This window comes from Pseudomonas sp. RA_105y_Pfl2_P56, assembly GCF_963970845.1.
Lineage (GTDB): Bacteria > Pseudomonadota > Gammaproteobacteria > Pseudomonadales > Pseudomonadaceae > Aquipseudomonas > Aquipseudomonas baetica_A.
In genome coordinates, this window is sequence record NZ_CAXAPL010000024.1 from 57,672 (window position 1) to 99,983 (window position 42,312).

Annotated in this window: 48 protein-coding genes and 2 pseudogenes (1 of these 50 cut by a window edge); 21 read left to right on the forward strand and 29 right to left on the reverse strand. The window is 58.1% G+C overall.

What is annotated here, in order from left to right; genetic code table 11:
* On the forward strand, nt 1-32 hold the final stretch of the coding sequence (def, locus tag AACY11_RS17340) for a peptide deformylase (RefSeq protein WP_339495402.1). Its footprint begins 508 nt before the window's first position; only the last 32 of its 540 coding nucleotides appear in the window; the start codon falls outside the window, past its left edge; it ends in the stop codon at nt 30-32.
* Between the two features lie 33 nt (nt 33-65).
* Here def and AACY11_RS17345 read toward each other — a convergent pair whose 3' ends face one another.
* A complete protein-coding gene (locus AACY11_RS17345) occupies nt 66-476 on the reverse strand; it encodes a GNAT family N-acetyltransferase (RefSeq protein WP_339495403.1) in 411 nt (136 codons plus the stop codon).
* A 901-nt stretch (nt 477-1,377) separates the two neighbouring features.
* On the opposite strand from AACY11_RS17345, the pseudogene AACY11_RS28455 reads away from it, so the two are divergent.
* Nucleotides 1,378-2,055 (forward strand): annotated as a pseudogene (locus AACY11_RS28455) (PAS domain-containing protein); the annotation flags it as partial.
* Between the two features lie 111 nt (nt 2,056-2,166).
* Nucleotides 2,167-2,598: pseudogene (locus AACY11_RS28460) on the forward strand (methyl-accepting chemotaxis protein); the annotation flags it as partial.
* A 63-nt stretch (nt 2,599-2,661) separates the two neighbouring features.
* On the opposite strand, the gene AACY11_RS17355 reads toward AACY11_RS28460, so the two are convergent.
* Nucleotides 2,662-3,219 carry a hypothetical protein gene (locus AACY11_RS17355; protein ID WP_339495404.1) on the reverse strand — a complete coding sequence of 186 codons (558 nt, stop codon included), beginning with the start codon at nt 3,217-3,219 and terminating at the stop codon, nt 2,662-2,664.
* Nucleotides 3,220-3,332: 113 nt separating this feature from the next.
* The gene (locus tag AACY11_RS17360) at nt 3,333-3,827 is read right to left on the reverse strand and encodes a PACE efflux transporter (RefSeq protein ID WP_339464027.1); all 495 of its coding nucleotides are present in this window, start codon (nt 3,825-3,827) and stop codon (nt 3,333-3,335) included.
* Nucleotides 3,828-3,948: 121 nt separating this feature from the next.
* Here AACY11_RS17360 and AACY11_RS17365 point away from each other — a divergent pair, with 121 nt between their 5' ends.
* On the forward strand, nt 3,949-4,821 hold the full coding sequence (locus AACY11_RS17365; protein ID WP_339464028.1) for a LysR family transcriptional regulator: 873 nt from the start codon (nt 3,949-3,951) through the stop codon (nt 4,819-4,821).
* A 31-nt stretch (nt 4,822-4,852) separates the two neighbouring features.
* Here AACY11_RS17365 and AACY11_RS17370 read toward each other — a convergent pair whose 3' ends face one another.
* Nucleotides 4,853-5,884 (reverse strand): LacI family DNA-binding transcriptional regulator, encoded by a 1,032-nt coding sequence (locus AACY11_RS17370; protein ID WP_339430928.1) that lies wholly within the window; start codon nt 5,882-5,884, stop codon nt 4,853-4,855.
* A 216-nt stretch (nt 5,885-6,100) separates the two neighbouring features.
* Here AACY11_RS17370 and AACY11_RS17375 point away from each other — a divergent pair, with 216 nt between their 5' ends.
* Both AACY11_RS17375 and AACY11_RS17380 read left to right on the forward strand, forming a co-directional pair.
* Complete coding sequence (locus tag AACY11_RS17375; RefSeq protein ID WP_221730740.1) at nt 6,101-6,634, forward strand: gluconokinase; 534 nt, start codon at nt 6,101-6,103, stop codon at nt 6,632-6,634.
* Nucleotides 6,635-6,715: 81 nt separating this feature from the next.
* A complete protein-coding gene (locus AACY11_RS17380; protein WP_339430927.1) occupies nt 6,716-8,068 on the forward strand; it encodes a GntP family permease in 1,353 nt (450 codons plus the stop codon).
* Between the two features lie 96 nt (nt 8,069-8,164).
* On the opposite strand, the gene alaC is transcribed toward AACY11_RS17380, so the two are convergent.
* Nucleotides 8,165-9,382 (reverse strand): alanine transaminase, encoded by a 1,218-nt coding sequence (gene alaC, locus AACY11_RS17385; RefSeq protein ID WP_339464029.1) that lies wholly within the window; start codon nt 9,380-9,382, stop codon nt 8,165-8,167.
* A gap of 139 nt (nt 9,383-9,521) precedes the next feature.
* Here alaC and AACY11_RS17390 point away from each other — a divergent pair, with 139 nt between their 5' ends.
* From AACY11_RS17390 to AACY11_RS17400, 3 genes are all read left to right on the forward strand, one after another.
* On the forward strand, nt 9,522-10,184 hold the full coding sequence (locus tag AACY11_RS17390; protein WP_339430925.1) for a LysE family translocator: 663 nt from the start codon (nt 9,522-9,524) through the stop codon (nt 10,182-10,184).
* A 67-nt stretch (nt 10,185-10,251) separates the two neighbouring features.
* Nucleotides 10,252-10,737, forward strand: a complete 486-nt coding sequence (locus AACY11_RS17395) for a GyrI-like domain-containing protein (protein ID WP_339430924.1) — start codon at nt 10,252-10,254, stop codon at nt 10,735-10,737.
* Nucleotides 10,738-10,823: 86 nt separating this feature from the next.
* On the forward strand, nt 10,824-11,312 hold the full coding sequence (locus AACY11_RS17400) for a GNAT family N-acetyltransferase (protein ID WP_339495405.1): 489 nt from the start codon (nt 10,824-10,826) through the stop codon (nt 11,310-11,312).
* Nucleotides 11,313-11,441: 129 nt separating this feature from the next.
* Here the strand turns inward: AACY11_RS17400 and AACY11_RS17405 are convergent, their stop codons facing one another.
* Together AACY11_RS17405 and AACY11_RS17410 are read right to left on the reverse strand one after the other, a co-directional pair.
* Nucleotides 11,442-12,047: a pyridoxamine 5'-phosphate oxidase family protein gene (locus AACY11_RS17405; RefSeq protein ID WP_339495406.1), complete on the reverse strand. Its 606-nt coding sequence runs from the start codon at nt 12,045-12,047 to the stop codon at nt 11,442-11,444.
* A gap of 19 nt (nt 12,048-12,066) precedes the next feature.
* Entirely contained in the window at nt 12,067-12,552 is a 486-nt protein-coding gene (locus tag AACY11_RS17410) for a GNAT family N-acetyltransferase (RefSeq protein ID WP_339464033.1), read from the reverse strand.
* 237 nt (nt 12,553-12,789) lie between these two features.
* Here AACY11_RS17410 and AACY11_RS17415 point away from each other — a divergent pair, with 237 nt between their 5' ends.
* Entirely contained in the window at nt 12,790-13,134 is a 345-nt protein-coding gene (locus AACY11_RS17415; protein ID WP_047599621.1) for a YciI family protein, read from the forward strand.
* Nucleotides 13,127-14,356, forward strand: coding sequence for an RNA polymerase sigma factor (locus AACY11_RS17420; protein ID WP_339495407.1), 1,230 nt, complete (start codon nt 13,127-13,129; stop codon nt 14,354-14,356). Before AACY11_RS17415 ends, AACY11_RS17420 begins: the two co-directional genes overlap by 8 nt.
* A 95-nt stretch (nt 14,357-14,451) precedes the next feature.
* On the opposite strand, the gene AACY11_RS17425 is transcribed toward AACY11_RS17420, so the two are convergent.
* Nucleotides 14,452-15,306: a LysR family transcriptional regulator gene (locus AACY11_RS17425; protein ID WP_339430919.1), complete on the reverse strand. Its 855-nt coding sequence runs from the start codon at nt 15,304-15,306 to the stop codon at nt 14,452-14,454.
* Between the two features lie 89 nt (nt 15,307-15,395).
* Between AACY11_RS17425 and AACY11_RS17430 the strand changes: the two genes are divergently transcribed.
* Nucleotides 15,396-15,827 carry a multidrug/biocide efflux PACE transporter gene (locus AACY11_RS17430; RefSeq protein WP_339464037.1) on the forward strand — a complete coding sequence of 144 codons (432 nt, stop codon included), beginning with the start codon at nt 15,396-15,398 and terminating at the stop codon, nt 15,825-15,827.
* Between the two features lie 34 nt (nt 15,828-15,861).
* Here the strand turns inward: AACY11_RS17430 and AACY11_RS17435 are convergent, their stop codons facing one another.
* The gene (locus AACY11_RS17435) at nt 15,862-16,617 is read right to left on the reverse strand and encodes an SDR family NAD(P)-dependent oxidoreductase (protein WP_339495408.1); all 756 of its coding nucleotides are present in this window, start codon (nt 16,615-16,617) and stop codon (nt 15,862-15,864) included.
* A 119-nt stretch (nt 16,618-16,736) separates the two neighbouring features.
* Here AACY11_RS17435 and AACY11_RS17440 point away from each other — a divergent pair, with 119 nt between their 5' ends.
* The gene (locus tag AACY11_RS17440) at nt 16,737-17,633 is read left to right on the forward strand and encodes a LysR family transcriptional regulator (RefSeq protein ID WP_339495409.1); all 897 of its coding nucleotides are present in this window, start codon (nt 16,737-16,739) and stop codon (nt 17,631-17,633) included.
* A gap of 39 nt (nt 17,634-17,672) precedes the next feature.
* Here the strand turns inward: AACY11_RS17440 and AACY11_RS17445 are convergent, their stop codons facing one another.
* Nucleotides 17,673-18,695, reverse strand: coding sequence for a transporter (locus tag AACY11_RS17445; protein WP_339495410.1), 1,023 nt, complete (start codon nt 18,693-18,695; stop codon nt 17,673-17,675).
* 275 nt (nt 18,696-18,970) lie between these two features.
* Here AACY11_RS17445 and AACY11_RS17450 point away from each other — a divergent pair, with 275 nt between their 5' ends.
* Nucleotides 18,971-20,593: a methyl-accepting chemotaxis protein gene (locus tag AACY11_RS17450; RefSeq protein WP_339430914.1), complete on the forward strand. Its 1,623-nt coding sequence runs from the start codon at nt 18,971-18,973 to the stop codon at nt 20,591-20,593.
* Nucleotides 20,594-20,907: 314 nt separating this feature from the next.
* On the opposite strand, the gene AACY11_RS17455 is transcribed toward AACY11_RS17450, so the two are convergent.
* Nucleotides 20,908-21,213, reverse strand: a complete 306-nt coding sequence (locus AACY11_RS17455; protein WP_339430913.1) for a PepSY domain-containing protein — start codon at nt 21,211-21,213, stop codon at nt 20,908-20,910.
* Nucleotides 21,214-21,352: 139 nt separating this feature from the next.
* Nucleotides 21,353-22,480 carry a glycerophosphodiester phosphodiesterase gene (locus tag AACY11_RS17460; protein ID WP_339464039.1) on the reverse strand — a complete coding sequence of 376 codons (1,128 nt, stop codon included), beginning with the start codon at nt 22,478-22,480 and terminating at the stop codon, nt 21,353-21,355.
* 220 nt (nt 22,481-22,700) lie between these two features.
* On the opposite strand from AACY11_RS17460, the gene AACY11_RS17465 reads away from it, so the two are divergent.
* Nucleotides 22,701-23,027: a DUF2025 family protein gene (locus AACY11_RS17465; protein WP_339430911.1), complete on the forward strand. Its 327-nt coding sequence runs from the start codon at nt 22,701-22,703 to the stop codon at nt 23,025-23,027.
* Nucleotides 23,028-23,153: 126 nt separating this feature from the next.
* Here AACY11_RS17465 and AACY11_RS17470 read toward each other — a convergent pair whose 3' ends face one another.
* The gene (locus AACY11_RS17470; protein WP_339430910.1) at nt 23,154-23,468 is read right to left on the reverse strand and encodes an antibiotic biosynthesis monooxygenase family protein; all 315 of its coding nucleotides are present in this window, start codon (nt 23,466-23,468) and stop codon (nt 23,154-23,156) included.
* A complete protein-coding gene (locus AACY11_RS17475; RefSeq protein ID WP_339495411.1) occupies nt 23,468-24,172 on the reverse strand; it encodes a CTP synthase C-terminal region-related (seleno)protein in 705 nt (234 codons plus the stop codon). Before AACY11_RS17475 ends, AACY11_RS17470 begins: the two co-directional genes overlap by 1 nt.
* A gap of 15 nt (nt 24,173-24,187) precedes the next feature.
* Here AACY11_RS17475 and AACY11_RS17480 point away from each other — a divergent pair, with 15 nt between their 5' ends.
* On the forward strand, nt 24,188-25,129 hold the full coding sequence (locus tag AACY11_RS17480; RefSeq protein ID WP_339495412.1) for a LysR family transcriptional regulator: 942 nt from the start codon (nt 24,188-24,190) through the stop codon (nt 25,127-25,129).
* Here the strand turns inward: AACY11_RS17480 and AACY11_RS17485 are convergent, their stop codons facing one another.
* From AACY11_RS17485 to AACY11_RS17495, 3 genes are all read right to left on the reverse strand, one after another.
* A complete protein-coding gene (locus AACY11_RS17485) occupies nt 25,130-25,654 on the reverse strand; it encodes a DUF1003 domain-containing protein (protein ID WP_339430907.1) in 525 nt (174 codons plus the stop codon).
* A gap of 169 nt (nt 25,655-25,823) precedes the next feature.
* Nucleotides 25,824-27,143: a methyl-accepting chemotaxis protein gene (locus AACY11_RS17490; RefSeq protein WP_339430906.1), complete on the reverse strand. Its 1,320-nt coding sequence runs from the start codon at nt 27,141-27,143 to the stop codon at nt 25,824-25,826.
* A gap of 383 nt (nt 27,144-27,526) precedes the next feature.
* Nucleotides 27,527-28,135 (reverse strand): TetR/AcrR family transcriptional regulator, encoded by a 609-nt coding sequence (locus AACY11_RS17495; protein WP_339464041.1) that lies wholly within the window; start codon nt 28,133-28,135, stop codon nt 27,527-27,529.
* A gap of 213 nt (nt 28,136-28,348) precedes the next feature.
* Between AACY11_RS17495 and AACY11_RS17500 the strand changes: the two genes are divergently transcribed.
* The gene (locus AACY11_RS17500; RefSeq protein ID WP_339495413.1) at nt 28,349-29,404 is read left to right on the forward strand and encodes an MBL fold metallo-hydrolase; all 1,056 of its coding nucleotides are present in this window, start codon (nt 28,349-28,351) and stop codon (nt 29,402-29,404) included.
* A gap of 12 nt (nt 29,405-29,416) precedes the next feature.
* On the opposite strand, the gene AACY11_RS17505 is transcribed toward AACY11_RS17500, so the two are convergent.
* The 4 genes from AACY11_RS17505 to AACY11_RS17520 all read right to left on the reverse strand — a co-directional run bounded on the left by AACY11_RS17505 (nt 29,417) and on the right by AACY11_RS17520 (nt 31,312).
* Nucleotides 29,417-29,737: a helix-turn-helix domain-containing protein gene (locus AACY11_RS17505; RefSeq protein ID WP_339430903.1), complete on the reverse strand. Its 321-nt coding sequence runs from the start codon at nt 29,735-29,737 to the stop codon at nt 29,417-29,419.
* Nucleotides 29,724-30,092 carry a type II toxin-antitoxin system RelE/ParE family toxin gene (locus AACY11_RS17510; protein WP_339464043.1) on the reverse strand — a complete coding sequence of 123 codons (369 nt, stop codon included), beginning with the start codon at nt 30,090-30,092 and terminating at the stop codon, nt 29,724-29,726. The genes AACY11_RS17505 and AACY11_RS17510 overlap by 14 nt, the downstream gene beginning before the upstream one ends.
* Before the next feature lie 41 nt (nt 30,093-30,133).
* Entirely contained in the window at nt 30,134-30,451 is a 318-nt protein-coding gene (locus AACY11_RS17515; protein ID WP_339495414.1) for an XRE family transcriptional regulator, read from the reverse strand.
* 93 nt (nt 30,452-30,544) lie between these two features.
* Nucleotides 30,545-31,312 carry an AraC family transcriptional regulator gene (locus AACY11_RS17520; RefSeq protein WP_339495415.1) on the reverse strand — a complete coding sequence of 256 codons (768 nt, stop codon included), beginning with the start codon at nt 31,310-31,312 and terminating at the stop codon, nt 30,545-30,547.
* A 112-nt stretch (nt 31,313-31,424) separates the two neighbouring features.
* Between AACY11_RS17520 and AACY11_RS17525 the strand changes: the two genes are divergently transcribed.
* The 3 genes from AACY11_RS17525 to AACY11_RS17535 all read left to right on the forward strand — a co-directional run bounded on the left by AACY11_RS17525 (nt 31,425) and on the right by AACY11_RS17535 (nt 34,395).
* On the forward strand, nt 31,425-32,240 hold the full coding sequence (locus AACY11_RS17525) for a sulfite exporter TauE/SafE family protein (protein ID WP_339495416.1): 816 nt from the start codon (nt 31,425-31,427) through the stop codon (nt 32,238-32,240).
* A 152-nt stretch (nt 32,241-32,392) separates the two neighbouring features.
* Nucleotides 32,393-33,112: a DUF6933 domain-containing protein gene (locus AACY11_RS17530; protein ID WP_339430898.1), complete on the forward strand. Its 720-nt coding sequence runs from the start codon at nt 32,393-32,395 to the stop codon at nt 33,110-33,112.
* An 86-nt stretch (nt 33,113-33,198) separates the two neighbouring features.
* Complete coding sequence (locus tag AACY11_RS17535) at nt 33,199-34,395, forward strand: hypothetical protein (protein ID WP_339495417.1); 1,197 nt, start codon at nt 33,199-33,201, stop codon at nt 34,393-34,395.
* 3 nt (nt 34,396-34,398) lie between these two features.
* On the opposite strand, the gene AACY11_RS17540 is transcribed toward AACY11_RS17535, so the two are convergent.
* From AACY11_RS17540 to AACY11_RS17575, 8 genes are all read right to left on the reverse strand, one after another.
* Entirely contained in the window at nt 34,399-35,388 is a 990-nt protein-coding gene (locus AACY11_RS17540; protein WP_339495418.1) for a hypothetical protein, read from the reverse strand.
* 180 nt (nt 35,389-35,568) lie between these two features.
* Nucleotides 35,569-35,802: a DUF7683 domain-containing protein gene (locus AACY11_RS17545; RefSeq protein WP_310868378.1), complete on the reverse strand. Its 234-nt coding sequence runs from the start codon at nt 35,800-35,802 to the stop codon at nt 35,569-35,571.
* A 61-nt stretch (nt 35,803-35,863) separates the two neighbouring features.
* Nucleotides 35,864-36,094 carry a DUF7683 domain-containing protein gene (locus AACY11_RS17550; protein ID WP_100847617.1) on the reverse strand — a complete coding sequence of 77 codons (231 nt, stop codon included), beginning with the start codon at nt 36,092-36,094 and terminating at the stop codon, nt 35,864-35,866.
* Nucleotides 36,091-37,287 (reverse strand): colicin E3/pyocin S6 family cytotoxin, encoded by a 1,197-nt coding sequence (locus tag AACY11_RS17555; RefSeq protein ID WP_339495419.1) that lies wholly within the window; start codon nt 37,285-37,287, stop codon nt 36,091-36,093. The genes AACY11_RS17550 and AACY11_RS17555 overlap by 4 nt, the downstream gene beginning before the upstream one ends.
* 179 nt (nt 37,288-37,466) lie before the next feature.
* Nucleotides 37,467-38,180, reverse strand: a complete 714-nt coding sequence (locus tag AACY11_RS17560; RefSeq protein WP_339495420.1) for an HNH endonuclease — start codon at nt 38,178-38,180, stop codon at nt 37,467-37,469.
* Between the two features lie 116 nt (nt 38,181-38,296).
* Nucleotides 38,297-38,830 (reverse strand): BRO-N domain-containing protein, encoded by a 534-nt coding sequence (locus AACY11_RS17565; RefSeq protein ID WP_339495422.1) that lies wholly within the window; start codon nt 38,828-38,830, stop codon nt 38,297-38,299.
* A gap of 344 nt (nt 38,831-39,174) precedes the next feature.
* Nucleotides 39,175-40,425, reverse strand: a complete 1,251-nt coding sequence (locus AACY11_RS17570; protein ID WP_047599662.1) for a ribonucleotide-diphosphate reductase subunit beta — start codon at nt 40,423-40,425, stop codon at nt 39,175-39,177.
* 552 nt (nt 40,426-40,977) lie between these two features.
* Nucleotides 40,978-41,238, reverse strand: a complete 261-nt coding sequence (locus AACY11_RS17575; RefSeq protein WP_339430886.1) for a DUF2790 domain-containing protein — start codon at nt 41,236-41,238, stop codon at nt 40,978-40,980.
* A gap of 460 nt (nt 41,239-41,698) precedes the next feature.
* On the opposite strand from AACY11_RS17575, the gene AACY11_RS17580 reads away from it, so the two are divergent.
* A partial coding sequence (locus tag AACY11_RS17580) for an AMP-binding protein (protein WP_339495421.1) occupies nt 41,699-42,312 on the forward strand: 614 nt, incomplete at its 3' end.

Here is a 42,312-nt window from a genome sequence, read left to right on the forward strand (position 1 = left end):
TCCCGGATATCGATCCCGCCGCAGACGATTGATCCGAGTCCGGCACAATCGCCCCTATTGGATCGCTATTGATTCAGCCCCATCGCAATCATTGGCTTGCTGCGCGCATAGCGGCCCAACCGCTCAGCCATCGCCTGGGGCAGGGGCGGGTCGAAACTGAACCCGCGTCGCTCATAAAAACCACGCAAATCCGGATGGCAGAACAGCCACACCGGCTGCGTCATGTCCTCTAGCGCGGCGTCCATAAGCTTGGCCGCAATCCCCTGCTCACGACATCCGGGATCGACGAACAACCCGGTCAACCATTGGCCGCCCGACACTGGCCGTAAACACAACGCAGCGACAATCTCTCCCCGGCGTGCCACCCACAAATGCGCCTCGCGCACGGCTTTCATCGAGGATTGGTGGCGGCGGTAAAACTTGTTCATCAACGGCCAAAGAGACTCGTCGAGCAGGCTGTATTGGGTGTCAGGCATGGGTTCGGACTGTCGGTGGGCAAAGCGGCGATTATAAAAGAACGCGCGCGGCGGGATAGGTGTATACCTGATCTCGCATCCCCTGTGAGTGGAGTACGCATCATGTCCAAAGGTATGGATTCAAAGAAAGCCGCGAAGAAGAAGCCGGCCAAGACCGCGATTGAAAAACGCGCCGAGAAAAAAGCCAAGAAAGTCGACATCTTCGGTCATTGATCACGCCTCTCCGGAGCCCGGTTCTCGGGCTCCTGGCTGAATTCGCAAGTGATCTGCAAAATTCATTCACCGCGGCTGCACAGAGGGGAGGATTCCCGTTCCGGTCAACGCCATGTCCCGATCATTTCGACGCCGCCCACCCCGCGTGATGGCCTTCGACCCGCCGACCTATCCCTTCGCTGAACCGATTCTTGTGCAAAAAGTGCCAGATACTGGCCGACTAGTGGCCTTGCGCAAGGCTTTTCGCTGTCTATGCTGACACTTAACTAACCTTGTGGATCGTACGGGTTAGTCTGTGATTTCACGCTGCCAGAGTGCGCATTCCAAGGCACCGACACTGAACCAACAAGGAGCGTCATTTAAATGGAAGTTCTTCAACGCGTTAGGGCTGGCCCGCAGGCGGGCTATCAAGAGAAGGATGTCTTGATTAGAGCGTCGCTGCATGGACACTCCGATTGATCATCATTTATCACCTGACAACTTCCTCCCGTGGAGGAGTGCGTGTGCCTGTTCTGTGGAACGTAGTGATGGATCTTGAAAGACCTGAACTTTCATCAAATCAAAAGTCCGCGCGAAAGGTGATACAAACATGTTCAACCTACATCACAAGGCTGATCTGCAGGAAATCGAACGCTTCAGTTGTGCCCTGACCGAAGCCAGCGCCAAGTTGGACGCGATCAGCCGCTCGATGGCGATGATTGAGTTCAGCCCTGAAGGTATCGTTCTGGATGCCAACGAAAATTTCTGCAAGACCATGGGCTATGGCGCCGAGGAAGTGCGTGGCAAACATCATCGGATCTTTTGTGAAGAAGCGTTTTATCGCAGCGAAGAGTACGCCAGTTTGTGGCGCGACCTGGCCCGTGGTGAGCCGATCAGCGGCACTTTCCAACGCTTGAACAAGCGCGGCGAGGAAGTCTGGCTCGAAGCCAGTTACATGCCGGTGTATGGCCAGGACAAGCAAGTCAGAAGTGTGATCAAGGTGGCGGCGGACATTACTGCGCGGATCAACAAGGAGCATGAAGAGGAAAGCATGCTGGCGGCGATCGGTCGCTCCATGGCAGTGATCGAGTTCACCCCTGAGGGCAATGTGATTACCGCCAACGAAAATTTTCTCAAGACCATGCAGTACTCGCTCAGCGAAATCGTCGGCCATCACCACAGCCTGTTTTGCCATCGCGCCGAAGCCGAGTCTGCGCAATACAAGGCGTTCTGGGCTTCGCTCAATCGCGGCGAGTATCACTCGCACCGTTTCGAGCGCAAGAACAAATCCGGGCAAATGGTTTATCTGGAGGCCTCATACAACCCGTTGTTCGATGCCAAAGGGCGGCTGTACAAAGTGGTGAAGTTCGCCAGCGACATCACCCAACAGATGACCACCCTGCAGAACGCTGCGGAATCAGCCCACAGCACTTCCGTACAAAACGACGCCTGTGCGCAAAAAGGCTCACAAGTCGTGCAGCAAACGGTGCAGATCATTCAGGACATTTCCCACGACCTCAACGAAGCTGCGGTGAGCATCGATGCGGTGAGCAAACAATCGGACATCATCGGCACCATCGTCCAGACCATTCGCGGCATCGCCGATCAGACCAACCTGCTGGCGCTCAATGCCGCCATTGAAGCGGCGCGGGCCGGCGAACATGGACGCGGTTTTGCCGTGGTCGCCGATGAAGTTCGAAGCCTGGCGGCACGCACCAGTCAGGCGACCCTGGAAATTGTCGACGTGGTGCGCAAAAACCACGACTTGTCGTTGAGCGCGGTGTCGAGCATGCAATCGAGCCTGAACCGAACGGGCCTTGGCGTCGAATTGGCCAATGAGGCGGGGGAGGTGATTCTGGAGATTCAGCAGGGCTCACGGCATGTGGTGGATGCGATCAGCCAGTTCAATGAGACGTTGCAGTTGAACTGACCATACCACCCCTGTGGGAGCGGGCTTGCTCGCTCCCACATCAGGTTTCATGCTGGCTTGAGCTCAGAGCGCAGCCAGAAACGTATTCGCCATCTTGTCGCTGTCCTTGACGTCATTGACGTTTTCTTTCTCCGATTGCGCCAGTTGCATCTTGTCCTGCAAACGCTGGGCGATCTCTTTGCCGATGGCCAGTTGTTTCTCCGGCGGCATGTTCTTGATGTCGTCTTCGGTGATGCCCATGTCCTTGAGAATACTGTCGCGCAGACGCTGTTCAGGCGTCTTGCTCATGTAGTCCTTGAACTCGTCGGTGGCGGAACCGGTGGTTTTGGTTGCGTGCGAAGTGTCAGTGGTTTGCAGGCCGACGCGGGTCCTGGCGAAGGCTTCGTCGACGTTATCGCTCAGGCGTGCGGCAGCGCTGACTTGCTGAGTGGCAATCTGCGTGGCCGAAGCTTGCACCTTGGCGGTGGCTTCGCTGTTTTGCGTCTGCACCTGGTTTTGCAGCGCTTGCAGCATCGCGCCGTGCAGGCCGCCTTGCAGACCGGCGGCCGCCGTGGCGGTCGCGTCCTCTGCCAGCCGCTTGGGCAGCGGCAGAATTTCCATTTGTTTGGCACTGACCAACATGATGAATTGACCTGTAGGTAATGACTGACCGCCATGCAGGAGCAATTACCATGCCCGATCAATAAAGCCTTTTACTTCATAGGGTTGTTTGATTCAGTCGATTGAAAAAGCGGTCATCCCTTGCCGGTTGGCGGCAGTGGATCACCGCAATCTGTCAGCGTCGGGCAATGTGCTCCAGCGTCAGATTCCGGCAGCGCCGAGGCCGGCAAACCAAACACCCGGTCAAACAACCAGTTGAACGCAAACGTGTAGCACGGGATGAAGATGATCAGCGCCAGATCCAGCACAAACGCCTGCACCAGGCTGATGCTCATCCACCACGCGATCAACGGAATCAGAAACACGATCAACGTCAGTTGAAAACCAACGGCGTGGGCGATGCGTCGCTTGACCGTGCGGGTGCGTGATGGCTGGCGGCTTTCCCAGTGTTCGAACATCGAGGTGTAGATGAAATTCCAGGTCACGGCGATGGTGGTGATGATCACGGCCAGCGGCCCGGTGCTGCCCGGCGAGGTGCCGGACAACAGCGCCAGACCGAGGGCGGAGAAGGTCATGCCGATCACTTCGTAAAGCGACACATAGACCAGTTTGCGTTTGACGCCTTGCATGGAGTTGCCTCTTTCTTGCCACTTGTTAGCCAGCGGGGCTGGCGAAGGCGGCGAAAGATAGCTTCAATAGGGCTGACAGAAAAAGTCAGCAGCTTTCAGTTCTATTGATAGGTAAGCCAAGTTGAATTTCAACAGTGACAGCATCGAACTGTTCCTTGCCGTGATCGAACGCGGTTCGTTTTCCGCCGCCGCTCGGGCCTTGGGCAAAGTCCCGTCGGCGGTGAGCATGGGCATTGGCAACCTTGAGGCCGAACTCGGCTATTCGTTGTTTGACCGCCGTCATCGCGAACCGCAACCGACGGCAATGGCCCTGTCGCTGGTGCCCCATGCACGGCTTATTGCCGAACAGCTCAAACAACTGCAAGTGCACGCGGTGGAGTTGTCCTTGGGGCTGGAGAGCAAACTGTCGATTGGCGTGGCGGCGGACATCGATCGCCATCGTTTGCTGGCGGCGATCGGGGTAATTGCCGAGCGTCACCCGCTGCTCGACATCGAAGTGCTGACCGCGCCCCAGGATGACGTGCTGGCGATGCTCCACAGTGGCCGCGTCAATGTGTGTATCGCATTCGCCGGGCTGAGTGTGAACGTGCTGGAGCGCTTTCAGTTTGTTGGCAGTGAACGCATGATCGCCACACTGGCGGCGAACAGCCCGTTGTTGCAGGGGCAGGATCTGTTCTTGGAGGATTTGGTGCAGGTGCGCCAGATCGTTGTGGCCAGTCGTGACTTGCCGATCAGCGAGACACGACCGTTGGTGGCGCAATCGTATTGGCGCACCGACAACCTTGAGACGGCAATGGAGATGGTCGAGGCAGGATTGGGATGGGGCAATTTTCCGTTGTCGGTGGTGCAGTCGCGGCTGGACTCGGGGCGCTTGAAACGGCTGAACTTTCGCAACATCGAAAACGGTCTGGTGCTGCCGGTGCATGCGGTGTGGCTCAAGAGCCAACCGCTGCAGAAGGGTGCGTTGGCACTGGTTGAGCGCCTCGGTCACTAGAGTGTTGCGCCAATCCAGTGTGGGAGCGGTGTTATGTGCTTTCGCGGATTTTCAGTTCGAAGCCCATGTCCTCGACTGGACGCGCCACGCTGTTACCCGCCATCAACGTCAGCATCTGTTCCGCCGCCCGCCGGCCAATCGCTTCACGCGGGGTATTGATGCTGCTCAGGCGCGGCACCATGTGCTCGGACATCGGCAAGTCGTTGAAGCCCAGAATCGCCACTTGCTCGGGAATCCTGATGCCATTGCGTAGCGCCTCAAGCAAAGCGCCCTGCGCCAGGTCGTCGTTACCGAAGAAGATCGCATCGACATCCGGGTGCGCCGCCAGCAATTGCACAAACAACTCGCCGCCCAACCCCACGGACGACGCACGGGGGGTCAGCACTTCCAGATCCGGGTCGTACCTCCCGGCCTTCTGCAAGGCTTTGCGAAAACCTTCACCGCGCAACAAGGTGCGCTGATCGAGTTGCGCGCCGATGTAAGCCAGACGCTTGCGCCCACGGGACAACAAATGTTTGGCCGCCGTCTCGCCCGCGCTGAGCTGGGAGAACCCGACGCAATTCACCCCGGCGGCGCTGTCCAGTTCCATCATGTACACGCAGGGAATGTTGCTGGCTTCGATCATCCGCCGTGAACTTTCAGTGCGATCAAACCCGGTCAGCAGCAAACCGCGTGGCCGATAAGCCATGTAGTTGCGCAGCAGGTTCTCTTCTTCATCACGGGAATAGTGGAAGTTGCCGATCAGCACTTCGAAGCCCTTGGGCGTCAGCACCCGATGAATGGCTTCCAGCGTATCGATGAACAGCAGGTTGGACAGCGACGGCACCAGCACCACCACTGAATGGCTCTGGGCCGAGGCCAGGGCACGGGCGGCGGGGTTGACGACGTAGTTGAGTTCGAGCGCGGCTTTCTGGACTTTTTCGACCAGTTCGGTGGCCACGGTGCTGACCCCACGCAACGCGCGGGAGGCGGTAATCGGGCTCACGCCGGCCAGGCGGGCAACTTCATTGAGGGTGGGACGGCCGGTGGTGCGGGTATTTTTATCGTTTTTAGGGGTGGTCATCGGGCGGCTTGCCAAACAAAAATCAAGGCACTAAGGTAGCGCTGTCCTGATGCAGCTGCAAATGCGTGAGCGAGATCCTGCCTGATCCTCGCTTTTTGGTATCGGGAACAAACCTGCTGCAACCCAAAAAAACGACAAGAAGGCGTCGGCAACTTCTGCCTGTGCACTAGAGTCATAGCTAGCAAAGGTAGCGCTGTCTGCGCGCTGAGGTGTTATATGAGTCATCCCATCACCGCCCTGGTCATCATGGGCGTTGCCGGTTGCGGCAAGACGTGCGTCAGCGAGGCCCTGTGCCAATTGAGCGGCGCCACTGCCATTGAAGGCGATACTTTTCATCCGGCCGCCAACATCGAAAAGATGAGCGCGGGGATCCCCCTGAACGACGAAGACCGCGCCGGCTGGCTCGACAGCCTGTGCGATGAACTGCGTCGCGTCGATGCACAAGGCCAGCGCCCGGTGCTGACCTGTTCGGCGCTTAAACACAGTTACCGCGAAGTGCTGCGCAGTGCCTTGCCGGGCCTGGGTTTCGTGTTTCTTGAACTGACCCCTGAAGTCGCCGCCGAGCGTGTCTCCCACCGCCCGGGCCACTTCATGCCGGCCACGTTGATCGAAAGCCAGTTCGCCACCCTCCAATCGCCGGTCGGCGAGCCGTTGACCCTGGCGTTGAATGCTTCGATCCACAGCGTTGAAGAACTGGCCGAACAGGCTCACGTCTGGTGGCAGGCCCACGGTCTGAAACCGGCGGTATGAGTGTGTTCAAGCAGATAGCGCTGTCCTCACGACTTCTGATCAACCCGCTTTAATAACAACAACAACCAGGAGACACCCCTAATGTTTGGCATGTCCCACGACTCGTTCCTGCTGCTCGATGCAGTGGTCACGGTAATCGGCCTGATTATCCTGATCACCAAGTTCAAAATTCACCCGTTCATTTCCCTGACCATCGCCGCCGCCTTCCTCGGCCTGACCTCCGGCATGCCGATCGGCACCATCATCAAGGCGTTCCAGGACGGTTTCGGTGGCGTGCTCGGTTTTGTCGGCATCATCCTCGCGCTGGGCACCATGCTCGGCAAAATGATGGCCGAGTCGGGCGGGGCGGATCAGATCGCCCAGACCCTGATTCGCGCGTTCGGCAAGGACAAGGTTCAGTGGGCCATGATGTTTGCCGCGTTCCTGGTGGGCATCCCGCTGTTCTTCGAAATCGGCTTCGTGCTGCTGATTCCGCTGGTGTTCATCGTTGCCCGTCGTACCGGCGTGTCGATCATCAAGATCGGCATCCCTCTGCTCGCCGGCCTTTCCGCCGTGCACGGTCTGGTGCCACCGCACCCCGGCCCGCTGCTGGCCATCGGCGTGTTCGGCGCTGACATCGGCAAGACCATTCTTTACGGTCTGATCGTCGCGCTGCCGACGGCAATCATTGCCGGCCCGATCTTCGGTACGTTCATCGCCAAGCACATTCCGGGTCACCCGAATCAGGAACTGGTCGATCAACTGGCCCGTGAAACCGATTCGACCAAGCTGCCGAGCTTCAGCATCACCCTGATCACCGTGCTGCTGCCGGTGTTCCTGATGCTGCTCAAAACCTTCGCAGACGTGGCGCTGCCGGACGGCCATTTCTTCCGTACCTGGATGGACATGATCGGCCACCCGATCTCGGCGTTGCTGCTGGCGTTGCTGCTGTCGCTGTACACCTTCGGTCACAAGCAAGGCATCGGCTCCCAGCAGATTCTCAAATGGCTGGATTCGAGCCTTGCACCCACGGCTGCGATCATCCTGATCATTGGTGCCGGCGGTGGCTTCAAGCAGATGCTGGTCACCAGCGGTGTGGGTGATGTGATCGGTCACATGGCGGTCAGCGCACAGATCTCGCCGATCCTGCTGGCGTGGCTGGTGGCGGCGGTGATTCGTGTCGCTACCGGTTCGGCTACCGTGGCGACCATCACCGGTGCAGGCATCGTGGTGCCAGTGGTCGGGATGATCCCTGGCGTTAACCGTGAACTGCTGGTGCTTGCCACCGGTGCCGGTTCGTTGATCCTGTCCCACGTCAACGACGCCGGTTTCTGGCTGGTGAAGCAATACTTCAACATGACCGTGGCCGAAACCTTCAAGACCTGGACGGCGATGGAAACCATCCTCTCCATCGTCGCGTTGGGCTTTATCCTGCTGTTGTCGCTGTTCGTTTAAGCGATATCGTCAGGCACAAAAAAACCGCAGCGATGCGGTTTTTTTGTGGGCGGATTTTATGGTTCACCCAAAACCAGTGTGGGAGCGGGAAATGTGTCAGGCGCCGGTTTTCGGGACCAAACCATCGGCTCTGAACATCCCGCGAATCCCGCGTACCGCCTGACGAATCCGGTCCTGGTTCTCGATCAGCGCAAAGCGCACATGGTCATCGCCGTACTCACCAAACCCGACCCCCGGCGAGACACAAACCTTGGCCTCGGCCAGCAGCTTCTTGGCGAATTCCAGCGAACCCAGATGTGCATAAGCCTGGGGAATCTTCGCCCAGACATACATCGAAGCTTTCGGGTTCTCGACCATCCAGCCCAGTTCATGCAGGCCCTTGACCAGCACATTACGCCGCTGACGATATTGCTCGGCAATGTCGAGCACGCACTGTTGATCGCCTTCCAGCGCCGCAATCGCGGCCACTTGCAGCGGCGTGAAGGTGCCGTAGTCGTGGTAGCTCTTGATCCGCGCCAAGGCGTTGACCAGTTCCGGGTTACCGACCATGAAACCGATACGCCAACCGGCCATGTTGTAGCTCTTGGACAGGGTGAAAAACTCCACCGCGATGTCCTTGGCGCCCGGCACCTGCATGATCGACGGCGCTTTCCAGCCGTCGTAGACGATGTCGGCGTAAGCCAGATCGTGGATCACCAACACGTCGTACTGCTTGGCGAGGGCTATGACTCGCTCGAAGAAGTCCAGCTCCACGCACTGCGCGGTGGGGTTGGACGGGAAGCCGAGGATCATCATCTTCGGCTTCGGGATCGAGCCGCGAATGGCCCGTTCCAGTTCGGCGAAGAAGTCCACACCGGGCACCAGCGGCACCGAACGCACCTGGGCGCCGGCAATCACCGCGCCGTAGATGTGAATCGGGTAGCTCGGGTTCGGCACCAGCACTGTGTCGCCCTGATCCAGTGTGGCCAGCATCAAATGCGCCAGGCCTTCCTTGGAGCCGATGGTGACGATGGCTTCGCTTTCCGGATCGATATCGACCTCGTAGCGTTGCTTGTACCAGTTGGAAATCGCCCGGCGCAGGCGCGGAATGCCCTTGGACGTGGAGTAACCGTGGGTGTCGTCACGCTGGGCGACTTGCACAAGTTTTTCGACAATGTGCGGCGGCGTGGCGCCGTCGGGGTTGCCCATGCTCAAGTCGATGATGTCTTCACCACGACGCCGCGCGGCCATCTTCAGCTCGGCGGTGATGTTGAAAACGTAAGGGGGAAGTCGATCAATGCGCGCAAAGCGGCGCGGCGAACCTTGTTCAGCCATTGTTGCCTCGGATAACGTAAGCGCCCGGAACCGTCCGAGCGACGCGGGTCACTGCGGTGACCTGTGGCGGAAGATAAGGTCAGTGATGGCATACTGTCCAGCGCGTTTTTTAACAATTTTTGCCCAAGGAAAATGGTTGATGGAATTCACCAGCGGCTTCTTGCTGAGTCTTTCGCTGTGCCTGGACATCGGCGTGGCCAACATCGCCATGATCACCCTGGCGATGCAGCGCGGATACTTTCAGGGCTTCGCACTGGGCCTGGGCACCTGCGTCGGCGACCTGGTTTATGCGGTGCTGGCACTGGCCGGAATGACCGTGCTGCTGCAATACGAAACCGTGCGTTGGGTCCTGTGGATCGGCGGTTCGGCGCTGTTGATCTACTTTGCGGCGAAGATGATTTATTCGGCAATTCACCACGAAGCGCTGCTCGCGCAAACCGCTGAAGTGGGGCACAACTCCCATCGCAAGGAATTCTTCCGCGGGATCTTTCTGGCCATGTCGTCGCCGAGCGCGATTCTCTGGTTTGCGGCGGTGGGCGGCACGCTGATCGCCCGCTCCGGTGGCGGTGGCCCGCTGAGTTCGGCGCTGTTTCTCGCCGGGTTCCTCTGCGCCGGGCTGCTGTGGTCGGCCGGTTTGTGCTTCGCTGCAAGCCACGGAGGCAAGCTGCTCGGCGACAAATTGCTGCGCTACTCATACATGGCATCTGCAGCGATCTTCTGCTATTTCGCGGTATACGTGATCGTATCGGGCTATAACGAGTTTGTCGGTTCGGGCGCCGTCGAGCAGTTGCACGCGCTGTAACCGTGCGAATCGGTTTGGGCTTCCTATACTCACCAGCCGAACCCCTATTTTGTTCCGGAGTCGAATCATGGATGAGCAAACACGCGTCGAAGTGGCGCAACCGCGCTTCGAAAATGGACACTTTCTGCTGATTGCCGGACTGGGCGGACGGTTTACTCAGGACACCACCGAGGGCATCCCGCAGCTTTGGGAAAAATTCATCCCGCACTTGGGCGAAATTCCGGGCCAGAAAAATGAAGTGACCTACGGCATCTGCTGCAATCCTGATGGCCAGGGTGGTTTTGAGTACATTGCCGGCGTTGAGATCAGCAAGCTTGACGATCTGCCGGAGCAATATCGCTGGGTCGAGATTCAGCCCCAGCAATATGCCGTGTTCGAGCACAAAGGCTCACTGGATCAGTTGCCCGCGACCTTTCAATACATCTGGAAAACCTGGCTGCCACAATCGGGGCGCGAAGCCGCCGATGCGCCGGAATTCGAGCGATACAGCGAAGATTTCAACCCCAGGATCAATGCGGGCACGCTGGAAATCTGGCTGCCGCTCAAGGCCTGATATCAATGCACGAGGCCGTTCACTGACCGGCCTCGGTGTTTGTGCTTTATGCTTGGCAGCCTTGTTTCCACTGATTTCGAGCTGCCATGAACACCCTTATCCGTAACGTCACTGCCGCCGACCTGGATTGCTGCTACGCCATCGAAACCGTTGCCTACGAAGGCGACGAAGCCGCCACTTGCGAGAAGATCGCCACCCGCATCGCCACCTGGCCGGAGGGCTTCATCGTCGCCGAGGTGGGCGGGGTCGTCGCAGGCTTCGTCAACGCGGGTGCGGCGTTTGATGTGCAGATGTCCGATGAGGCGTTCAAGGAACTGATCGGCCACGATCCGGCGGGGCCGAACGTGGTGATCATGTCGGTGGTGGTGCACCCGGATTATCAGGGCCAGGGCCTGGCCAAGCGCCTGATGGCCGAGTTCATCGAACGCATGCGCGGGATGGACAAGGCGACGATTCACCTGATGTGCAAGGAAAAGCACATTCCGCTTTACGCCGGGTTCGGCTTTGCCTACATCAAACCGTCCGAGTCCGATCACGGCGGCATGGCGTGGCACGAGATGATCCTGACCCTCTAAAAAACGCGCACCCCCCTGTGTACAAGCGGGCTTGCTCGCGAAGGTGCCGTTTCAGTCGATATCTACTTGGCTGACACACCGCATTCGCGAGCAAGCCCGCTCCCACAGGGGCAAGGGGGGGGGGAGTGCTTAGTAAAGTGTGTCACGCGTTCGTTTCGGTGCTTCGCGGTCGTAGCTGTCCGCGTCGAACTGGCCATCACTCAGGCGCTTGTGAAAGGCGCCCGCACTCGGTAGGGCAGAGCGCGGTAGATGCGTTTGAGGATTCCACGCGTCCGAACGCACAAGCGCTTTAGAACAGTGGAAGTACGCCGCTTGCACGGTCACCAGCAACACGGTTTTCGCCGGTTTGCCATTTACCGCAAAGCTATCCAATAGCTCCGGCTCAGCACTGATCTGCGCCGTGCCATTGACCCGCAACATCTCGCCAATCCCCGGAATGATGAACAACAGCGACACTCGCGGATCGTGCAGCACGTTGCGCAAGGTATCAATGCGGTTGTTGCCCGGGCGATCCGGCAGCGCCAGCGTGCGCTCATCGATGATCCGCACAAACCCCGGCGCATCACCGCGCGGTGAATTGTCGAGGCCTTCGGTGCCCACCGAGCTGACGATCACCAGCGGCGAGACCCGCACCATCGCCTGATAGTCTTCGTTGAGAAAAGTGATCTGCTTGCGCACCGAACGCTCGTGAGGCAATCCGTAAATGGCTTCCAGTGCGTGGATTGAATCGATCATCGTGCATCCCCTCGATGATTTAGAAGAACAGCCCCATGCGTCGCTCGTAGCCGATCCGGCCCTTGTACGCTTCGCCGCTGTCGACGAAGCCGTGTTTGGCGTACAGCGCGATGGCGGCGTCGTTGTCGGCGTCCACTGACAATTCCAGGCCTTTGATTTCCGGCCACGCCTGGCGCGCGACCTCCGGCAACGCTTGCAGGCATGCCTTGCCGTACCCCTTGCCCTGTGCCCGATGATCGACCTGCAATGCATGCAACGTGGCGCTGTGTTCATCGGCCCAGGCCGGTAAAACCGGTGGGCGCTTGAGCAACAGGAACGCTACTGGCACTTCGTCCGCCAACAGCACAAAACCCTTCACGCCGGGCGCCGGTTTCGACAGCAAAGTGTGCAAGGCACCGTGGATATCACCGGAGAACTTGATCTGCTCGGCGCGAATTTCAATGGCCTCGACCTGCTGACGCTGCAAGGCGTTGAGGCTGTCGTAGGGCACGAGTTTGGCTGACACGGGAATTTCCTTTTTCCTACAAAGATGAGGCCCGGATTCTAGCGACTTTGCCCTCCTCGGAAATTTTTTGTTTCGTCTGTCGATCTACCGATTCGCCGAACGACTAAAGGTGTCTTCACAACAAAAGATGGATAGGTGCCCCGGCTCGCCTATCTTCATGTTCGAGGAAATCGCCATCGAACCATCAGAAGCCCTGATCTTCAGCCATAGTTGATCCGTTCGAATCAGGAGAACGCCATGAAGTATTTATGCCTGGTCTACAGCGATGAGCGCTTGCTGCATTCGTCGCCCGACAGCCCGGAAGACGCCGAGTGCTGGGCCTATGCCGAGTCGATCCAGGGCAGCGGGCGGATGCTCGCGGCCGAAGCCCTGGAGTCGGTACAGACTGCGACCACCGTGCGTATGCGCAACGGTAAGCTGTCGATCACCGACGGCCCGTTTGCCGAAACCAAGGAACAGTTGGCCGGTTTCTATCTGATCGACGCCAAGGATCTCAACGAAGCGATCCAGGTCGCCGGTAACATTCCGGCGGCGCGGGTCGGCAGCGTTGAAGTACGCCCCGTGCGCCAATTGAATGTCTGAGGTCAGGGCGCGGGTCGAACAGGTCTATCGCGAAGACTCGCGGCGGATTCTGGCGACGCTGATTCGTCTGCTCGGCGATTTCGACCTCGCCGAAGAAGCCTTGCACGAGGCGTTCTTTGTCGCGGTCGAGCGCTGGCAGCATGACGGCGTGCCGGACAATCCGCGCACCTGGCTGGTGTCCACCGGGCGCTTCAAGGCGATTGACGTGTTGCGCCGGCGCGCGCGTTTCAAGGCTTCTCAGCCGCTGCTGCTGGCGCAACTCGAAGCGTTGGAGCAGGCCGACTGGAGTGGTGAAGATGTGGAGGACGATCGCTTGCGGCTGATCTTCACCTGCTGTCACCCGGCGCTGGCGGCGGATGCGCAAGTGCCGCTGACTTTGCGCGAGGTCTGCGACCTGACTACCGAAGAAATCGCTCGCGCATTCCTGTCGGCGCCGGCAACGATTGCCCAGCGCATCGTCCGCGCCAAAGCGAAGATCCGTGATGCAAAAATCCCTTATCAAGTTCCCGGTCTGAGCGAATTGCCTGAGCGCCTCGACAGCGTGTTGCGGGTGATTTATCTGGTATTCAACGAAGGTTATTCGGCGTCGATGGGCGCCGAACTGATCCGCGAGGACCTGACCTGTGAGGCCATTCGGCTTGGGCGCTTGTTGATGGAGTTGCTGCCGGAACCCGAGGTCATGGGACTGCTGGCGCTGATGTTACTGCACGAGTCACGCAGACCGGCGCGCACTTCGCCGAACGGGGAGTTGGTGCTGCTGAGCGATCAGGATCGCTCGCGTTGGGATGCCGGGTTGATTGCCCAAGGCTGTGCGCTGGTGGAGCGTGCGCTGACTACGCGGCGGTTCGGGCCGTATTGTCTGCAAGCAGCAATAGCGGCGGTGCATGCCGAGGCGGGATCGGCAGGGGAGACGGATTGGCAGCAGATCGTCGGGCTGTATGACGTGTTGTTGCGGGTGCTGCCGTCGCCGGTGATCGAGTTGAACCGGGCGGTGGCGGTGGCTCAGCGTGACGGGGCCTTGGCCGGGTTGAACTTGATCGAGGGGATTCTGGATCGTGGCGAGTTGCAGGATTACCACTTGGCACATTCGGCGCGGGCGGAGTTCTGTCGGCAGTTGGGCAGGGTGGAAGAGGCGCGGGTGGCTTATTCACGGGCGCTGGAATTGACGCGGCAAGCGCCGGAGCGGCGGTTCATTGAAGCGCGGTTGCTAGCGTTGGACTGATCCGAACGGGGCGCTGGCCGTACCGGCCTCTTCGCGAGCAAGCCCGCTCCCACAGGGGATCGGGGTGGTCATGGAGTTTTGGCATGGCCGCCACGCTATTCCAGCATCTTGCTCAATAACCAGCTCCCCGCTGGCCCCGGCGGATGCAGCCGCGACCACAAAGCATCGACAAACACCGGTTTCGGCCAGCCGCGCACGTTCAGTTCCACCAGCGTGCCGTTGCCGAAACGCCCCACCAGCCAGCGCGGCAGCGGTGCCCAGCCGAAGCCCATTTCGGCCATTTCCATCAGCATCAGGTAACTGGGCGCCGACCACACACGGCCTTTGGCGCGACTGTCGTATGGATTGACGATCGTCGCCAGGCGAAGTTCGCGATGTTGTTCCAGGATCGCTTGGTCGATGTGCTTGAGCGTCGTCAGTGCATGCTCGCGGCTGACGAACAGGGCGATATCGGTGCGCTCGGCGACGGTGGAGGCCAACAGATCCGGCGGGTAGCTGTCTTGCATCTCGGCGAAGGCCAAATGCGCCCGACCGCGCTGCACCAGTTCGATCAAGTCGTCGCACTCGGCAATCAAACACTCCAGTTCCATATCCGGATAACGCTGCTCGAACCCGATCAATGCCGCTTCAAAACGCGCTGATTGATAGGTGTCGGAAATCGCCACGGTCAGCTTTGGCTCCACGCCTTGGGACAATTGCCGAGCGGTGATTTCCAGGCGGCTGCTGGCCGTGAGAATCGCCTCGGCCCGTTGCAGCATCACATGGCCGGCCGGGGTGAGGGTCGGCTTGCGGCTGCTGCGATCGAACAGTTGCAAATCCAGATCGATCTCAAGGCTGGCCACCGCTGCGCTGATGGTCGACTGACTGCGCCCCAGTTTGCGCGCCGCCGCCGAAAACGAGCCTTGGGTCGCCGCTTGAACAAACGCCAACAACACTTCCTGCGAGATCATCAACTATCGCCTTGATCGATGGTTATTGGTTATGAAGTATCGGTTCGGTGTTGGATCATGGCAACCACCTTCACTCAAGGAGTCAGGTCATGACTGCCAACAAATCCATCACTGAACGTATCTTGCAGGCTGTCGGTTTCGAACTGTTGGCCATTGTGATCTGCACACCGTTGCTGGCGTGGATCATGCAAAAACCATTGCTCGACATGGGCGCGGTGACGGTGTTGATCGCGTTGCTGGCGCTGGGTTGGAACGTGGTGTTCAACCGCTTCTTCGACCGCCTGCTGGAGCGCCTGCACATTGCGCGCAACGCTTGGGTGCGAATGGTGCACGCCTTGTTGTTCGAGGGAGGCTTGATCGTGATGGGTGTGCCGCTGATTGCCGGGTGGCTGTCGGTCAGTTTGTGGCAGGCGTTTTTGCTCGACATCGGCGTGTTGCTGTTCTTTCTGCCGTACACCTATGTGTATCACTGGGGTTATGACGTGGTGCGCGAGCGGGTCTTGAAGACCCGCCCGGTCTGAGCAGCAAGCGTCATCTGTGCCTCAGTCTTGAGGCTCAGAGAAACATGCCGCCCGAAGCCTCAACCCGTTGACCATTGATCCACTGCCCACCCGGTGACAACAGCAACGCCAGCGCGCCACCAATGTCATCCGGCTGCCCGGCACGGCCCAGCGCGGTGTTGCTGGCGACCATGGCGTTCACTGCTGAGTTGTCGCGCACTGCGCCGCCGCCAAAATCGGTTTCGATGGCGCCCGGCGCGAGGATGTTCACGCCGATCTGTCGTGCACTCAACTCCTTGGCCTGATAGCGGGTCAACACTTCCATCGCACCTTTCATCGCGGCGTAGGCGCCGTAACCCGGCAGGCTGAAGCGGGTCAGGCCGCTGGAGATGTTGATGATGCGCCCGCCATCGTTGATCAGCGGCAGCAATTGCTGGGTCAGGAAGAACGGCCCTTTCAACTGGATGTTCATCAACAGGTCGAACTGCTCCGGTGTGGTTTCGGTGAACAGGGCGTGCACGCCGATGCCGGCATTGTTGATCAGGAAATCAAAGCGCTGACGTTCAAAATGTTTGAGCGCGTGCTCGACCTGCGCGGCGAAATCGGCAAAGCCTTCGCTGCGACCCACGTCCAGTTGCAGCATCACGGCGTTGGCGCCGAGTTGTTCCAGTTCAGTCACCAGCGCTTGGGCTTCATCGGCGCGGCTGTTGTAAGTGCCGATGATGTCGATGCCCTGCGCGGCGAGGTGCAGGGCGGCGTTTTTGCCCAGGCCACGGCTGGCGCCGGTGATCAATGCGATTTTGCGATTCATGGGACTTCCTCAATGGCGGTGAGTGGATGGAGCAAAGTTTATTTATCCGCCCTTAGGTGATAAACAGAGCTAAACCGGAATCACTGGTCGAATAAACCGAACAATCAGCGAGTGCCCCGATGAACAAACTGGAACTGCTGCGCACCTTCGTCCGGGTCAGCGAACTGTCGAGTTTCACCCTCGCCGGGGAGAGCCTCGGCTTGCCGCGTTCTACCGTGTCCGAGCATGTGCAGGCGCTGGAAACGTTGCTTGGCACGCGGCTGCTGCAGCGCACCACGCGCAAAGTGCAGGCAACACAGGACGGTTTGGTGTTGTACGAGCGGAGCAAGGATCTGCTTTCGCACATGGACGAGATCGAAGGCCTGTTTCGTCAGGACGAGGCCTCGCTGACGGGGCGGATTCGCGTCGACATGCCGAACATCCTGTCGCGGCGACTGGTCATGCCGCGCCTGCCGTCGTTCATGGCGCGCCACCCCAATCTGGAACTGGAAATCAGCAGCACCGACCGCCGGGTCGATCTGCTCAGCGAGGGTTTCGACTGTGTGGTGCGGATCGGCGCGCAGCCCGATCAATCGGTGGTAGCCCGGCATCTGGGCGACTTTCCCATGATCAACTGCGCCAGCCCCGCTTATCTGGCGCGCTACGGCGTGCCGCAAACGCTGGAGGATCTGGCGCAGCATCGGCTGGTGCATTACGTCGGTGTTTTGGGGGCGCGTTCGGAAGGCTTTGTCTACGAGGAGGGCGGCCAGGTCCGGCGTTTGCCGATGGCTGGCAGCGTGACGGTCAACAGCACCGATGCTTACGAGTCGGCCTGCCTGGGCGGTTTTGGTCTGGTGCAGGTGCCGCGCACCGGCATGCAGCCGCATCTGGATAACGGCGAACTGGTGACGGTGCTGGCGCAGTACACCGCGCCAGCCATGGCGATTTCGTTGCTGTATGCGCGGCAGCGGCATTTACCGCTACGCGTGCGGGTGTTCATGGATTGGCTCGGTGAGGTGATCCGTTCAACCCTCTGACCCACATCGTTGTCTGTGATGGGCACAAAAAAGAGTGGATCAGTAATCGCCACGTTTACGAAACGCCCAGCGCCCGGCGATCACGGTAAACGTCGCCACCAGCGCCACCAGAATCCAGAACCCCTCAGGATCTGTCGCCAGCGGCACACCCCCCACGTTCATGCCGAAGAAACCGGCAATGATGTTGATCGGCAACGCCAGTACCGTCACCACGGTCAAGGTGAACAGCGTGCGGTTGCTCTGTTCGTTGAGGTTGGCGGCGATCTCTTCCTGCAGCAACTTGATCCGCTCACCAAGGGCGGTGAGGTCGTTGATGATCAGCGCAAACTCCTCGGTGGACTTGCGCAACTCCTTCACGTCCTCCTTCTGCAACCACGGCGGCGGACGGTTGAGCAGGCGCAGTAAAGAGCCGGGTTCGAGCGCCAGTAATCGTTGCAAGCGCACCAGCACCCGGCGATTGGCGCCGAGTTCGGCGCGGTTGGTCGACAGCCGCGAGGAGAGCAATTGATCCTCGACCTGATCGACGCTCATGCTGGTCTTGCGCACGATCTGGGTCAGCACTTCGCCCTGATCGCGCAGCAGGTGTACAAGCAATTCCGAGGGCGAGCGAAAGCGTTCGCCGGCCTTCACCGACGAGCGCAGTTTGTCCACCGAGTGCAACGGTTGCAGGCGCGCGCTGACAATCAGTTTGCTGCGCACGCAGACCCACAGCGTCGACACATCCGACGACACCATGCTGCTGAGGTTGAACACCACGTCGTTGACCACCGCCAACAGCGCCGAGTCGACATGCTCGATGCGCGTCGAACGCGAGCCCTCATGCAACGCTTCGAAAAATTCTTCAGGCAATTGCAGATGGCTTTTCATCCAGCGCTCGCACGCGGCGTGAGCCAGATTGAGGTGCAGCCAGAGGAATTCATTGCTGTCGCTGTCACCTTGCAGGCAGCGCAATGCGGTGGCCGAATCGATTTCGCGACCACGCTCACCCGGCAGAAAACGGAAGCCGTAGAGCAAGCCAAACAAGTCCGGGTCGCGATGACTGATATCGAGGCTGTGGTTCATGGAGGCTCGCTGCGAGGAGGGCGGTTGGCGCAGGGGTTACAGGTTCACCTGGGGGGCATCATCGCAATGTCACATGACGTTTGCGTGACAAAAAAGTGACGTCAAATCAAAGCGCTACCGGCGGTCGGGAACCTCTCAAGAACGGCTTTGGCGCGCCGATCACGGGTACGTTAGGTTGCGCACCGTTGGCCACGCCACGGTTCGCCGACAGGGAAGTCCGGCCACTTTTTCACGCCTGAAACAGGCGTGCCTCATCCCTGCCATGAGTACCTGCAATGCTGCAAAAATCCCTGAGAGCGCAAATTCTCGCCCTGCTGAGCGGCAGCCTGCTAGCGATGCTGTTGATCGCACTGGCCTGCTTTCATTTCCTGTCCAACGGCGTGCAGAGCTACAGCCGATTGATCGCCGGTCCGTTGCACACCTCGCAACTGATCGACGAAGCCAACCTGCAATTCAAAGTGCAGGTGCAGGAATGGAAAAACGTCCTGCTGCGCGGCAAGCAACCGGCGGATCTGAGCAAGTACTGGGGGCAGTTCGAAGATCGTCAGCGCGATGTACAGAACATCCTCGGCGAACTGGCCAGCCAGAAGAGTATCGATCCCGGTTTGAAAACCCGTATCGAACGTCTGCGTGACGAGCATCGCCAACTCGGTGCCGCTTATCAGAAGGGCCGCGATGCCTATGTGGCCGCCGGTGGCGATCCGGTTGCCGGCGACAACGCCGTCAAAGGTGTCGACCGCGCCGCCAGCGAGCAAATGAGCGAACTGGTGGCCGAGTTGCGCAAACAGGGCACCGAGCAATCGGTATCGATCAGCGCCGAAGCCGATCGCACCGTCTGGCTTGGGCTGTTGGTGATGCTCGCGTCGGGCCTGTTGATCGGTGTGTTGAGCCTGTGGCTGGTCAACCGCAACCTGGTTGAGCCGATCCGCAAGCTGATTGATTACGTGACCCAGTTGAGTCGCGGCAAACTGGCCGAGCGTGTGGTCAGCGACCGTCAGGACGAGTTGGGCAACCTCGCGGCCGCCGCCAACACCCTGCGTGATTTCCTTGCTGAAACCTTCACTCGCCTGCAACGCAGCGCCAGCGATCTGGACAGCGCCAGCGGCGAATTGAACGCCATCGCCACCACCATGGCCGGCGGCACCAACGAGCAGTTCAACCGCACCGATCAAGTGGCCACGGCAATGAACGAAATGTCCGCCACCGCCCAGGAAGTCGCGCGTCACGCGGCTGACGCTGCGCGTGCTGCCGACGATGCCGACCAGTCTGCCCAACAGGGTGAAAAGGTCATGCAGAGCACCATCCACTCCATCACCCAGATGCGCAGCGAAATCACCAACACCGCCACGGTGATCCGTCGTCTCGAAGCCGACAGCGGCCGTATCGGCAAAGTGCTGGAAGTGATTCGCGGCATCGCCGAGCAAACCAACCTGCTGGCGCTGAACGCGGCAATCGAAGCGGCGCGGGCCGGTGAGGCAGGGCGCGGTTTTGCCGTAGTGGCTGACGAAGTGCGCAACCTTGCACAGCGCACGGCGGAGTCGATCATCGAGATCAACCAGATCATCCAGAACGTGCAGACCGGTGCTGTGGACGCCGCGCAAGCCATTGACAGCGGCCAGGCGCGCAGCGACGAAAGCGTTGAGCAAGTCACTCAGGCCGGCGCGATGCTGGAGCGCATCACCCACGCCGTCGAAGCGATCCGCGACATGAACCGTCAGATCGCCACGGCGGCCGAAGAGCAGACGTCGGTGGCCGAAGACATCTCGCGCAACCTGACCGAGATCACTTCGATTGCCAGCACCAACCTCGACAACGTGCAGCGCACCGAAAGCGCCAGCCAGAACCTGCACGGCCTGTCCGGGCAACTGAACGAAGTCACCGCACGCCTGAGTGCCTGACTCGTTGGCTGTGTACCGGATCGGATACCGAGACGGTACACAGTCAATCTCAATTGGCGGCGAGCATGATCGATGGCCGGTTATCTATAACCGGCATTGGAGCATTCCCATGGTCGGCCTCAGTTCTGTATCGATCAATCAAACCCTCGCCACGGCGACCCGCAAAACGTCGATCAGCGAAGTCAGTGAAGACACCTCCACCACGGCGTCGGCCAGCACCGCCTTCGTGAGCAAGCCCACTCCCAAAGGGTTTGCTGTCAGGCACAAAAAAGCCGCGCGATCCAGTGATCGAGCGGCTTGGTGTGCAAGGTGTATCAGCTATCCAGTTTGTTGCTCAGCACCTTGCCGGTGGTGGCATCAAAGTCCACGTCGTACTCTTTGCCGTCGGCAGTTTTGAGTTCGACTTCGTACTCATAACCGTTGAAGTGGTTATCCAGATCGGTGTCGGTGATGGTCGCCCCCGGGTGCAGTTTCAGCGCTTCCTGGTTCATGCTTTCCAGCGATTTGATCTTGCCGGATTTGACCAGTTCGGGGATCTGATCGACACGCACATCAGCCTGGGCCAGGCCTGCGCTGAGGGTCAGAGCGGCGGCGGCAAACAGGGCAGTCAACGTTTTCATCGGGTCATTCCTTGGGTTGTTTGTTGAAGTGGCCTCAGGTTAACCACCGCAACTTAATTCACCCTTAAAACACCGCATCGTCCGCAGAATGCTCTTGTGGGAGCGAACCGGCTCGCGATGCGGACACCCCGGTGGCCGATCAGAAGCCGTTGTTCTTCAACACCTGATCAACACTGGCCGCTGCCGGGCGTTTGTAGAACTTCAACAGTTCGCTGGCGCGGTTGGTGAAGATGCCATCGACGCCTGCGGCCATGACCTTCTCGAAGTCCACCGGCTCATCGGCGGTGTAGACGTGCACCAGCAAGCCTTGATCGTGGGTGTATTGGTTCATCCAAGGCTGCACCAGATCCGAGTAGCTCTGGTCGCCGCCATGGGTCAGCTTCGCCGAAGGGCCGGTACCGATGGCACCATGCGCCTTGGCGAAGTCGACCCACTGCTTGAACTCGGCATCGGACTTCGGTTCCTGTTTACCGTAAAACGCGTTTTTGTCCTTCTCGCCAGACTCGGCAAAAGTCACCTTGGATTTCGGCTCCATGCCGCCTTCGCCCACCCACAGCAGCAGGATTTTCGGCACTTGCGGCATTTCCTTTTGCAGCAGTTCGAGGCTGTTCTTCTCGAACGTTTGCAAGATCACCCGGCCTTTACCCTGACCGACGCTCGTTTCGCTCTTCGCCAGTTTCGAACCTGCCCGGCTCAACCAGCCGCGATCCTGCAGTTTCTCTTTCAGATCGTGTTCGATCCCGGGGAACAGTTGCGGCTCTTTGGTCTCGATATACAGACCAGGTTTGTGCGCTGGGTTGGCCTGGGCAATATTGATGATTTCATCGAGGGTCAGAATTTTCAGCCCCGCGTAAGACGGGCGTGCGCGATCCGGGTACGCCTTGTTGTACCAGCTACCGGCGTCGAGGGTTTTCAGCTCGGCCATGGTGAAGGCATTGGCCGGACTGTCTTTACGATCCGGGAATTTGGTCGCGACGTCGGTGGTGCGTTGCAGGTTGTTGTCGTGCAGGGCGAACAGCACGCCGTCCTTGCTGCGCTGCAAATCCATTTCCAGGTAGTCGGCACCCAGATCACGGGCCAGTTTGTAGGAAGCGGCGGTGGATTCCGGGGCGTCGAAGGACGCGCCACGGTGGGCAATCACCGCCGGATGTGGAATGCCATGAGCGGCGGCGACTGCAGCAGGATCAGTCTGGCTGGCGGCATGCGCCTGACCAAGGCCGAGCAGCAGGCTCAGCATGAGGGCGCTTTTGGTGAACGTGGCGGGCATGTTCGAGTTCCTTTCGCAGGGCAGTTTCAAAGACGTACCTTTTAACAACTGAATCGATTGCCCGCCATCGCCAGACCGACATAAACGTATTAAAAGCGATTTTTCCTGCACTTTTGTGGCGCCGTTTGCAGTACGCTTGCCCTCGGCAGACGCTCCGGCAGAGAGCGCGCCGTCCAATGCCCTGCGTGTAAACCATCGATCATTTTTCGTGAGGTTTATCATGCACATCACCTCCCAACTCATCTGCCAGGCCGCCGACGACCTCAAAGGCTTTGTTGGCCTGAACCGCAAAACCGGTCAGTACATCGTGCGTTTCAGCGAAGATTCGTTCGGCATGGACGTGGCCGACGACGGCATTATTCCCGCCAGTGAATTCGTCTGGGCACCCGCGTCGCCGCAGACCATGACGCTTAAACGCGAGTTGATTCAGTTGTTGCTGGATCAGAATGTCGATGACCGCCTCAACATCACCGAGCCGTTGCGCGTTTACATGCACAAGCGCGAAGTACCAGAGATTGTGGCGGTGCGCAGTCTGGTGCGGGGCTGAGGGTTTTTCGTGACGGTGAGTGCCTCTTCGCGAGCAAGTCCGCTCCCACACGGGCTCTGTGGCGCTCACCAATCACCTGCGGGAGCGGGCTTGCTCGCGAAGGCGGCCTAAAGCACGGCACAGCACCTACTGCCCAAACCGATACTCACGCTCAACCCTGCACACCCGCGTATGGAACGCCGAATACCAGATCGAGCGTCCTCGTTCCTGGATCACCCGATGCTCAGGATTTTGTCGCCACGCTAAAATCGCCGCCTCACTCTCCCAGTACGAAACCGTGATCCCGACACCATCCGGCCCGCGAATCGAATCAATTCCAAGAAACCCCGGCTGTGCGCCCACCAACGCCATCATGCGCTCGGACGCCTCGGCATAACCGTTGTCGCCCTCGGTGCGGGTTGAATTGAAAATCACCGCGAAACAATCTGTAGTCGGCTTCATCAACGTTGCTCCTTGCAAGCCTCGACAAACGCTCGCACCAACGGCGGCATCTGGCCCTTGAGCGCCGCACGTTCCGGTTGAAACAACGTTGCGACAAAAAAACGATGATCCTTGAGTTCGAATGCCCGCAAATCCCCCGCTGAATCATGCCCCACCGCCTGGAGCTGATGTTTGAGAAGGTCACTCGCGTAGTGTGGATTCACACCGTAGCGGCAGCGATAGCCTTCATGAATCTGCGACGTTTCGTACGCTTGGGCGATCAACGAACCGGGCAGCAGATGAATGCTGTCCACGGCGTCGATCAGCGAGCAGATCAGAGGCGTGAGCACGGCTCGCTCTGAATCGGGTGAGGTTTCGCCATGCTCAGCGTCGGCCCAGCCCAGCACATGGCGGGAAAATTCCAGCACGGCATGCTGAAAACCGCCGCAAGTGCCGAGGAAAGGGCGCTGCTGCTCGCGGGCAAAACGGATCGCCCGCAGTGCGCCAGCTTCACTTTTGTAAGGACTGGCCGGCACGCACCAGAAACCGTCGAAGCCTTCCAGTGGTGTATCGGCGTGGATGTGTTCGGTGGCCAACCAGTCCAATTGCACAGGGTGGCCGAGGTGTTCGGCGACCAGACCGAGTGCCACGGGGATGGCTTGATGGGCGGTGACTAGCGGGTCGTAATCGCCGATCAGGGCAATGCGGATGACGCGGCTTTCCATGGGGGTTCCCTGCGCTTGTTGATTGATGGCGCCCACTATAGATTGGCGTTCACGCACTCAATATTGGCGTTTACCCAAGTGATCAATGCACCGACGCACTATCGGCTCGACTATCCGGATCTGGCCCTGATCCTCGCTTTGGTGCGCGGCGGCTCTCTGGCCCGGGCCTCACAGCTGCTGAAGGTTGACGTGTCGACGGTGTTCCGCGCCGTGCGCCGTCTGGAGGCTGCCCTTGGCCGCGAATTGTTTGAAAAAAGCCGCACCGGCTATTTACCGACGACGCTTGCACAGACGCTGGCCGAGCAGGCCGAACGTGCCGAGCAAGCACTGGACGCCGCGCGGATCGGCGTGGAGCAGGGGGGCGAAGTGATCAGCGGCACGGTGCGCCTGACGTGTACCGACTCGGTGTTGCAAGGCTTGCTGCTGCCGGCGCTGGCGCAGTTCATGCCCAACTACCCGGCGCTGACCCTCGAATTGAGCACCTCCAACGATTTCGCCAACCTTAGCCGTCGTGACGCCGACATTGCCCTGCGCCTGACGCGCACACCGCCGCAACATCTGGTCGGACGGCAACTGGCGAAGATTTCCTACCGGGTCTGCGCCAGCGCGCGCTACTTGGACAGCGTCGATGCTTCGGATCTGACAGCGCTGACCTGGATCGCCCCGGATGACTTTCTGCCCGATCATCCGACGGTCGCCTGGCGTCGTCAGCACTTGCCCGGCGTGACCCCGGGCTATCGCTGCAACAGCATGCTGTCCGTCACCGAACTGGTGCGCGCCGGCCTTGGTGTCGCGGCGTTGCCGGACTTCTTGATCAGTGACGGTTTGCAGGCATTGAGCGAGCCGTTGCAGGGCTACGACACCGCCCTGTGGTTGCTGACCCGCCCGGATTGCCGGGCGTTGCGCTCGGTGGTCACACTGTTTGATGAGCTCGGGCGAGCCCTGCGTCTGTCCTGATCAACGTAGTGCGTTCTGACACACATGCGCGTGTAACTCTTTGGTCAGACCTTCGATGCGTTCGCTCAGGTCTCTGGTCATTTCGGTGAGGCGGGTGTTTTGTTCCAGCAGTTCAAGCAATTGCGCGGTGTTCTTCGCGGCCTGGGCCTGGCGCTCGGTGTTGGCTTGCGCCAGGGCTTCACGGTGCTGCGCGTCAGCGTCGGCTTGCGCCTTGTCGCGTGCAGCCTGACGGGTTTGCGCCAGCAGGATCAACGGCGCGGCATAAGCGGCCTGCAAGCTGAACGCCAGGTTCAGCAGGATGAACGGGTAGACGTCGAATTGCGTCACACCCCACACGTTGAGGCCGATCCACACCGCGACAATCAATGTTTGTGCGCCAAGGAACAGAGGCGTGCCGAAGAACCGCGCAAATGCCTCGGCCCGCAGCGCGAATTTGTCGTTGCCGAAGGTTGTGGCGAGGTGGGCGTGAGGGCGGTGGAAGCGTAGGTGGTCGGTGGCAGGTGTTTCAGCTTTTTCAGTGGTCATGATGCACTCGGCAGGGCTTGGGACGTTCAGTCACTATAGCGCTGCGTTTTGGCAGCCCGCGCGCGCACAAGTTAAGTCGTCGTACACCAATTGTGTGGTTGACTCAATCTCTGTGGGAGCGGGCTTGTCCGCGATGGCCGCGACTCGGTCTACCAGCGATGCACAGATATCAGCCTGGCGCGTGCTCGTTGGCAAACATGCTGACCGCCTGCACCGCTTCACTGGCGCCGTCGCGAATCTGCAAAATCACCGTGCCCGCCTGATTCGCCAGTTCAACGCCTTGCGCCGCGCGACCTCGGGTGCCGTCCATACTTTTGATCGCTTGCCGGGTCTCGTTCTGGATCAAGGTGATCATGCCGGAAATCTCCGCCGTCGAACCGCTGGTGCGCGCCGCCAGTTGTCGCACCTCGTCGGCCACTACCGCAAAACCGCGACCTTGCTCACCGGCGCGCGCCGCTTCGATCGCCGCGTTGAGCGCCAGCAAGTTGGTCTGATCGGCAATCGCACGGATGGTGTTGACGATGGCAGTGATCTGCTCCGAGCGTTCGCCCAGTTGCGCAATCAAGGTTGAAGACTGGGCAATGTCCTCGGCAATTTCGCGCATTTCGCTGGCGGCCTGCTGGATCACCTGTGTGCCTTGCTCGGCGACTTTTCGAGTCTCCACCGAGATGTGATAAGCCGCGCTGGCGCTGCGCGCGTCCTGTTCGTGCTGCACCACGCGGGCGGTAACGTCCGAGGCAAACTTCACCACTTTGCACAAGCGCCCGGCCGCGTCGTAGACCGGGTTGTAGTTGGCCTCAAGCCATACCGTTTGCCCACGTTTATCAATGCGTTCGAACTGTCCGTGGAAAAACTCGCCCTGGTTCAACCGACGCCAGAAATCCTCGTATGCACTGCTGTTGACCCGTTCCGGGGGACAGAACAAGCGGTGATGTTTACCTTTGAGTTCGGCGAGTGTGTAACCCATGCGTGTCAGAAAATTCTGATTGGCCGTAAGAATACTGCCGTCAAGGTTGAACTCGATGACCGCCATCGCCCGGTCGATGGCCTGCAACTTGGCGTTGGTCTCGCTTTCCTGCTGCATTTTGGTGGTCACGTCCATGGCGTACTTGACCACTTTCACCACACGTCCCGAAGCATCCTTGATCGGGTTGTAACTGGCCTCGAGCCAGATGGGCTCGCCCTTGCTGTCGACCCGTTCAAAGGTGCCTGACAGAAACTGGCCGTTCTTCAGTTGTGACCACATCTGTGTGTACTGAGCACTGCGGCCGAACTCCGGCGTGCAGAAACGTCGATGTGGCTGGCCGATAGCCTGCTCGGGCGTGTAACCCATGGTCTTGAGAAAGTTGTCGTTGGCACGCAACACCACGCCCTCAAGGTCGAATTCGATCACCGCCATCGAGCGATTGATCGCATCGAGCAGGCCGGCTTGCTCGGTGAGGGTTTGCTGGAGATCGTCGATGACGGACTTCTGGCGATTGAAAAACATGCTCGCAGTACTCTGGAAATAGGTTGGGTCAAGGATTCAGTCCTTATTCCCGCGCTGGCAGGCCGAATGCGCGGGCGGCATTCGGCGTTGGCGGCTCAATGCCAGCATTCCATGACTGACAGCTCGCTACTTATACAAAACTTCATAAACTTGTACAAGAAAGTAATTTTTATACAATCTTGTATAAGTTTTTAAGGGGCAATGTGGCAAGCTTTCAAGCAAGTGAAGGCGACGCTGATGGCGCTGTGAAGCTTTAATTTAAAGGCGTTTAGCGCTTTTTTGGATCCGTTTTTAGTTGCGGGCGACCTTGTACAAGTTTTTAGGCCGCGTCAAACCGATACTCAGGCTCACTCAACAGCGCAGGATGGGTGACGAGAGATGAGTCAGCGTTGATAACGGGCCAGAAACATTTCCAGTGCCGATTCGGCGACGGTGTTCTGCATGTCGGCATCGAGAGCAGCGCGGCCCATCGACATTTGTGGCCAGAAGCCAAAGGCTTTGAGCAGCCCCTGCACCTGGTGCGTGGCGAACTCCGGGTCAACCGGTTTCAGTCGGCCATCGGCCTGCGCGGCACGAATCCACACAGTCAGACTTCCCTCGTGTTCACCCATGCGCTCGACCATGTTTTGCGCGCGCTCCGGGGAATGAACGGTCGCGGCAATTGCCACCCGCGCCAACGTGAGGAAGTTCTCGTCCGCCATCATCTGCACCTTGGCCTGCAATATTTGCCGCAACTGATCGCTCAACGGCTGATCGGGGCGATAAATGACCGACGGCTCGTCGCTGATTCGTGCCCATAACTGGTTGAGAATTTCGGCGAAAAGCGCTTCTTTGCTGGGGAAATGGTTGTACACCGTGCGCTTGGACACACCTGCGGTGGCGGCGATCTTGTCCATGCTGGTGATCTCGAAACCGTTGGCGCGGAATTCGGCAATCGCCGCTTGAATAATGGCTTCGCGTTTACGGTCGGTGAGGCGCTGTGGAGCAGTCATAGATACGCTTCGGCAAGGAGGAGATGAAATTACACTTGGCAGTTTACTTGCCATGCGCTTTCATGCAACCTAGAAACTACACCGATCAGTGTAATGTTGCGTTAATCCACGCAGCCTAAAAACCAGACAGTTCGGCCTAGGCGTGCAGCTTGGCCATTTATCGTCCCACCGTGGAAAACCGCGAATGACGCGGTTTTCTGGAGTCATTCAGTCATGGCCAATCCAGATTCGCTCCCGGATAAAAATTCCACGCCTGACGCCTCTCGACAGGATCAGGGGCTGTTTCGCAATCATGCGCCGGTGCAGCGCGAAGGTTTTCGTAAAACGCTGCGGATTATATGGAACATGATCTTCCACAAACCGCACAACACCCGTCCCGCCGCTGCCATTCCGGTACAGCCGCTGACCCGTGAAGACCTGCTGGCCGCACCAAACCAAAGTATTTATCGCCTCGGTCACTCGACCTTGCTGCTCAAGATGCAGGATAAATTCTGGATCACTGACCCGGTCTTCGCCGAGCGCGCATCGCCGGTGCAATGGGCTGGCCCGAAACGTTTTCACCAGCCACCGATCAGCATCAGCGAATTACCGCCGATTGAAGCGGTGATTCTGTCCCACAACCACTACGATCACCTCGATTACGAGGCGGTACTCAGGCTGGCCGCCAAAACCAACCTGTTCCTGACCCCGTTGGGCGTCGGCGATACCCTGATCAAGTGGGGCATTGATGCCAACAAAGTTCGTCAGTTCGACTGGTGGCAAGGCACCGAAATCGCCGGCATCCGCTTCATCGCCACGCCGTCGCAGCACTTCTCCGGCCGTGGCCTGTTCGACGGCAACAGCACGCTGTGGGCGTCATGGGTGATGATCGACGCCGACACGCGGATCTTCTTCAGCGGCGACAGCGGTTACTTCGACGGCTTCAAGCGCATCGGCGAACAGTACGGCCCGTTCGACCTGACCCTGATGGAAACCGGTGCTTACAACGTCGAATGGCCACATGTACACATGCAGCCGGAACAAACCCTGCAAGCGCACATCGACCTCAAGGGTCGCTGGCTGTTTCCCATCCACAACGGCACGTTCGATTTGGCGATGCATGCCTGGCATGAACCGTTCGACCGCATCCTGTCACTGGCCTGGGAACGCAGTATTTCGATCACCACCCCGCAAATGGGCGAGGCGTTTAACATCGCTCAGCCGCAGCGTGGGAATGCGTGGTGGTTGGGGGTTGAGGAGGAGCGTGAGGCCATGGTCCAGAATGCGTGATAGGCGCTCGTGTTAAGCGAACACCACTTCAATACGTCCCTCTTTCCGTGAACGGGGGGCCGATTTCACTACGATCTGTACGTCTCGTCCCAAGTGTGAAAGGCATTCCATCATTTTCGCTTCACTGATACCGCGGAATTTTCCTCGCAGCATCTCTGAAAGTTTGGGTTGTGAAAGCCCCAGAATCTCCGAAGCCTGAATTTGGGTGAGATGGCGCGCCTTGATGATCTCGCCGATTTTTGCTGCGAGCTGCGACTTAACCTGCATTTCACTGGCATTGGGCAACTCCAGATCTTGATAGACGTTCCCGCTGCTTTCTTCAATTTCTATCATTTTCTGATCCTTTCGCATGATCCTGAGCGGCTCGAAGTCTATTTCTGATCAGGTCGATGTCGGACCGGGCGGTTTTAACTCCGCTTGTCGACTTCTTCTGAAAACAGTGCAAAACGTAAATGGCACTGCCGAAACGAACTGTGTAAATGGCGCGGTAAGTGTTGGTGTCGTAGTCTTCGATCAACTCTAGGACACCCGCACCTCCGAAACCTTTCAGGGGTTTTGCATCTGGGTACTTCAAGCCACTTTGGGCTAAATCCAGTGCATGACCAAAAACGTCCTGTACCTCAGTGGGCATCTGCTTGAGATCTTTTTTACTACTGCAGACCCACAAGAGCGGCTTCCTTGCACTCATGCGGAATATACCTATATGGGGATAAAAATCAACGTGTACTTTTAATCAGCCATCGCATAACCCCCACGCCCCGCCGATTCCACAGCCATCCCCGCCAAACTCGCACTGCACCCCGGCGCAAACCCGGGGAAGAACACCAACCCCTGCGCCTCAAACCGATACGCCAGCGCCAGGCGCGCCGCATCGGCGAGCTCTTGCTGCGCCTCGAACCGTTGAATGTCGGCTACCGAAACTTCAGCTTCCAGCGACAACTGCTCCACGCTCCAGCCCAGCATCGCTCGGGCCTGGACGCAGTGAGTCGGGGTGAACTGGAAAAGGGCAATGCGTTCGAGGATATGGTTCATCGCAAGAGAGGCCATGGTGTGCTCCGGGCTCAAGAGTGCTGATTGAAAATACACTGTGTTTTTGTACAGTTGTTTTTGGCCGGGATCAAACGCAATTTTTGATTTGCCTCAATTAGCCGCCTCCAACCAGACGGACGGTGCCTGACCGAGAATGCGCCGGAACATCGTCGAGAACGCTGCCGGGCTCTGGTAGCCAAAATCCAGGGCAATCCGCGTGACCGCTTCACCCGACGCCAGCCGCGCCAATGCCTGTATCACGCAGGCTTGTTGTCGCCATTGACTGAAGCTCAACCCGGTCTGTTGCCGAAACATTCTGTTGAAGGTACGCAAGCTTATGTGTAACTGGTCCGCCCATTCCTTTGGTGATTGATGGGCGTACGGTTGATGCAGAAAGTTCTGACACAGCGCGAGCAGTTTTCCCTCAGTCGGCAAGGGAATGTGTAAGGGCAATGGCGCACTGCGCACCAGTTCATGCAGTAACAGATCGATCAACGCGCCGTCGCGGCCGCTCAGGTCATAGGTCAGCGGCACGTCGACCGCCTCCATCAGCAAATGCCGCATCAGCGGCGACACACTGACCACCTGACAGCGGCCACCCAAGTCCACCGCGCCCGGTTCGATGTACAAACTGCGCGTGCTCACGCCGAGCATCAACACCTCGTGCGCCACCCCCGGCGCAATCCACACCGCGCGCTGCGGCGGCACCACCCAGTTACCGTCATGGGTGCTGACCTGCATCACCCCGGTCGCGCCGTACAACAATTGCGCGCGCCGATGCGTATGAAACGGCAACAGATGACCGTGGGAATAATCCGTACCGATCGCCACCACCGGGCGCGGCGTGTCATCCAGCAGATTGATCGAAACATTGCGCATTGAGGGATCTCAACCATTGGCGTAAACGCAAACATTATTGGCCGGCTTGCTGAGGCAGGCCAAGACCTGCCGCTCTATCGTCGACCGCTCCTCACCAACGGACGACGCCTCCATGCTCTATCTCTTATTGACCCTATTCGGCTGCCTGACCGGCATCACCGCCGTGCTCTTCGGCTTCGGCGGCGGCTTCGTGGTCGTGCCGCTGCTCTATCGCCTGCTCACCGCCAGCCACGGCGCCGATGACCCCGTCGGCCAATCGGCCATGCACATCGCCGTCGCCACCTCGACCTGCGTGATGATCGTCAACGCCCTGATCGCCACCGACAAACACCGCCGCGCCGGCAACCTGATCCGTCATTATCTGTGGCCGCTGGGAGGGTTTATCGGGGTTGGCGCGGTTATGGGGGCGATTGCGGCAGTGTGGGTCAGTGGCGAAATCATCCGCTATGCCTTCATCGCCTACCTCGGCGTGACCATCATCGACTGCCTGCTCAGACGCGGCTTTCTCACCCGCAACGAAGGCGTCATCCCCCGCCGACTCGGCATTACAGAAATATCCGGCGGCGGTGTAGGCATCGGCGCCATCGCCACGTTCCTCGGTGTAGGAGGCAGCGTCATGACCGTGCCGCTCCTGCGTCGCTGCGGACTGAGCATGTCCCAGGCAACGTCCATGGCCAATCCGTTGAGTGTGCCGGTGGCAATGGCTGGGACGCTGACCTACATGGCGCTGGCCGGGGTCAGCGAGACGGATCTGGGACCATGGTTTATCGGTTACGTAGACCTGCTGGCGTTTGCGGTGCTGACGGTTGGTTCGTTGATAGGGATTAGACTGGCCACGCCGTGGATCGGACGGATTCCGGATCGGGTGCATGCGTGGGTCTATATTGGATTGCTGATTGTCGTGCTGCTGGCTATCTCGATAAAGTGAGCCTTACAGACCGATGAGCAATTGTGAGATATCGGCTCAGAGCGGTGAGAGCGCATTTCAGGCACCGCTCGCCAGCCCTGCAACACTGAATGGGCAGAAGAAATCAAACATGACGACAGAGCATCATTTCCCGTATTTAGCAGAGAACCAGGATGTTGATTTTCAATTGCACCGAGGCTGCCAGTAAGTTTTTCAGCCGGATTCAAAAGGGTAAAACGCTATCGCCCATTGATCCGAAGCCGCCGTCTTCGATCATCGAAGATGACCCGTTGACCGGTGCCGACGAGCAATGGTTGGTACACGCGATAACCGTGCAACGTAAGCATGTGCTGATCGCCATCCACGTTAAAACCCGTTATTGCATGATCTTTGCCGACGCGAAGAAGGCTGACGCCGAAGGGTTTGTGGCGCGATTTGTCGAGCGTTGGGCCAGCGGGTTGTTGATGCATGCGTTGAAGCACGATCTCCAACAGTGGCTCGATCCCGACTTGATATTGGCGCGGATGACGCAGACCTGTGAGCAGCAAACGTTCTATCGGCGCAGCCACCGCAGTGCGCAAAAGCACATTGATGAAATTGCCTGGATCTTCCAGAGCAAAGCCGCTCAAATCGGTTGTTTACCGCCTGATGAAGACACCGCCAGGGTGTTTGACGAGCAGATGAATGACACGCCCAGAAACAGCAAGGGCGTGAAGACGTATTACTTCCCGGATGAGGAAATGACGCTCCACTGGCTGCGTCATTATTGTTTTCTGGATGACGTTCAACTGCATGCAGCCAAAGCACGCCGCAAGCAAATAATCCTGGAGAACGCGGCCATCAAGCGCGAAGCCTGGTTGCAAGAATACGAGCGACAACACTCGAATACTTAGAGTGCACTCGCCATAATCCGCCCCGAACTTACCCGCGCCGGCACTCATCTTCCGGCGCTGTCTCTGCCTCTCTCAAGGATCGATCAATGCTCAAGGGACTGTTGCGTCCGGCAACCTGCGCCGCTGCGCTGTTCACGCTGATTTCCACCGCCCATGCCGACGACGGTCGGCATGTATTTACCGGCACGCTGGGCAAAACGCCCATCGTCGTTGAGTTGAACACGGAACAGCCGGACGAAGTGAGCGGCCGTTATTTCTACGAGAAGTATCACCGCGACCTGGCCCTCAGCGGTTGGCTGCAAGACGGCACGTTGAACCTCGTTGAAGGCGACAACCGCTACGGCGAAGACAAGCCGCTGCCGACCTTGAAGCTGGAAGAAACCGCCAATGGCTGGCAGGGCGAATGGCAAAGTCCGCAGGGCAAAAAACTGCCGGTGAAACTGGCCGAGGCCAGACTGCCTGCGCCGACCTCAACCACTTTGCCCTTCATTGCCTCGCTACCCAAAAGCTCGCCCTACGAGTATTTGCGCCTACAGGGCCTCAAGCTCAAACCCGTGAAGAAAGAAAATTTCATGGGCTATGACCTGCAATGGTGGACGGAGCCTGAGTCGAAAATTTCGCTGTTCAGTGTTGAATCGGGCCTGCCCAAAGATGACCTGCAACGGGTCAATCAGCAGTTGCTCGGGCGCCTCTGGAGTGAAGTCATCAGTTACCACTACTGCCAGTTGCAGGGTGGGGACAACGTCGAATTCATGCAGCAGGCCGAACCGAAGCTGATTTCGCCCGCGCTCATCAGCCTGAATATTTCAACCAGCTACTACTGCGGGGGCGCGCATCCTGACTTCGGTGATTCGCCGCTCAATATTGATGTGAGCAGCGGGCATTCGCTGTCGCTGGAAGATGTGTTGTGGGTGGGCGAGGGCAAGCCATTGCTGCACGCCGATCGCGACAGCTTGGGCGATCAGCCATTGAGCTCCGCGCAAAGCAGTGCGCACTCAACCTATCAACGTGAAGTGCTCGCGCCGTGGCTGGTCAAACAACTCACCGCGCTGTATCCCGATGAAATGAAGAAGCCGGCAGAGGAGGATGAAAACAGCTGCGACTATACGGACGAAAGTATCTGGGGTTATCCATCCTGGCACTTCACCGCCAAAGGCGTGTACCTGGGCGCCTACTTTGCGCGCGTCGCACGCGCCTGTGATGCGCCCGAGTGGCCAGTGCTGCCGTACTCACTGATCAAACAACACCCCGGCGCCGTCAAACTGCAACTGCCCCAAGGCTAACCGTCACGCCAGACCCGGCGCTTCACGAATGATGAAGTGATCCAGGTTCTCGATATTGGCATTGAAGACCTCGAAAGGCTTTTCGGGGTTCTTCTTGCCCGGCACCTGCTTCAACTCCGGCGTCACGCCATAGAAGAAACAGAACAATGCCTTGTCACTGTCGACCGCCTGCTTGATCTCTTCCAGAAACGCCTTGCGCTTGCGGTAGTTGTCGATCAGCTTCTTGTTCAGATAAACGCTGACTGTGTAAGGCTTCTTCTTGCTGTCCTCAGGCTTCTTCCACCAGACCCTGTCCTCGAAATCGATACGAAAACTGGCGCCGTCGTGGAAGTCCTCGATCTTCTTGATCCGGCCCCAGTAAATCAGCCCCTTGTTGTCCATCAAGAACTTGATCGGCTTGAAGAATGAACTGTACGGCGCCGTGTGTTCGCCGATCTTCAACGGCATGCGCTTGAGCAAATCCTTGTCGGCGAAGTTCGACACAAAACACTCCACCGGATGCGCAAACACACTGGTCTTGTCCGGCGCCGACTCACGACTCGCTGACTCTTTACCACCCACCGCCGCCACCCGCACCGGATCATCACGCAACACATCCGCCGCCACCGCCGGCGCGGCAGGCTTGCGCACATACTCACGCCGCGTCAGCAACAACTCTGATGGAAAATGCTCCTCCCGCCCGTCATCAGTCTCGCCGTCCGCCGTCTCAATACCAGACGCCGACGCCTTCAAGCTCACATATGGACAACCCGCCACATGCTGCGTAGTGGGCAGATTCTTGAAATGCGGCGTGCGCACGTAATTCACATTCTTGGCGTTGAACGTGCCCAACGCGTTGGAAGCCTCGAACGCCGAACGACAGGCATCGTTGGGGCACTGGAAGTGTTCCTTCGCAGAGTCAAACGCCACCGTTTCATCGAAATTGAGATCGCGAACGTCATAGATCGACAACTTGTCGTCGAGGCCGAGGCAGTAGGCGAGATCGAATTTCATGGTGGGGCTCGGATCCTTGAGTGGGGGAGGGGTATTAATAGCGGGAGGTGGCGCGGGTTGCACTGACTCTTTTCAGGATGATGCAAAACCTGTAGGAGCCAGCCTGCTGGCGATTGGTGGGATCAACTCAATCGTTGATCCCGACAGCAACCTCGCATGACGGTGTAGGCGACTAAATTTTTAGTTTCCGTAGCTAGCGAGTTGGTAATCGTATTGAGGATCGTAGAAAGATTTTCCGGTTAGCGTTTCCAGTTGTGCTAGCTGCTGAAAATCAAGATCGTATCCGTAGAGTTCGTCTTCTGCGTCGTTCCATTTCATGATGACTCGCAGCTGCTCGATAGCCTCTGCCGAGATAGGCACTTCGAAAATCAGAGCTTCGGTGGATCGATCAAACGCATAAATTACGTGAGTCATGGTTCTATCCTTCTCTTTGGAGAGGCCGGTTTGTTCTGCTCACCGGTGTCAGAACCATCGTTTACACATTGCAGCTGAGCTGAAATTTATAAGCAGGGTTATAGATTTCTTTCCCCAGTAGTTTTTCCAGGGCTCCAAGCTGTTCGTGCGAGAGATCGTATCCCTCCCATCCTTGCTGTTCCACCGTCCATTCCATGATGGTTTTTATCGCCTGATCTGATCCACTTGGGAGTTCCTCTTCAAAAGCCAGGAAACCGCTTTCTTTATCAAATGCCTCGATTAGATAGATCATGGTTCTACTGTCCTCGTGCCGTCCGCTGGTTTGGTTTGCGCGCCAGTTGCTGGGTCATACTCACCGAGATGGCGACCTCGTTTGTCATACATCTCGACAGTACCGTGTTGTGAGTCCCACTCAAAAATCAGTCCCTTTCTGGTTTTCCATCGCTTTCTAAGCCCGCCGCCTCCTTTAACGGAAGTCTTACGATCTGCCTTGATCGCATCCTGGAACGCTGCAAGTCCGGGCGGTGCCGGATGATATTTGTGATCAGAAACACTCACCACAATATAAACCGGCCTTACCCCCGAACTCTCTGGAAACACCAGAATGAAATCCCTGTACTCCGGTGGGTAAACAGGATTCACAAGGATGTCGTTCGCCGCTTTCGTTGGCGGGTAAACCCAGATGTGCGGGGCCTGCGGAGCGGCTTCCAGAGCAGGAATGCCGAGGATGTCGGAGCCGTCAACGGCGGGTGTCCAGATCAGCTCGACGCCTTCACCCAGATTGGCGACGTACTGGCTGTCGCGGGGTTCCAGTTTTACGACATCGACCATTTCCCAATCGCGATTCTTGCCGGTGTAGAAGGCATAACCTTTGAGATTGCCATCGGTTTGTTGCTCGATGCGCAGGCGAACACGGGTGCGGGCCTGCTTGAGGGCGCGCAATTGTTCCTCGGTGTAGAGAGCGCTGTCACCCAGGCTGGGCGTCCAGAGCAAAGCGACCATGCCGGTCATGAGTGCGGCACCAGTAGCGCCAATGGCGGCTCCAAGACCTATTGCTGGCGTGACGAGTGTCGGGCTGCGAAGGGCAAGGCGCCCAAGGCCGAGTGAAACGGTATTGCCGCTGATGGTTTGCAGATTCCGCAGCCCGGCATCATCGGCCTCACGGGTACCGAGTAAAGCGAATTCGCCGTAATCCCTCAGGCTGTCGGTCGGTACCATCCCGGAGGGATTCGAGTAATCAATGATCGCGTCCGGCAGCTTGCAAGACTTCGCAAACACGCATCCGGCACGAACCGCGTCGTCTTTTTTGGCAGGGACCTGCCGGCTGCGCTCAAACGCCTCCTGCCGGGCCAGCATGGCCTCATAAGCGTTCTGCCTGGCTTCGCGCTCGGCCAGTTCGGTCGCGTTCATGAACCGGTAGGTGACGTGATGCCCGTCGCCTGAAGGTGGGTTCCTGACCCGGGGAATATCCTTTTTGCCAGCCACTGATCATCCTTTCGTTCATTTAACGGTCGCACCGGAAAGAAGCCGGGCGACGTTAATGAAGGTGATGCATTGAGGCTGTAGGACGGGTCTTGGATTGGGTTGGGAATTGTCGTTGTTTGATTTGGAGGTCAGTGCAGAGCCTTTAGGACGTTGGGATTCCTCGGCACAAGTTTGATCCTCTATTCAGGCCTCAACCGCTCGACTTTCTTATAAAACTCAGCGGTGAACTCTTTTTTATCGCTGGAATGGTGGCAACGACGATGGCAGTTCGGGCACAGCGCAACCGTGTTGCATATGCGGTCGGTTCCGCCATCAATAAGGTGCTTAACATGATGGACTTCAAGAAAGGGGCGGCCGTTTGCACTAACGAATGGTGCGGTTTGGCCACAACCTTCACAAATGCCTTGGGAGTGCTTGAGTACCCATTTCTTTACGCTCTGGGCGCGGGCAAGCCTCACGACTGTGGAAGTCGTTTCTTTAGGGTTTAGAACGCCCACTGGCGCTTCATTTTGTTGAGGTGCAGTGATCTCGACCAACTGAAGCGGAGTAAATGTAGTGGCCCGCTGTTCACCTTTTCGTAATGCGTGGATGCCCTTCTTCGCGAGGAATTCCTTGATCCGTTTACTAACGCCAGAACCAAGGTTCTTTGCCGAAACGTAGCCAGTAATTCGCTGCTGCCCCAATTGCTCCATCACCGCAGAGATGTTCTGCATGCGGTACTCGACGGAGGAGGCACTGCGTTTGCTCAGTGGGCCTTCACGCAACAGACGGTTTTCGTCTGCCTTTTTGAATGGCTGCTTTTGCTGCTCAAGAGCAAACATCTTCAGATAAGCGTCTACCGAAGCCTCTAGCTCCTCATCGCTCCAGCCAGTCTTTCCTTTCGAGGTATCCATACAGTCGCCGAGGGTTGAAAACCCTCGGACGATACTGAGTGGCCATTACTGCTGTCTACGAAAATTCCTACAAAAAATAGCGACGGATCTCGCATGTGATCCTACAAACGTATCGCTTACCCCATCGAATGCTTCGACGGCTGAAACGCGTGAGCGAGCCTCCGCCACCAAGGCTTCGTCGCGGTAGCTTTTCGCGGTGTCTGATCGCTCAACAGATAGGGCATGTCTCGCAGCCGAATCCAACCTTCGTTCTGCCAATGCAGCAGACTCAACGACATCTCCGGCCAATCCAACAAACTCAACATCGGCCGATCTGAATGTCCCAAGTGTTCCGCATCACGCAGGGCTGGCACCACCTGATGAGTCAACCACTCGCGCAACAATCGATTGCCCGGAACGTAGTGATACACCAATAACGCGTAAACACCGGATTCGCTGAGCATCAGCTGCTTTTCGGGTTGCCGGAAATACTCAATCCAAAAAACGCGACGCTGATCCTTGTCTAGTTTGTTGACCATGCGTTCGCTCAGATGGACACCCATCAAACGGCCGATATCGCGGGCGCAGAACCATGGTTGGTTTTCGAGTAGAAGGGCATGAAGAGCGAGATTGTGGCGAGAGAAGACGGTTACAGAAAAAGGATCGGGCATATCCATGACCTCTACGTTTAGATTTTGGAGAGCCTGGCCCCAACGTAGAGTGGACTTAAGAAATCCCAACGAGCAGGCAATCACCACCGACGACTTGTGCGTCTGTGGGTTGACCATGCTTCTACGTTGGGCGTTTCTTAGGCACCTGCGATTGAGCTTAGAGGTGCTTGTGGAGGGTATCAATGCGGAAGCGACTGTAACTGTTGTAGGACATTTAACGCTGCGGTGTAGGGATGGAAACGGATTACCCATCGCCCATAAAAAAGCCCCGATCAGATCGGGGCTTTTACTTTCTCGACTCGTCGACTCAGGCAGCAATCGTCAAATCGTACCAAGCGAGACTATTAGTCCCAGCTAAGCGCACCACCAGTTTGGTATTCGATCACACGAGTCTCAAAGAAATTCTTCTCTTTCTTCAAGTCCATAATCTCGCTCATCCAAGGGAACGGGTTAGTCGTCCCTGGATACTCTTCCTTCAAACCGATCTGCGACAAACGACGGTTAGCGATGAACTTCAGGTAGTCCTCCATCATCGCCGCGTTCATGCCCAGTACGCCGCGAGGCATGGTGTCGCGTGCGTATTCGATCTCCAGTTGCGTACCCTGCAGGATCATCTGGGTCGCTTCTTCCTTCATTTCGGCATCCCACAGGTGTGGGTTTTCGATTTTGATCTGGTTGATCACGTCGATGCCGAAGTTCAGGTGCATGGATTCGTCGCGCAGGATGTATTGGAACTGCTCGGCGACGCCGGTCATTTTGTTGCGGCGGCCCATGGAGAGGATCTGGGTGAAGCCGCAGTAGAAGAAGATGCCTTCCAGCACGCAGTAGTAGGCGATCAGGTTGCGCAGCAGTTCTTTGTCGGTGTCCGGGGTGCCGGTTTCGAACTTCGGATCAGAGATCGAACGGGTGTATTTCAGGCCCCAGGCTGCTTTTTTCGCGACCGATGGGATCTCGTGGTACATGTTGAAGATCTCGCCTTCATCCATGGCCAGCGATTCGATGCAGTACTGGTAGGCGTGGGTGTGGATCGCTTCTTCGAAGGCCTGGCGCAGGATGTACTGGCGGCATTCCGGGTTGGTGATCAGACGGTACACGGCCAGGACCAGGTTGTTGGCAACCAGAGAGTCGGCGGTGGAGAAGAAGCCGAGGTTGCGCATCACGATGCGGCGCTCGTCGTCGGTCAGGCCTTCCGGGTTTTTCCAGAGGGCGATGTCGGCGGTCATGTTGACTTCTTGCGGCATCCAGTGGTTTGCGCAACCGTCCAGGTACTTCTGCCAGGCCCAGTCGTACTTGAATGGCACGAGTTGGTTGAGGTCGGCGCGGCAGTTGATCATGCGCTTTTCGTCAACGGCGACACGGGCGGAGGCGCCTTCGAGTTCGGCGAGGCCTTCGGCGACGTCGAGGGAGTTCAGTGCAGCCTTGGCGCGGGCCACGGCGGCCGAGTCGTCGGCGGTGACGGCGCGGGCTTCGAGCGCGGCGGCGCCGCCGGCGTTGTCGAGGCGGTCCATGTTGGCTTCAGTAGCGTGGCCGGCGTTGGCGCCTTTCACTGCTGCTACTTCACTGTCTTCTTTGTCGAATTCGTCCCAGCTCAGCATGACGTGTCGTCTCCTGCGTGAGGGCCTGTCGCCCCGTGTGAAACCTGATGGTTTGGTTTTTCACACGGTCGTACAGACCGCGTTGGATCTTAAGGAATCGTTTTTTGCAGCAGCTAAGGCAGGCAATAAAACAGAATTTTGTTCGGGGTTCCGAGAGCCTCTGACGGGCGCAGCTCGCGTTGAACGCTGCTGCGGGGCTTCAGATGGGCTGTTCATCCCTGTAAGGGAATATTGCTGTCCCGATTAGGGCGGCATTATAGGGAAAAAAAACGGGCCGTGCTGAGGCGAATCCGCGCATGGAGCGGTCGGGGAGGGTGGTTTTTCAGTGAGAGCGTGGGTTTACAGGGCTTTGCCAGGGATAGATTTTTTTTCGAAGAAATTTCGTAAATGTGGAATTGCTCAAAAAACGAACAAAAAACCGTGTTTTTCACTACATCTAGTGTTTTGCAAGCATTTTTGACGACTCCAGACACAACTGAGCCCGACCGAAGTCGGGCTGGAATCGACCCTCAATGAAGCGCTGAGAGATCCGATTCGGTGCAGTCTCAATCGTCAATTGGTGCAGCCATTGCCCATGATGCTGTAACGCAGGATGTGGCGCTGACCTTTGGAGTCGTCGTATTCCATTTTGGCCGGAACCACTTCGCAGACATTGGGCACTTCGCTCATGGAGACAACTTTGGCGATGTCCAGGTGAGTCGAGTAGGTGTATTCCTCGACGGCCGGTTGTTGCTGGGCGACATCAGTCGGGGCCTCGTCTGCCATGGCGGTTGCGCACAGACAGCTGATGGCCAGAACCCATAAAGCTTTCATTCGGATTTACCTTTTTGAGGTCGAGTGGGGTCACGCAACCTTTATGGGGTTGCGTGTGTAACTTCATCGTTTGCAGTTATTACTTGAGAGCTGGATTAACGGCCTTCGTGGGGGCTGTATCGTTGTTAATCGCTTTGCCTTGTCGGCGAGGTGAATTCTAGGGAGGTGAGGTGGGGGTAAACAGAGCGGGTTTTGATAAACACCTTTGGCAGATTTGGTAACAATCGGTCGATATCGAGTTCTCGCCAAGCAATTTGCCTGAAAGAGCGAGTTGTCTGAATCGCTTGCAGGCAAGCTCCCACGGGAGGGGTGAGTGTTTGGGAGAGGGGCGTCAGGCTTGCGGTCGGGGTAACTGGATGTTTTGTAGGGGCTTGTTACTACCATCGTCGAATGGTTCTATGGGGCCGGCCCGGATACAACTGGGTCATACAAAAACAACTATTACACCGAGGTAGGAAAGATGAGTGCGGCTTCTCTGTATCCCGTTCGTCCCGAGGTTCTGGCTAACACGCTGACTGACGAGGCGACCTACAAAGCCATGTACCAGCAGTCGGTCGTCAACCCTGACGGCTTCTGGCGCGAGCAAGCCCAGCGTCTTGACTGGATCAAGCCTTTCACCACGGTGAAACAGACTTCGTTCGACGATCACCATGTCGACATCAAGTGGTTCGCCGATGGCACCCTGAACGTTTCCTATAACTGCCTCGACCGTCATCTGGCCGAGCGCGGCGATCAAGTGGCGATCATCTGGGAGGGCGACGATCCTTCCGAAAGCCGCAACATCACTTACCGCGAACTGCACGAACAAGTGTGCAAACTCGCCAACGCCCTGCGTGGTCAGGACGTACACCGCGGCGACGTGGTGACTATCTATATGCCAATGATTCCCGAAGCCGTGGTCGCCATGCTGGCCTGCACCCGGATCGGCGCGATTCACTCGGTGGTGTTCGGTGGTTTCTCGCCGGAAGCCCTGGCCGGTCGCATCATCGACTGCAAATCCAAAGTGGTGATCACCGCTGACGAAGGCATTCGTGCCGGCAAGAAGATCCCGCTCAAGTCCAACGTCGACGACGC

What these genes read in the sequence shown, in the direction of transcription:
- AACY11_RS17345 (WP_339495403.1), bottom strand. Translation starts at nt 476, where the DNA reads ATGCCTGACACCCAATACAGCCTGCTCGACGAGTCTCTTTGGCCGTTG.
- AACY11_RS17355 (WP_339495404.1), bottom strand. Translation starts at nt 3,219, where the DNA reads ATGTTGGTCAGTGCCAAACAAATGGAAATTCTGCCGCTGCCCAAGCGG.
- AACY11_RS17360 (WP_339464027.1), bottom strand. Translation starts at nt 3,827, where the DNA reads ATGCAAGGCGTCAAACGCAAACTGGTCTATGTGTCGCTTTACGAAGTG.
- AACY11_RS17370 (WP_339430928.1), bottom strand. Translation starts at nt 5,884, where the DNA reads ATGACCACCCCTAAAAACGATAAAAATACCCGCACCACCGGCCGTCCC.
- AACY11_RS17375 (WP_221730740.1), top strand. Translation starts at nt 6,101, where the DNA reads ATGAGTCATCCCATCACCGCCCTGGTCATCATGGGCGTTGCCGGTTGC.
- AACY11_RS17380 (WP_339430927.1), top strand. Translation starts at nt 6,716, where the DNA reads ATGTTTGGCATGTCCCACGACTCGTTCCTGCTGCTCGATGCAGTGGTC.
- alaC (WP_339464029.1), bottom strand. Translation starts at nt 9,382, where the DNA reads ATGGCTGAACAAGGTTCGCCGCGCCGCTTTGCGCGCATTGATCGACTT.
- AACY11_RS17390 (WP_339430925.1), top strand. Translation starts at nt 9,522, where the DNA reads ATGGAATTCACCAGCGGCTTCTTGCTGAGTCTTTCGCTGTGCCTGGAC.
- AACY11_RS17395 (WP_339430924.1), top strand. Translation starts at nt 10,252, where the DNA reads ATGGATGAGCAAACACGCGTCGAAGTGGCGCAACCGCGCTTCGAAAAT.
- AACY11_RS17400 (WP_339495405.1), top strand. Translation starts at nt 10,824, where the DNA reads ATGAACACCCTTATCCGTAACGTCACTGCCGCCGACCTGGATTGCTGC.
- AACY11_RS17405 (WP_339495406.1), bottom strand. Translation starts at nt 12,047, where the DNA reads ATGATCGATTCAATCCACGCACTGGAAGCCATTTACGGATTGCCTCAC.
- AACY11_RS17415 (WP_047599621.1), top strand. Translation starts at nt 12,790, where the DNA reads ATGAAGTATTTATGCCTGGTCTACAGCGATGAGCGCTTGCTGCATTCG.
- AACY11_RS17420 (WP_339495407.1), top strand. Translation starts at nt 13,127, where the DNA reads ATGTCTGAGGTCAGGGCGCGGGTCGAACAGGTCTATCGCGAAGACTCG.
- AACY11_RS17425 (WP_339430919.1), bottom strand. Translation starts at nt 15,306, where the DNA reads ATGATCTCGCAGGAAGTGTTGTTGGCGTTTGTTCAAGCGGCGACCCAA.
- AACY11_RS17430 (WP_339464037.1), top strand. Translation starts at nt 15,396, where the DNA reads ATGACTGCCAACAAATCCATCACTGAACGTATCTTGCAGGCTGTCGGT.
- AACY11_RS17435 (WP_339495408.1), bottom strand. Translation starts at nt 16,617, where the DNA reads ATGAATCGCAAAATCGCATTGATCACCGGCGCCAGCCGTGGCCTGGGC.
- AACY11_RS17440 (WP_339495409.1), top strand. Translation starts at nt 16,737, where the DNA reads ATGAACAAACTGGAACTGCTGCGCACCTTCGTCCGGGTCAGCGAACTG.
- AACY11_RS17445 (WP_339495410.1), bottom strand. Translation starts at nt 18,695, where the DNA reads ATGAACCACAGCCTCGATATCAGTCATCGCGACCCGGACTTGTTTGGC.
- AACY11_RS17450 (WP_339430914.1), top strand. Translation starts at nt 18,971, where the DNA reads ATGCTGCAAAAATCCCTGAGAGCGCAAATTCTCGCCCTGCTGAGCGGC.
- AACY11_RS17455 (WP_339430913.1), bottom strand. Translation starts at nt 21,213, where the DNA reads ATGAAAACGTTGACTGCCCTGTTTGCCGCCGCCGCTCTGACCCTCAGC.
- AACY11_RS17460 (WP_339464039.1), bottom strand. Translation starts at nt 22,480, where the DNA reads ATGCCCGCCACGTTCACCAAAAGCGCCCTCATGCTGAGCCTGCTGCTC.
- AACY11_RS17465 (WP_339430911.1), top strand. Translation starts at nt 22,701, where the DNA reads ATGCACATCACCTCCCAACTCATCTGCCAGGCCGCCGACGACCTCAAA.
- AACY11_RS17470 (WP_339430910.1), bottom strand. Translation starts at nt 23,468, where the DNA reads ATGAAGCCGACTACAGATTGTTTCGCGGTGATTTTCAATTCAACCCGC.
- AACY11_RS17475 (WP_339495411.1), bottom strand. Translation starts at nt 24,172, where the DNA reads ATGGAAAGCCGCGTCATCCGCATTGCCCTGATCGGCGATTACGACCCG.
- AACY11_RS17485 (WP_339430907.1), bottom strand. Translation starts at nt 25,654, where the DNA reads ATGACCACTGAAAAAGCTGAAACACCTGCCACCGACCACCTACGCTTC.
- AACY11_RS17490 (WP_339430906.1), bottom strand. Translation starts at nt 27,143, where the DNA reads ATGTTTTTCAATCGCCAGAAGTCCGTCATCGACGATCTCCAGCAAACC.
- AACY11_RS17495 (WP_339464041.1), bottom strand. Translation starts at nt 28,135, where the DNA reads ATGACTGCTCCACAGCGCCTCACCGACCGTAAACGCGAAGCCATTATT.
- AACY11_RS17500 (WP_339495413.1), top strand. Translation starts at nt 28,349, where the DNA reads ATGGCCAATCCAGATTCGCTCCCGGATAAAAATTCCACGCCTGACGCC.
- AACY11_RS17505 (WP_339430903.1), bottom strand. Translation starts at nt 29,737, where the DNA reads ATGATAGAAATTGAAGAAAGCAGCGGGAACGTCTATCAAGATCTGGAG.
- AACY11_RS17510 (WP_339464043.1), bottom strand. Translation starts at nt 30,092, where the DNA reads ATGAGTGCAAGGAAGCCGCTCTTGTGGGTCTGCAGTAGTAAAAAAGAT.
- AACY11_RS17515 (WP_339495414.1), bottom strand. Translation starts at nt 30,451, where the DNA reads ATGGCCTCTCTTGCGATGAACCATATCCTCGAACGCATTGCCCTTTTC.
- AACY11_RS17520 (WP_339495415.1), bottom strand. Translation starts at nt 31,312, where the DNA reads ATGCGCAATGTTTCGATCAATCTGCTGGATGACACGCCGCGCCCGGTG.
- AACY11_RS17525 (WP_339495416.1), top strand. Translation starts at nt 31,425, where the DNA reads ATGCTCTATCTCTTATTGACCCTATTCGGCTGCCTGACCGGCATCACC.
- AACY11_RS17530 (WP_339430898.1), top strand. Translation starts at nt 32,393, where the DNA reads ATGTTGATTTTCAATTGCACCGAGGCTGCCAGTAAGTTTTTCAGCCGG.
- AACY11_RS17535 (WP_339495417.1), top strand. Translation starts at nt 33,199, where the DNA reads ATGCTCAAGGGACTGTTGCGTCCGGCAACCTGCGCCGCTGCGCTGTTC.
- AACY11_RS17540 (WP_339495418.1), bottom strand. Translation starts at nt 35,388, where the DNA reads ATGAAATTCGATCTCGCCTACTGCCTCGGCCTCGACGACAAGTTGTCG.
- AACY11_RS17545 (WP_310868378.1), bottom strand. Translation starts at nt 35,802, where the DNA reads ATGACTCACGTAATTTATGCGTTTGATCGATCCACCGAAGCTCTGATT.
- AACY11_RS17550 (WP_100847617.1), bottom strand. Translation starts at nt 36,094, where the DNA reads ATGATCTATCTAATCGAGGCATTTGATAAAGAAAGCGGTTTCCTGGCT.
- AACY11_RS17560 (WP_339495420.1), bottom strand. Translation starts at nt 38,180, where the DNA reads ATGGATACCTCGAAAGGAAAGACTGGCTGGAGCGATGAGGAGCTAGAG.
- AACY11_RS17565 (WP_339495422.1), bottom strand. Translation starts at nt 38,830, where the DNA reads ATGCCCGATCCTTTTTCTGTAACCGTCTTCTCTCGCCACAATCTCGCT.
- AACY11_RS17570 (WP_047599662.1), bottom strand. Translation starts at nt 40,425, where the DNA reads ATGCTGAGCTGGGACGAATTCGACAAAGAAGACAGTGAAGTAGCAGCA.
- AACY11_RS17575 (WP_339430886.1), bottom strand. Translation starts at nt 41,238, where the DNA reads ATGAAAGCTTTATGGGTTCTGGCCATCAGCTGTCTGTGCGCAACCGCC.